Genomic DNA, 55,668 nt, shown 5'->3' with positions numbered 1-55,668 from the left:
CTGGAAAGCGGCAAGGCCAAGGGCAAGATCGTACTGGAAGGCTTCTGAGCCGTAGAGGTCTGCGCCGTATGAAGTCGATGATGTCAGTCACGCCCGGCGCGACTGACATCATCGCTTTGGCGATCAGGCGGTCTGAAGCGATGCGTCGCGCCGGGCCTGCGCACGTCGCGTCAGCACCGAGAGGCCCACGGTCAGCACGCCGCACAGGCTGATGACCAACGCCATCGGTGTAGCCGTGCCGTCGTGCAGCAAGCCCACCAGACTGGCGGCGACGGCGGCGACGCTGAACTGCAGACAACCCAGCAACGCCGAGGCACTGCCCGCGCGTGCCCACTGGCCATTCATGGCGCAGGCCGACGCATTGGGGATGATGCAGCCCAGGCTTGCCACACAGATGAACAGCGGCACCAGCAGCGGCCAAAGCGCCTCGGTGCGCAGCAAGCTGATCGCCAGCAACACCAGCCCCGCAGCGAGATAGACCCAGACCATGCGCGACAGCAAAAACGCCGGACCGGTCTTGCGCAGAATACGCGCGTTGATCTGCGCCGCCAGAATGAAGCCCGCCGCATTCATCCCGAACAACCAGCCGTAGTGCTCGGCCGGCACGCCATACAATTTGATGAACACGAACGGCGAGCCTGCGACGTAGGCGAACATCCCGGCCATGGCGATGCCACCGGTCAGCGCATGACCGATGAACACACTGTCCTTGAACAGATTGAGGTACTGCCCCAGCGCGCCGCTCAATGGCTGGCGCGGTGTGGTGGCCGGCATGCTTTCCGGCAACCCCAGTGCAACCGCCACCAGGCAGGCGCCGCTGAACAGGGAGAGGCTGACGAAGATCGATTGCCAGCCAAAAGTGCTGACCAGCACACCGCCCAGCATAGGAGCCAGAATCGGTGCCAGCCCCATGACCAGCATCAGTTGCGAGAAGACCTTGGCCGACTCGACGGCATTGCACTTGTCGCTGACGATGGCGCGTGACAAGACCATCCCGGCACAGCCACCCAGCGCCTGTACGAAGCGCGCGGCAATCAGCCATTCAAGACTCGGCGCAAAGGCACAGGCGACCGAGGCGAGCATGAACAGGGTCACACCGACCAGCAGCGGAATGCGCCGACCGAATCGGTCAGCCACAGGACCATAAGCCAATTGCCCCAGGGAAAGCCCCAAAAAATAGGCGGCCAGGGTCAGTTGTACGTGTTTTTCATCGGTCCCGAAATACGAGGCCATGGCTGGAAAGCCAGGAAGATAGAAGTCGATGGCCAGAGGGCCGAAGGCGCTCAATGAGCCAAGGATAAGGATCGTTCGTAGATTCATCGGGTGTCCATTCACAGATGCAGAGCAACGGGCTAGTTTACCCGGCTTACCTTGCAGAGAACGACGAACGGGGGAATTAATTCAAAAATTTTCAATGTTTACAGACCGGGAGACCGCGTCGATCCCCCGGCTCTGGGTCATGCCGGCTGCGCCTGATAGCCCTCTTCGCTGATCAAACTGACAATACGCTCGGGCGACAGGCTGCTTTGCACCTTGACCTGCTTGCTGGCCAGTTCGACCTGAACTTCGGCGCTCGGATCTTCATGTTTGATTGCCTCGGTCACCGCACGAACACAATGCCCGCAGGTCATGCCTTGAACGTTGAATAACTGCATGATGTCACCCCTTCAGTAATGAACAGCGAGCATCTTCAACCTTGTCATGATGGCAAGGTCAAGTTTCTGCCATTGCTGCCGGGCTGGTATTCGGCGTAATCGTGAGCCAAGCTGGGTTATCGACACCTCTATCGTCAGCCACATTTACATCAGGAGTATCAGCGATGCGCTGGTCAGCAGTCAGCCTCTTCAGCATTCTCGGTTTCCTGGCTATCACACCTGCCACTCAGGCGGCTCAGGACTACGGCATCCTGATCATTTCCCGAGAGCGCCTGGAAGTCGCGACTTCCTGCGAGATCGGCATCTACGTGCAGGACCGTCTGGCCGGCAGGCTGTTTCAGGAAGACTCGGTGTCCTTCAACCTGCCTGCCGGTGAAGTCTCGGTGCGGCTGAGCACCCTGCGCGGCAACGTCGTGGGCTGTGAGCCCGGCATGGAAGCGCCGCGCAGCACCAAGATCCAGCTGCGTGCGGGGGACATCCTCAAGTACCGCATCGCAGCCGACCTGAACGGGATGTACCTCAAGAAAGCCGACCTGAACTATTGATTCGCGCTTGACCTTGCCCGTATGGCAAGGTTGATCCTTGCAGGTAGCCAGCCTCAGGGAGTGATTCACATGCCAGACACCACCACCTTCGACCTGCCGATCAGCGGCATGACCTGCGCCAGTTGCGCAGGTCGGGTCGAGCGTGCCTTGGCCAAAGTACCGGGAGTCAACAGCGTGACGGTCAACCTGGCCAATGAACGCGCCCATGTAGGCACCGCGGCGCACACCGATCCGCAAACCCTGATCGACGCCGTCAGCCGTGCCGGTTATGGCGCCACCCTGAGCCAGGATCGTCACGCAGAAGCCGACCAGAAAGCCCGTCACCTGCACTACGAACGATGGGCCTTGCTGCTGGCCATCCTGCTGGCGCTGCCGTTGATCCTGCCGATGTTGCTGTCACCGCTGGGCGTGCACTGGATGCTGCCTGCATGGTTGCAATTTGCGCTGGCGACGCCGGTGCAGTTCATACTTGGCGCACGCTTTTACGTGGCCGCCTGGAAAGCCGTGCGCGCAGGTGCCGGCAATATGGACCTGCTGGTTGCCATCGGTACCAGCGCCGGCTACGGCCTGAGCGTCTATCAATGGCTGCACGCTGCGCCCGGAACGACGCCGCACTTGTACTTCGAAGCATCGGCGGTGGTGATCGCGCTGGTGCTGTTGGGCAAATACCTGGAAAGCCGCGCCAAGCGCCAGACCGCCAGTGCCATCCGCGCCCTTGAAGCACTGCGCCCGGAGCGCGCCCTGCGGGTGGTCGACGGCCTTGAACAGGACGTGGCGATCAGCGCGCTGCAGCTCGATGATCGGGTGCTGGTCAAACCCGGCGAACGTTTTCCGGTGGACGGCGAAGTGGTTGAAGGCCGCAGCCATGCCGACGAAGCGCTGATCACCGGTGAAAGCCTGCCGGTGGTCAAGCAACCGGGCGACAAGGTCACCGGTGGGGCAATTAATGGCGAAGGCCAGTTGCTGATCAGGACCACGGCGCTGGGCGCGGAAACGGTGCTGGCGCGCATCATTCGTCTGGTCGAAGACGCACAGGCAGGCAAGGCTCCAATCCAGAAACTGGTGGATAAAGTCAGCCAGGTGTTCGTGCCCACCGTGTTGGTGATTGCCTTATTCACACTGGCCGGCTGGCTGCTGGTCGGTGCTTCGCTTGAAGTCGCGCTGATCAATGCCGTCGCCGTACTGGTGATCGCCTGCCCTTGCTCTCTGGGCCTTGCGACTCCGACAGCGATCATGGCCGGGACCGGCGTGGCAGCGCGTTACGGCATTCTGATCAAGGACGCCGAGGCACTGGAACGGGCTCACGAGGTCGATGCAGTGGTGTTCGACAAGACCGGCACGCTGACTTCGGGCACGCCGCGTATCACCAACATGAGCGCGGTGCTGGGCAATGAAGAACACCTCCTGCAACTGGCGGGCGCGCTGCAACGCGGCAGTGAACACCCCTTGGCCAGAGCGGTGCTGGATGTCTGTCATGAATGGCAACTCACGCCTGATGCCGCGCAAAACAGCCGCGTCCTGAGCGGCCGGGGCATCGCTGGCACCGTTGAGGGCCTTGAGCTGGCGTTGGGCAATCGACGTTTGCTGGAGGAAAGCGGCCTGCCAATGGGCGATCTGGCCGAGTCCGCGCGCATCTGGGAAGCCGAGGGGCGCACGCTGTCCTGGCTCATCGAGCAGGCTCCGGAGCCAAAGGTGATCGGTATGTTTGCCTTTGGTGACACGCTCAAGCCCGGAACCGATCAGGCGATCAAAGCGCTGAATGCGCGGGGCATCAGCAGCCATCTGTTGACCGGCGATAACCGTGGCAGTGCTCAGGTGGTTGCCAGGGCACTGGGGATAAACGACGTGCATGCCGAAGTACTGCCTGCCGACAAGGCGGCCACTGTCACTCAACTGAAAAGCCACCATGTGGTGGCGATGGTCGGTGACGGCATCAACGATGCCCCGGCGCTGGCGGCAGCGGATGTCGGTATCGCGATGGGCGGCGGGACCGATGTCGCCATGCATGCAGCGGGTATCACCCTGATGCGCGGCGACCCGCGACTGGTTCCGGCGGCGCTGGACATCAGCCGAAGGACCTACGCGAAAATCCGCCAGAACCTGTTCTGGGCGTTCGTCTACAACTTGATCGGCATTCCGCTCGCGGCGCTGGGCTATCTCAATCCGGTATTGGCGGGCGCGGCCATGGCGCTGTCGAGTGTCAGCGTGGTGAGCAACGCGCTGCTGCTGAAAACCTGGAAACCCCGCGACCTGGAGGACGCACCATGAATATCGGTCAGGCGGCGAAAACCAGCGGCTTGAGCGCGAAAATGATCCGCTATTACGAGTCCATCGGCCTGTTGCAGGCAGCGCATCGCAGCGACAGCGGCTATCGCCTGTACAGCGCGGACGATCTGCACACGCTGGCGTTCATCAAGCGCTCAAGGGATCTGGGGTTTTCTCTGGAAGAGGTCGGCAAACTGCTGACCCTCTGGCAGGACCGCCAGCGGGCCAGCGCCGACGTCAAGGCATTGGCCCGTCAGCATATCGCCGAGCTGAACCGCAAAATCGACGAACTGGCGAGCCTGCGCGACACGCTTCAGGAACTGGTGGAACACTGCCAAGGCGACGACCGCCCCGACTGCCCGATCCTCAAGGACCTGGCATCAGGCGGGTGTTGCTAGCCACTTCCACAAGGGTCTTACTGCATTCAATCGGCGGAGCGCCTGCACGCGCTCCGTGGGAGAGAGCTTGCTCGCGAAAGGACCCGTAAATGCTCCGAAAACAGTGCGTCTGATCCATCGCATTCGCGAGCAAGCTCGCTCCCACAAGGGGCTTACTGCATGCAATCGGCGGAGCGCCTGCCACACGCACTCCCTGTGGGAGCGAGCTTGCTCGCGAAAGGGCCCGTACAGGCTCAGAAAACAGTGCGTCTGATCCATCGCCTTCGCGAGCAAGCTCGCTCCCACAGTGGTCTTACTGCATTCAATCGGCGGAGCGCCTGCCACACGCACTCCCTGTGGGAGCGAGCTTGCTCGCGAAAGGGCCCGTACAGGCTCCGAAAACAGTGCGCCTGATCCATCGCATTCGCGAGCAAGTTGGCTCCCACAAGGGTCTTACTGCATTCAATCGGCGGAGCGCCTGCCACACGCACTCCCTGTGGGAGCGAGCTTGCTCGCGAAAGGGCCCGTAAATGCTCAGAAAACAGCGCGCCTGATCCATCGCCTTCGCGAGCAAGCTCGCTCCCACAAGGGGCTTACTGCATTCAATCGACAGAGCGCCTGCCACACGCACTCCCTGTGGGAGCGAGCTTGCTCGCGAAAGGGCCCGTACAGGCTCCGAAAACAGCGCGCCTGATCCATCGCCTTCGCGAGCGAGCTCGCTCCCACAGTGGTCTTACTTACTGCATCACTCGACGGAGCGCCTGCCACACGCACTCCCTGCGGGAGCGAGCTTGCTCGCGAAAGGGCCGGTACAGGCTCCGAAAACAGCGCGTCTGATCAATCGCCTTCGCGAGCAAGCTCGCTCCCACAGTGGTATTACTTACTGCATCACTCGACGGAGCGCCTGCCACACGCACTCCCTGCGGGAGCGCGCTTACTCGCGAAAGGGCGTTACTGCATCCACGGCGGTGGTGGTTCTTCGGTGGATTTGCTCGGTGGCGCGTCGTCTGCCGCGCGAGCTGCCTGGCGGCGGGCTTCGTCGAGGCGGGCGGCTTCGATTTCGCGCAGTACGCCGCCCACATCGGCTTCGTCCTCCGGCTCATCGAATTCGCCGGTCAGCACCGTGGCAGGCGACAAGGTGCCTGCCTCGTAGTACGACCACATTTCCTTGGCGTACCTGGTTTTTCTGAGCTCCGGCGCGAAGCGGCCGAAGTACAGCGCCATGTTGCCGACGTCGCGCTCCAGCATGCTGAACGCGTGGTTGTTGCCCGCGGCATCGACCGCTTGCGGCAAGTCGATGATGACCGGACCGGACGGCGCCAGCAGCACGTTGAACTCGGACAGGTCACCGTGCACCAGACCGGCACACAGCATCAGCACGATCTGCTCGATCAGGAACGCGTGGTACTCGCGCGCCTGATCCGGCTCCAGCACAACGTCGTTCAGACGCGGCGCTGCATCGCCATACTCGTCAGCCACCAGCTCCATGAGCAGCACGCCTTCCAGGAAGTCGTACGGCTTGGGCACCCGGACACCTGCGCCAGCCAGACGAAACAGCGCAGCCACTTCGGCATTCTGCCAAGCGTCTTCGGTTTCCTTGCGCCCGAACTTCGAGCCCTTGGCCATGGCGCGGGCCTGACGGCTGTTGCGTACCTTGCGACCTTCCTGATACTCGGCCGCCTGACGGAAACTGCGTTTGTTAGCCTCCTTGTAAACCTTGGCACACCGCAGCTCATTGCCGCAACGCACCACATAAACAGCTGCCTCTTTACCACTCATGAGCGGGCGCAGCACCTCGTCGACCAGACCGTCTTCGATCAGGGGTTCAATGCGTTTAGGAGTTTTCATCAGCTTTTATTGTGGGTCCTTTGTTGCCAGATACGCGATTGTTGCCGTTATACGGCAATCCTCCGCCAGCGAGTAGGGGTAACCCCCTGTGGATTGAAAGGTTTTTTAAGAAAAAACCACGCAATCCCCCGGTTTAAAGCACCTTTCGTGCCGTACAGCCGGTGAAAGATATTCCGGGACAAAACATGTAAAAACAGAAAAAACAGCGTTGGATGCACTCGTTAGTGCACAAGGCATCCAGGCCTTACTTGAACAAGTCACCGGGGGTATGGCCGAACAAACCCTTGAACGCGGCGATGAACGCTGACGTCGAGTCATAACCGCAGGCCAGCGCGGTATGCGTCACACTGGCGCCCTCTTCCAGTGCAGACAGCGAAGACAGCAGCCGTGCCCGCTGCCGCCAGCCGCGAAAGCTCAATCCGGTTTCGCGCTGAAACATCCGCATCAGGGTTTTCTCGGAGGTCCCCAGACGGGCAGCCCAGTCATGCAGGGTGATCAACCGCCCCGGCTCCTCGATCAACTCGTTGCACAGCCCCAACAAACGCGGATGACGTGGCAACGGCAGTGAGAAGCCGACTTCGGGCAATTGCGCCAGTTGATCCAGCAGGACCTGCACCAGTCGTGCCTCATGACTGTCCTGCTCAGGATAATCCACGGGCAACAGGCAGAAGCTCTTGATCAGCTCGCGGGCCAGCGGCGTGACTTCCAGTACCCGGCAGCGCTGCGGTGCCCACCCCGAATCAGCCGTGCGAATGTACAGGCTGCGCATTTCGGCGCGCATGGAGGTCACCACCTCATGCTCAAGCCCGGCAGGCACCCAGACGCCCCACTGCGGCGGCGCAAAGAAACTGCCCTCGGCGGTATGCACCCCCAGAACCCCGCTGATCGCATAGGAAAACTGCACCCAATCATGGCGATGGGGCGGCGTCCACGAACCGGCGCTGAGGCTTTCGGCACGGGCATACAGCGGGCGCGGCAGGCCGGACAAGGCCGGTATCTGCCGTTCGCCCGCGGGCTGCCGCTGATTGATCTGTCCGTTACTCGGCATCTTATGGCCTTATGTCGCAAGACGGCTATGGAGCAACAGAGTAGCCTGCACGCATCTCTGTTTACAAAAATTCTCCGGACCCCGCATGCAATCACTCAAACACTTCAAACGCGTCGCCACCGACTGGTTCCTCTGGGGCATGGTCCTGGCGACGGTGCTGGCCTACTTCTTTCCGCGTTTCGGCGCTACCGGCGGCAACATGCACGCTGAATACGTCATCAAGGTCGGCGTGTTCGTGGTGTTCTTTCTGCATGGCGTGAACCTGTCCAGCGAGCAGATCAAGAAAGGCCTGACCAACTGGCGTCTGCACGTGATGATCCAGGTCTTCACGTTCGTGGTGTTCCCGCTGATCTGGCTGGCGTGCAACAAGCTGCTGGGCTCACAGGTGCCGGCGCTGCTGATGCTGGGCTTCCTTTACCTGTGCGCCCTGCCCTCGACCATTTCCTCCTCGGTGGCGCTGACCGGCAGCGCAGGCGGCAATGTCCCGGCAGCGATTCTCAACGCCAGCATGTCCAGCGTCATCGGGATTTTTATCACCCCGTGGCTGGTCAGCCTGGTGGTCGGCACCGGCGCTGGCGGGATCGATCTGGGCGATACGCTGCTCGACCTGTGCGCCATGCTCCTGCTGCCACTGGTGCTTGGCCAGTTAATGCGGCCGTTGCTGGGCAAGTTCTTCGCCCGTCACAAGAAATACACCAACCTGATCGACAAGCTGGTGATTCTGCTGCTGGTGTATGCGGCGTTCTGCAACTCGATGATCTCCGGCATGTGGCAAAGCCAGGGCAACAGCGTGATCCTGACGGCGTTCATCGGCACCGCGCTGCTGCTGGCGGTGATCCTGTTGATGACGACCCGCACGGCGCGGGTGCTCAAGTTCGATCATGCCGACAAGGTCGCGGCGGTGTTCTGCGCCACCAAGAAGTCCCTCGCTGCGGGCGCGCCGATGGCCGCACTGATTTTCGGCAGCAATCCGGGGCTTGGCCTGATTCTGTTGCCGATCATGATCTACCACCCGATGCAGTTGATCGTGTGCTCGATCATCGCCGAGAGCTACGCCAGTCGCCATCGCCAGCAGCTTTCGGCCGCCGCGCTGGAAGAAGCTCAAGCCGCGTGAATACGGCTTACATCAACGCGTCATCATCCAGCGTGACGCGCGCGTAGAAGACGATCGCCACCGTTGGGATCAGTGCGGAATAACCCGGCCGCAGCGCAGTGCCGAAGTGCGTCAGCAAGCGTTGCACCGGGGCCTGGCGAATTGCACCCAGCAAGCCCTTGACCGCGCCGGGCGCCTCGTCGGGCTGGGCGGTCTTGAAAAATGCCGCCACGGTCAGGCGCTCGGCCAGGGCATCGACATGCGCGGCATAGATATCCCAGCTCATCGCGCGGACACTGGCACGCGGCATCTGCACCAGCGGGTGCGCGCTGTTGAACGCATGGCGAAAGAACGTTCTGAGCAGCAGCTCCTCCACTTCAACCACCGTCGCGCACTGGTGCAGCGCTTCTCCCAGGCCGTATTGCCTCGCCAGCATGCCCAGCACTCGCGTGTAGGGCACGCCGCGACGCCGGGCGGCATTGATCAGAAAGTGCCCGGCGACCAGCTGGAATTCGCGCACGAAGGCGTAGGTGCGGTCCGCTTCAGTGGCCTTGAGGCGCGTCCAGCGGCTGCTGCGCAAATGCTTGATGGCCGCCTCCAGCACGTAGTCCGGCGAACGGGCCAGAACGCTGTGCAGCCAGACGTCCTGCAGGACCGGGTCGCGGGTCATTGTCGGTAGCACCGTAATGCCAGTTTCCAGCCCTTCACAGCCACTGAAGCGGGTGGCGATCAATACTTCCTGCAAGCGCTGCCAGTAATGGTGATGGCGATAACCCTGCATGCGCACATTCTCAAAGTGCTCGACCGGCGTGCGCCCCAGGCTCCTCTCGCCCAGATTCAGCAAGAGCACATGATCTTCTGTGGAATACGCATTGATCAGCCGTCCGCTGATTCTCTGCTTGAGCAGTTCGGCCTCGGCGGCATCGATACGTACGGCAGCGGCCATCAGCAATACATCGCCCACCACCAGCCCGTGTTCAGGTGGCTGCTGCAGCTCCTTGAGCGCGCTGACCAGCAGCCGGCCGCCCAGTGAATGGCCGATCAGGTTGACTTGCTTGACGTCGGGATGATGCTCGAACAGGTAGCGATCCAGCTGCGCCAACAGCACCTTGCCCATGTCGCGGGCACGGTTGCGGATACGCGCAAAGTGAACGACCCGGTCCCCCGCCAGCGCCGCCGCGCCCGCGAGCGGGTGCACACGGGCAGCAGCCATCAGCAAGCCACGGGAACGGTTGTCCATCTGGGTGAAATGGCTGGATGGCCAGAACGCCAGAATGTTCACACTCTGGCGCAAAGCGCCGGGGATGCTGTTGGCCAACAGGCGTCGGTCATCCAGATCATGCCCTGACGAATAGCCGTGAATGAAGACGTTGGCGACCTCTCCCGAGGTCTTGGGCAGGGTCAGAAACTTGAAATGATTTTCCACGTTGTCCTGTCACACATCGGCGGATTGCACGCTCAATTGCTGGCGATGAAGCGCTTGGCGATCAGTACGATCAGTCGCAGGCAGAACATGATACCGGTCACCGCGATGACCCATTTGGCCACCAGCAGGAAATAAACCTCTATTTCATCGGAGACCAACCCCACCAGCAAGCCCATCCCGCCGATCAGCAGACCGATCAGCATCAGCCCGATATACGGCCTGAGCCAACGAGTCTGCGCGCCTTTGTCGAACAGATAGAGCACGGTGCCGATCAGAATCAGAAGTACCGATACCCCAATGATGAACCCCATGCCTTACCTCGACGTTACAGGCCAATAATGCTGATCGATCATCCCGCGCACGGGTGTGACGCGGAGCGTCACGACATGCATTCCCACGCTGAGGAACGATAGTCGTCAGGTAGACCGCGATCGTGCCCATGCTCTGCGTAAGTCAGTTGTGGATTATGCCCATGACCCCAGCCATTTGCCTAACGCTCCAGAATCGCCGTCACGCCCTGGCCGCCTGCGGCACAGATCGAAATCAATCCGCGTCCGCTGCCTGCCGCGTCCAGCAGCTTGGCCAGGTTGGCGACGATGCGGCCTCCGGTCGCAGCGAACGGGTGGCCGGCAGCCAGTGAGCTGCCCTTGACGTTCAGTTTGCTACGATCAATCGACCCCAGCGGCGCGTCCAGGCTCAGACGGGTCTTGCAGTAGTCGGCGTCTTCCCAGGCCTTGAGGGTGCACAGCACCTGCGCGGCGAAGGCTTCGTGGATTTCGTAGTAATCGAAGTCCTGAAGGGTCAGGCCATTGCGGGCCAGCAGACGCGGAACGGCGTAGACCGGCGCCATCAGCAGCCCTTCTGCACCGTTGACGAAATCCACCGCTGCGGCCTGGCCATCGCGCCAGTAGGCCAGCACCGGCAGGCCCCGCTCGCGAGCCCATTCCTCGCTGGCCAGCAACACCACCGACGCGCCATCGGTCAGCGGTGTCGAATTGCCCGCCGACAAGGTGCCCTTGGCGCTGCGCTCGAACGCGGGCTTGAGGCTGGCCAGCTTTTCAAGCGTCAGGTCCGGACGCAGGTTGTTGTCACGGATCAGCCCAAGATAAGGCGTCATCAAATCATCCTGCCAGCCCTCGGCGTAGGCTGCCGCCATTTTCAGATGGCTCTCGAGCGCCAGCTGATCCTGCGGCCCGCGCTCTATGCCCCAGGTCTGCGCCATCAGCTCGCAATGCTGGCCCATCGACAAGCGCGTGCGTGGCTCGCCGTTACGCGGCAGCTCCGGCTTGAGGTGGTGTGGCCGCAACTGCATCAGGGCCTTGAGTTTGTCACCGGGCGTCTTGCTGCGGTTTACCTGCAGCAGGATCTTGCGCAGCCCCTCGTTGACGCCGATCGGCGCATCGGACGTGGTGTCCACGCCGCCGGCAATGCCGCACTCGATCTGCCCCAGAGCGATCTTGTTGGCCACCAGCAAAGCCGCTTCAAGCCCCGTACCGCACGCTTGCTGAATGTCGTAAGCCGGGGTCTGTGCCGAAAGCCGCGAGCCGAGCACGCATTCGCGGGTCAGGTTGAAGTCTCTGGAGTGTTTGAGCACCGCGCCCGTCACCACCTCGCCCATGCGCAGCCCGTGCAGATTGAAGCGCTCGATCAGCCCTTCCAGAGCAGCCGTGAGCATGTCCTGATTACTGGCCGTGGCATAAGGGCCATTGGAGCGCGCGAACGGAATGCGGTTACCGCCGACGATGGCGACCCGACGAGGATGCGTCATGGAAAACTCCCTTTCTTCAAGCGAATGAATGAGCCGTGTCGATCGCAAGAACAAACGTCATGCCACCGTGGTCCATTCCTTTGAACCCCGACTTCAGGAGAGTGTTCCATGCCGTCAGATCGCTATATTGATTTCGCCAACTCCGACATGGGTCGGCGCCTGGTGAAGGCCGTCGGTCTGCCCGCCCCCACTCACCTGGAGCGCTGGCAGGCCGGACGTCTTCGGCCCGTCGAAGGAACATTGCTGATCAGCGCAGGACCGCTGGGGGATCAAGTCCGCCAGTTCGCCAGCCGCCTGACCGACTCGCTGTACAGTTTCGGCAGCGACATGCCCGGCGCCACGACGTGGGTGTCCAACCAAGGACCGCGCCTCAAAGCAGTGGTTTTCGACGCCAGCCAGATCCTGCGCACCGATCAGCTCAGGCAGTTGCGGGATTTCTTTCAGCCGCTGCTACGCAACCTCGATCACTGCGCGCATGTGGTCATCCTCGGCAAATCCCCCGAGACACTCGATGATCCGCTGGCGGCCAGCACTCAACAGGCCATCGAAGGCTTCAGCCGCTCACTGGCCAAGGAAGTGCGCAATGGCGCAACGGTCAAGTTGCTGCAGGTGGATGACGACGCGCAGGATCAACTGGAGGGTGCCCTGCGCTTCTTCCTCACGCCCAAGGCAGCGTTCATCTCTGGCCAGTTCGTCCACCTGAGTGCCTGCCCGAGCAAGGTGCAGGACTGGACCCGCCCGCTGGCCGGGCGCAAGGCCGTGGTGACGGGCGCGGCACGCGGCATTGGTGCGTCGATCGCCGAAACGCTGACCCGTGATGGCGCGCAGGTCATTCTGCTGGATGTACCGCAGACCAAAAACGAGCTGGAAGCACTGGCCTCGCGGCTTGGCGGTCAGGCTCTGGCACTGGATATCTGTGCTGCAGATGCCCCTGCACAATTGCTCGAACACCTGCCGGACGGCGTCGACATATTGGTGCACAACGCCGGCATCACGCGCGACAAGACACTGGTCAACATGCCGGAAGATTTCTGGGACTCGGTACTGGCGGTCAACCTCAATGCGCCGCAAGTGCTGACTCAGGTGCTGCTCGACGCGGGAGCCTTGAAGGACAACGCCCGGATCGTGCTCATGGCCTCGATCAGCGGCATCGCCGGTAATCGCGGGCAAACCAACTACACCACCAGCAAGGCCGGTCTGATCGGTTTTGCACGGGCCATGGCCCCCGGGCTCAAGTCACGCGGCATCAGCATCAACGCCGTCGCGCCGGGCTTCATCGAAACCAAAATGACCGCGCACATGCCGTTCACCCTGCGTGAAGCCGGGCGGCGCATGAGTTCGCTGGGTCAGGGCGGTTCGCCCCAGGACGTTGCCGAAGCAGTGGCGTGGTTCAGCCAGCCGGGCAGCGGCGCGGTGAGCGGTCAGGTTCTACGTGTATGTGGTCAAAACGTGATCGGGGCTTAAGCACCCGCATCGAATTCAAGGAGATGGATGATGACGGCTCACTGGCGCTACCTCAATTCCCTGCAGCCCCTGTCTAACCTGTTCATCCAGGCAGCGCTCAGGCGCAAGGTCACCGGGATGCAGCTACCCGATCTGGGCTTGCGCAGCTGGATCGCGGTCGATACCGACAAGCTTGAAGCGTACCGCAAGGTCTGCGGATTCGAAGAGAGCAGCCTGCTGCCTCCGACCTATCCGCACGTGCTGGCGTTTCCGTTGCAAATGCAATTGATGACCTCCGAGGAGTTTCCGTTTCCGCTGCTGGGGTTGATTCACCTCGCCAATCGCACCCGTACGCATCGTCCACTGGGCGGGGTGAGCCAGTTGTACATCAGTGTTCAGGCCACTGATCTGCGCCCGCACGCCAAGGGTGCAACGTTCACGCTGGTCACTCAGGCCGAAGACGGCATGGGGCTGTTGTGGGAAGAAGAAAGCACCCTGCTGTGCACCGCCGTGCATCTGGAAGACAGCCCAGTGAGCTATCCCGAAGCCGCGCCGCTACCACTCAGCGAGCTGCAAGGCTGGCGGGCGACGGCGCAGATAGGCCGCGAGTACGCCAAGGTGTCGGGCGACTACAACCCGATTCACCTCAGCGCCCCCAGCGCCAAGCTGTTCGGTTTCCCTCGCGCCATCGCCCACGGCATGTGGCTCAAGGCCCGTACGCTCGCGGCGCTGGGCGAGCATTTGCCGGCCTCGAATGTCGAGATCAGCGTGCAGTTCCAGAAGCCTGTACGCCTGCCTGCAGACGTGACGCTGTCGGCCAGTGCCGCTGGCTCGCAAGGCCAGTTCCGTGTCGAAGGCCAGGAGGGCATCGTGCATATGGTCGGCAGCTGGCAGCCTCTCAGCGAGTGACGTACAGGCTGATGAACACCTCTGACGGGAGCCCTGCTCCCATCGACGGCTGAACAAACCTCAACGCCCACTTGCCTGGCGACCCGTTCCCCCTGAAGCTATGCGTCTTCAGGAGAGCACGATGAACCTCGACGAGTTGACCCAACGCCTGCACCGCATCCGCGACCAGAACGACTGGAAGCCATTTCACAGCCCGAAAAACCTGGCCATGGCTGCCAGTGTGGAGATGGCCGAGCTGGTGGAAATATTCCAGTGGCTGCGCGAAGACCAGTCCCGCGAGCTGCCTGCCGACCAATTGGAGCACGCCGGCCAGGAAGTCGGCGACATCGTCCTCTACCTGTTGCTGCTGTGCAGCGAACTGGGCCTGGACATGGACACAGTGGTGCGTAACAAGCTGGCTGACAGCGAGCGGAGATTTGCCAAGTGAGTGATCGGCATTTCGACCAGCTGGCGACCCGCTTTGCGGAAAAGATCTATGGCGGTGCCAAGGGAGCCATTCGTCTGGCGGTGCTGCAGGCCGACCTGACCGAGACCCTGCCGGCGCGACCGCTTCATGTACTGGATATCGGCGCCGGGCTGGGCCACATGTCACTTTGGCTGGCCGAACAGGGTCATCAGGTGACCCTGGCCGAACCCGCCGAGCCGATGCTCGAAGGCGCACGTCAGCGCTTCGCCGATGCCGGACAGACGGCAACCTTCATTCAGGCTCCGTGGCAGGCACTGCCCGATTTACTGAGCGACACTTATGATCTGGTGCTGTGCCACGCGGTGCTGGAGTGGCTGGCCGAGCCGCACAGCATCCTCCCGGTGCTGCGCCAGTTGACCAAGGACGATGGCTGGTTGTCGCTGGCGTTTTACAACCGCGATGCCTTGATCTATCGCAACCTGCTGAAGGGCCACTTCCGCAAGATGCGCAAAAATGACATGGCCGGGGAAAAACAGAGCCTGACGCCTCAGCAACCGCTCGACCCTCGGGAGCTAGCGACGCAACTTGAAGGACTGTGGCAAGTCGAAACCCGTAGCGGGGTGCGGGTATTTCACGATTACATGCCGGTTGAATTCCAGGCTCGGGCCGAGCTGACGGATCTGCTGGAAATGGAACTGGCGCACCGGCGTCATCCAGCCTTTGCCGGGCTGGGTCGATACCTTCACTGGATGTGCCGTCCGGTCTGACATCACTGCGGAGCCCAACATGAAACACCGTTCTGCCTTGTTTGCCGTGCTGCTTGGAACCGCTCTGCTCGGGATCAGCGCCTGCCAGAGCGACAACCCGTATGTTGCCAGCTCTCTGCCCATGCCTCCCGCTCCTGCGCAGGCGGCAAAGACGCTGGACATGAGCGCCTATCCTGCGCCGCCGCGTGACTATGGACGCTATCGATCCTGGGGCTGGCTCAACGGCCAGCTGCCGCCCGGAACGGCGTGGGTGGATTCGGCGCAGGTGGTCGAAGCCGTGAGCAACGGCCTGGACCAGCGTGGCTTGCGACCGGCTCGCGGCAATCAGCCGGCAGACCTGTACGTCACGACCACGACCCGGCAGGAAACCCGACTGCGTCAAGTGCGTGAAGATTACGATCCCTACTATGGGGGCGGCATGGGCTATGGGCGCTACGATGGATACCGGCCCGGTTATGGCGGCTACGCCAGTGTGCCGGTGGTGCGCACCTATCAGGAAAAGGTCATGGTGGTGCAGATCAACCTGATCGACGCGCGCAGCGGCCAGCCGGTATGGAGCGCCAGCGCCGATGCGCGCGCCAGCAATAATCTGGCCGACCGCAGCAGTGCGTTGCGTCAGGCCGTGCAACAGGCTCTGGCGGCCTACCCGCCTTCGTAACCCTTTCGGAGAACTGCCATGTTTCGCCGTATCGTTCTGCTGACCTGTGCCTTGTTGCTGACGGCCTGTCAGAGCAACTCGATCAATCGCGACTTCGATGCCCAGCGGGATTTCGGCGGCTATCGCAGCTGGAGCTGGAAAGAGCCCGCCGTTCAGTATCAGCCCGACAATGATCCAAGGCTCAAGAGCGACCTGACCGAGCAACGCCTTCGCCAGTCGATCGGCGAGCAGCTGGACCAGCGCGGTCTGCGCATGGCAACAGGCGGTGCCAGGCCGGATTTGAAAGTGCAGGCCTGGCTGATTGTCGAAAACCGTCAGCAGACGGTCAGCACCAACTATGGCGGCGGCTGGAGCCCCTGGGGTGGTTATGGCTACTGGAACGGGCCGATAAACACCGAAACCCGCAGCGTCGATTACAAGGTCGGCACCGTGCAGATCGATATGTTCGACGGCAAGGACGGCAAACTGGTCTGGCGCGGCAGCACCGAGCGCATCCTCAACGACAACGCCGGCAGCCCGTCCGAACGCGATCAGGCCATGCGCACCACAGTGGCGAAAATCCTGGAGCAGTATCCACCGCGCTAAGCCCGCCTGACGTGTTGCGCAATGAAAAGGTCGAGCGAGGCTCAGGCCTGCAGATCGCCCTGCATTTCATCTAGCAATTCCTGAATCGCGTCGAGGCGCTCTTCGGGATCGTCGATTTCCAGCAGCTCCACTTTGTCTTTTTCGGTGAACGGCAGCAGATAGGCAAGCTGGTTGGACAACGCGTATTGCCCACCGGCAGACACGCCCATGTTCAAGGAAGCCACCATAGGGTGCTCGGCCAGCGCTTCGAGCAGGGCCACGAGGTCGGCGTCTTCCTCCTGCAGCGGGCGCTCCACGGGCTCTTCCAGCCACTCGACCTCGGCCACCAGCAGTTGATCGCGCTGAACCTCAGCAGCGACAACCCGGAAGCGACGTCCGCCGACGACACGAATGCCCAGCAAGCCGTTTTCCTGCTGCTGAAAATCCGTGACCAGCGCTTCGCAGCCGATCATCGAGTAGCCGCCCGGCACTGAGCCGACTTCACTTCCCTCGGTGATACACACCACACCGAACCCTTCCCCCTGCTTCATGCAGCGGCCGATCATGTCCAGGTAGCGGGCTTCAAACAGTTGCAGATCAAGCACGCACCCCGGAAACAGCACAGCATTCAGCGGAAACAATGGCAGCGTCATAGAAAAGCCTCCTTTTAAATGGCCAGCGACATTGCCAGCGGCAGGAACAATGCCGTTGCAACGCCCATCAGACTCATTGCCAACGCAGCAAAAGCCCCCGATTCTTCCCCCTCCTGCAATGCCACGGATGTGCCTACCGCATGCGCGGTAAGCCCCAGCGCCATGCCTCGGGCAGCAGGATTATCCACCCCGATCAGTGACAACAGACCAGGGCCGAAAATTGCACCGAATACGCCAGTAATCAACACAAAAACCGCCGCCAGTGCGGCAACCCCGCCGATCTGCTCGGCGACCAGCATGGCGATGGGCGATGTCACTGACTTCGGTGCCATGGTCATCAGAATCATGTGGTCGGCACCGAACAGCACCCCGAACCCCACGCACAAGCCGGTGGCAAACACCCCGCCGACTACCAGCGTAGTCAAGACCGGCCAGAACAACTGGCGGATGCGCCGCATATTCAAGTAGAGCGGGACCGCCAGCGCGACGGTTGCAGGCCCCAGCAGCGTGACCAGAATCTCGGTGCTTTTGCGGTACTCGGTGTATTCCAGGTCGCAAAACAGCACGACCCCGATCACCACCACCATCGAGACCAGCACAGGCTGCAGAAACAGCCAGCGGGTTCTTTCGTAGGCCGCCATCGCCAGTTGATAGGCGCCCAGGGTTATCGCGATGCCGAAAAGCGGGTGGTGAATCACCGACAACCATGCACCGTGCCAGTCAAGATTCATGGCAACTCCCGGCGCTGAGCTTGACGCCTGATCAGTGTCTGCATCAGCCAGCCGACAAAGACCATGGAAATCATCAGCGACAGGGTCAGCGTGCCAAAGATAGCCCAGAAGTCCTCGGCGATGGCCGACGCGTACACCATCACCCCGACCGCAGGCGGCACCAGCAGCAACGGCAGATAGCGCAGCAGACTGCTGGCCGCCATGCTGATCGGCTCGCTGACTTCACCGCGCCACATCAGATAGGCCATCAACAGCACAAGGCCGATGATCGGCCCCGGCAAAATCGACAGAAACAGGTGGTTGAGTGCGGTCCCCAGCAATTGGAACAGCACCAGCCATGTCAAACCCCTTAACAGCATGAAGACTCCAGCAGATAAACGAACCCGGCGAACGATCGGCGTCATTATAAACACGCTGCGCCAGAGGTCATGAGTGGGTATTCGCATTGCCGCAGTTGCTTGACCGGCCAGCCGCCCTCTGCTGATCTGATCATTCGCCTGCAGGCATGAGCCGATGCGGGCAGGCAGCTCAATAGCCCCTCATCAGACAAGGAGAGCAGCATGCCTTTTGTACCCGTCGCAGAACTCAAGCAACACATCGGCAAGGACGCAGGCTATTCAGACTGGCTGACCATCGACCAGCAGCGTATCAACCTGTTCGCCGACGCCACAGGGGACTTCCAATTCATCCATGTCGACCCTGTCAAAGCGGCGCAGACGCCGTTCGGCGCGACCATTGCACACGGCTTTCTGTCGTTGTCGCTGATCCCCCAACTCATGGAGGGCATCATGGTACTGCCCGAAGGCTTGAAGATGGCGGTCAATTACGGGATAGACAGAGTGCGCTTCGTTCAACCGGTGACGGTCAACTCACGGGTGCGCCTCAAGGTCCAGCTGACCGACGTGAGCGAGAAAAAACCCGGACAGTGGTTGCTCAAGGCAACGGCCACGCTGGAGATAGAAGGTCAGGAAAAACCCGCATTTGTGGCCGAACCTTTAACGTTGTGTTTCGTGTAAAGCGTTTAAAACATGAAACAGTCGTAACAGACTGTTTCATCCCGTTGACTCGCTGCGGCATACTCCCCTGCGGTCGTGACCCATAACATCTGCTCAAGCGGAGCCGGGCTCGCCCCTGAATCATTCTTCCGGGATCTCACATGCGCGCGCTCGCTCCATTGGCTTTGACACTCTTGATCGCAGGCTGCGGTGATGGCGAATCAATTTTGCCACCCGACGGTCGCCTGCCCGACGGCGGACGCTATCGGGGCGATCTGGTCAACGGCGTCCTGCAGGGCCAGGGGCGCATCGATTACCCCAACGGCAGTTGGTACGCAGGTCAGTTCGAAAACGGCCTGCGGCAAGGCCAGGGCGAATGGCACTCCAGCAACGGCGACGTCTACAAGGGCGGTTTCGAGCAAGGTCTGTTCAATGGCCAAGGCCGACTGACCACCCGCGCTGGCGCGAGCTATGTCGGCAGCTTCAAGCTTGGCATGCGTGACGGCGAAGGCACCCAGAAAGACAAGGGTGTGCTTTACCGTGGCCAGTTCAAGGCCGGCGTGTACGACGGCCCCGGTCGCCTGGAACTGGAAGACGGCAGCCAGCATCAGGGCATGTTCGCCAATGGCAAGGCCAATGGTGAGGGTTCGCGCAGTGATGCCAGCGGCAACCAATACAGCGGCAATTTCATCGACGGTCAATTGCAGGGCACCGGCAGCTTTACCAGCACCGACGGCGATCAGTACGTCGGCAATTTCCGCAACAGCCAGCTGGACGGCAAGGGTCGCTACGAAAACAGCGACGGCGACGTCTGGAGCGGCGAGTTCAAGGAAGGCGCGCTGACCGGCAAAGGCGAGTTGATCGGCTCTGACGGCAGCCGCTACCAGGGTGATTTCGACAACTGGCGCTTCATGGGTCAGGGCCAGTTGCTACTGGCCGATGGCAGCCGCTACATCGGCCAGTTCGCCGATGACACCTACCATGGCGACGGCGTGCTGATTTCCGCCGATGGCAAGGAGCAGCGCGGCATCTGGGCCAACGGCGAGCGAATCCGTGATGCCAAAGGCAAGTTGCTGCCGGACCCACTTGAAGCCGGGCTGCTGGTCCAGGGTTCGCTGCTGGACAAGGCACTGGCGGCAGTGCCAGCGTCAACACCGGCCACCGAGCTGTACACGCTGGTCGTGGGTGGCGACGGCAAGCAGAGCGTGTTCATGCGCGAGGCGGACTACGTGAGCAATCTGCTCAAGTCGCGTTTTGGTGCCGTCGGACAAGTCAGCCTGGTCAATCATCGCGATCACATGGATGACCGGCCGATGGCGACGCGTGAGACCATCACCCGCGCGGTGCAGACACTCGCCCAGCGCACCGGGCCTGAAGACCTGGTGTTCATTTACCTGACCAGCCATGGCACTCAGGATCATGAACTGGTGCTCGACCAGCCGCGCCTGTCGCTGGCAGACCTGCCCGCCGACGCGTTGGCAGCGGCCCTCGCGCCACTGAAGAACCGTGACAAGGTCGTGGTGATTTCAGCCTGTTATTCCGGCGGATTCATTCCTGACCTGAAAGATGAGCGCACACTGATCATGACCGCCTCACGCGCCGACCGCGTCTCGTTCGGCTGTTCGGAAGAAGCGGACTTCACTTATTTTGGCGATGCACTATTTGCCAGGGCATTGGTCGAAACCGATGACCTGCAACACGCTTTCAACGAAGCGAAGGCCTATGTTGCGCAACGTGAGACCGAAGACAACTTCGAAGCCTCCGAACCGCAGATATGGGCACCCAAAGGAGTCCTGGCGCGCTGGCAGCAGTTGCGCAAGAGCCAGCCGAACGCGCGTTGAGCACGGCGTTGAACCGCACGGAAGCGAAGACTTCGACTAGCCGCTAGGCTTAGCAGTATCAAGGAGAACGATATGTACCTGACGCCGCAACACATCCTGCTCGCAGGAGCCACGGGCCTGACAGGCGAGCATTTGCTGGACAGGCTGCTCAGCGAGCCGACCGTCACCCGCGTGCTGGCACCGACCCGCAAGCCGCTGGCCGAACACTCGCACCTGGAAAACCCGGTCGGCGAGCTGGCGACGCTGCTGCCAACGCTGTCTGGCCGGGTGGACATCGCATTCTGCTGCCTCGGCACCACGATCAAACAAGCGGGTTCGCAGGACGCCTTCAAGGCGGTTGATCTGGACATGGTCACAGCGTTCGCCAGCCGGGCCCGCGAACTCGGTGCTCGCCACTTGCTGGTGATCAGCGCAGTCGGCGCAGACCCGGCGTCCAGCACCTTCTACAACCGTGTCAAAGGCGAAATGGAACTGGCGCTTCGTGCGCAAGGCTGGCCGCAACTGACCATCGCCCGCCCTTCCCTGCTGGTGGGCAGCCGTCCTGAAACCCGCTGGGTCGAGCAACTGGCGGCGCCCATCGCCAAGCTGATCCCCGGCAAATACGGCGCCATCGAAGCCTGCCACCTGGCCCGCGCCCTGTGGCGGCTGGCGCTGGAAGAGCAAAACGGCGAACGGATCGTCGAATCGGATGAGCTGCGCAAGCTGGGCAAGTAGGTGATGATCGCCGGAGCACAGCCAGGATCATCGTCGCCATGCTCCGCGCTCATCTTTAAACACAAGTGCGATTTTGATTCTGGCCGGAGGCCGTAGGAGCGAACTTGTTCGCGAATGCGATGTTTCAGACGGTATATTTTCGGCGATCATACCGCCCCTTTCGCGAACAAGCGATGCGTCGCCCGGCTCGCTCCTACGGCCTGCGGCCAGAATCAAAAGCAGATTTGTATATAACGATCAGCTCCGCGTGGGAATGATCTGCGTCACATTAAAGCCCGCCCGAAGCCTGAACCCCTAGCCCCGCTGCCGTCAGCAATGACAGTGGCAGCAGCAGGGTGTCGAGCAGCGCACTGCCCGGCAGGTCAAGGCCCGGGTAGCTGGGAGCTTCTGCGCCGAATCGGTCGGCGGCACAGCAGCCGCCCTGCAGCGCATACATATTCAACCGCGTACCGGCATACACCACCGGCGCACCCGGTTTGGCCGCATTGAGCGTGCGAGCCGTTGCGCAGCCGGTCAGCGCCAGCGCAAGCGCGACCAGCAGCAGCTTATTCATCGCTGCCAATATGGTGCTCGCCCCAGCGCGGCAGCAAGTCCTGAGGAATATTCAGCAGATTGAGGATCCGCGCGACGACAAAGTCCACCAGGTCGTCGATGGTCTGCGGCTGGTGATAAAAGCCGGGAGACGCCGGCAAAATCACTGCACCCATGTTCGACAGTTTGAGCATGTGTTCCAGATGAATGCTGGAATACGGCGCTTCGCGCGGCACCAGAATCAATTGGCGCCGCTCCTTCAGCGTCACGTCAGCGGCGCGCTCGATCAAATTGTTGCAGGCCCCGGTGGCGATCGCCGACAGCGAACCGGTGGAACACGGCACCACCACCATCGCGCTGGGCGCCCCCGAGCCGGAGGCCACTGGCGACATCCAGTCATCGCGTCCATAGACGCGAATCTGCCCGGCAGACGCACCGGTGTACTCCGTCAGAAACGCCTGCATCATCATCGCCTTGGGCGGCAGGCGCACATCGGTCTCGGTGGCCATCACCAATTGCGCCGCCTTGGAGATCAGGAAATGTACTTCCCGGTCCTCACGCACCAGACAATCCAGCAGGCGCAGGCCATATGGCGCGCCAGAAGCGCCAGTCATGGCAACCGTAACGCGCTCCGGGCCGCTCATTCAAGCGCCTCCGCCAGCTTGCCATGCAGGCCGCCAAATCCGCCGTTGCTCATGATCACGATGTGCGTACCGGGCTGCGCCTGGCTTTTGACCTGGGCGATGATTGCCTCAAGGGAATCACAGACCAACGCAGGCACAGTGCCTCCCGCGACTGTTGCCGCCAGGTCCCAGCCCAGATTGGGCGGGGCGTACCAGACCACCTGATCCGCCTGACTCACGCTTTCCCGCAAGCCATCGCGATGCGCGCCAAGCTTCATCGAGTTGGAGCGCGGCTCGACGACCGCAATGATCGATGCATCACCGACCTTTTTGCGCAGGCCGTCCAGCGTGGTGGCGATAGCCGTGGGGTGGTGAGCGAAGTCATCATAAATAGTGATGCCGCGCACGTCGGCGACCTTTTCCATACGCCGTTTGACGCTCTTGAACGCACTGAGCGCCTGCACGCCCAGCAACGGCACGACGCCCACATGGCGAGCGGCCGCCAGCGTCGCCAAGGCGTTGGCCACGTTGTGCTGACCGGTCATGTCCCACTCGACAGTGCCTTGAAGCTCGCCTTCGAACAGCACTTCAAAACGCGAGCCGTCTTCGCTCAACAGTCGTGCCTGCCACTGACCGTTCTGGCCCGTGGTCTGTACCGGCGTCCAGCAGCCCATCTCGATGACCCGCGACAACGCCGGCTCGGTAGTCGGGTGGATTACCAGGCCTTCGCTCGGGATAGTTCGCACCAGATGGTGAAACTGACGTTCGATGGCCGGCAGATCGGGGAAGATGTCGGCATGATCGAACTCAAGATTATTGAGGATCGCTGTCCGCGGACGGTAGTGGACGAACTTGGAGCGTTTGTCGAAGAACGCGCTGTCGTACTCATCGGCCTCGACAACAAAGAACGGGGTCTCGCCCAGACGCGCCGACACGGCGAAGTTCTGGGGGATGCCTCCGATCAGGAAGCCGGGGCTCATGCCGGCGTGTTCCAGCACCCAGGCCAGCATGCTGCTGGTGGTGGTCTTGCCGTGTGTGCCGGCCACGGCCAGTACCCAGCGGCCTTGCAGCACATGGTCCGCCAGCCACTGCGGGCCAGACACATACGGCAAACCTGTGTTGAGCACATATTCAACCGCCGGGTTGCCACGCGACAGCGCGTTGCCGACTACCACCAGGTCCGGCGCGGGGATCAGTTGCACGGGATCATAGCCTTGGGTCAGCTCGATGCCCTGCGCCTGGAGCTGGGTGCTCATCGGTGGATAGACATTGGCGTCGGAGCCCGTGACCCGGTGCCCCAACTCTTTGGCGAGCACCGCCAGAGACCCCATGAACGTGCCGCAGATACCAAGGATATGAATATGCATGACCAACCTCTCAGAACATCTGCGCAGGTTAACGTAGGGGCGGTGAAATGGCACCCTGAGTTTGTCCGTCGTCTTGCGCACACGCCCCATTTCAATGCCCGGCAGATAAGCCTAAAGTCCTAGCCACGGCCGAATGCAAATGGCCTATTCTTGGACGCTCATTGTCAGCGACCCGAAAGCAGAATCGACACAGACTCCCTCACAACAAGAACCAGGAGACATACCATGCGTTACGCTCATCCCGGTACCGAAGGCGCCATCGTCAACTTCAAGGAACGCTACGGTAACTACATAGGCGGCGAGTTCGTCGCGCCGGTCAAAGGCCAGTATTTCACCAACACTTCGCCGGTCACCGGCAAGGCCATCGCAGAATTTCCGCGCTCCACTGCCGAAGACATCGACAAGGCACTCGACGCTGCGCACGCCGCCGCTGCAGCCTGGGGCTCGACCTCGGTGCAGGCCCGCTCGCTGGTCCTGCTGAAGATTGCCGATCGCATCGAAGCCAATCTGGAAGTCCTGGCCATCACCGAAACCTGGGACAACGGCAAGGCAATCCGCGAAACCCTCAACGCCGATATCCCGCTGGCCGCCGACCATTTCCGCTACTTCGCTGGCGTGCTGCGTGCGCAGGAAGGCAGCGCCGCCGAAATCGACGGCAATACCGTGGCCTATCACATTCATGAGCCGCTGGGCGTAGTCGGGCAGATCATCCCGTGGAACTTCCCGATCCTGATGGCGGCCTGGAAACTCGCCCCTGCGCTGGCTGCCGGTAATTGCATCGTGCTCAAACCTGCCGAGCAGACGCCGCTGGGCATCAGCGTGCTGATCGAACTGATCGGCGACCTGCTGCCTCCCGGCGTGCTGAACATCGTGCAGGGTTATGGCCGCGAAGCGGGTGAAGCGCTGGCCAGCAGCAAACGCATCGCCAAAATTGCCTTCACCGGCTCGACACCGGTCGGCTCGCATATTATGAAACTGGCGGCGGACAGCATCATCCCGTCCACCGTGGAACTGGGCGGCAAGTCGCCGAACATCTTCTTCGAAGACATCATGAGCGCCGAGCCAGAGTTCATCGACAAGGCCGCTGAAGGCCTGGTGCTGGCGTTCTTCAATCAGGGCGAAGTCTGCACCTGCCCGTCCCGCGCGCTGGTGCAGGAGTCGATCTATCCGCAGTTCATGGAAGCGGTGCTGCGCAAGGTCGAGAAGATCAAGCGCGGCGACCCGCTGGACACCGACACCATGGTCGGCGCCCAGGCATCCGAGCAACAATTCGACAAGATTCTTTCGTACCTGGACATCGCCAAGGGCGAAGGCGCCGAACTGTTGACCGGCGGCAAAGTGGAGAAGCTCGAGGGCAGCCTGTCCACCGGCTACTACATCCAGCCGACGCTGCTCAAAGGCAACAACAAAATGCGCGTGTTCCAGGAAGAGATCTTCGGCCCGGTGGTCAGCGTCACGACCTTCAAGGACGAAGCAGAAGCCGTGGCCATCGCCAACGATACCGAATTTGGTCTGGGCGCTGGCCTGTGGACCCGCGACATCAACCGCGCCTACCGCGTGGGCCGGGCGATCAAGGCCGGACGCGTGTGGACCAACTGCTACCACCTGTACCCGGCACACGCCGCGTTCGGTGGCTACAAGAAATCCGGCGTCGGCCGCGAAACCCACAAAATCGCGCTTGAGCATTATCAGCAGACCAAAAACCTGCTGGTGAGCTACGACACCAACCCGCTGGGTTTCTTCTAGGTATTTAGGTCCCCTGGTCAGGTTGGAACACGCCCCCTGTGGGAGCGGACCGGACGACGCTTCGCTTGTCCGCGAAGACGGTAGTTCAGACGATACCTTCCCGGAGAATCTACTGGCCCTTTCGCGAACACGTTCGCTCCCACGGCCTTCGGCCAGAATCAAAAGCGGACTTGTGTATAGCACCGAGCCCTATTGCGCGGTAACAAGAAACACATCACGCACCAACCCTGTGCATCACGCCCCGGCTTAACGCTGCGGCGTGATGCATCCTGCCCTGGACTAATCCGCTTACGCCTGCAAACTCGCACTCCCGGTCAGGATGGAGTATTAATTGCTTGCATCGCTTCCCACAGTCGTTTGAACCGGGACGTACCCGGCTCAGCGAAAGACTACGTCCGACGCAAGCAGCGCGACGTCATGGAGAATCTGTATGGCGAGCTTTTCCCACTCTGTCGGAGCGCAGACGTACCGCTTCGACAGCCTCAAAGAAGTCATGGCCAAGGCCAGTCCTGCGCGCTCCGGTGATTATCTGGCCGAAGTCGCGGCGCAGAACGACGGCGAGCGAGTCGCTGCGCAGATGGCGCTGGCGAACATTCCGCTCAAGCACTTTCTTGAAGAAGCCCTGATCCCTTACGAACAGGACGAAGTCACCCGGCTGATCATCGACACCCACGACAAACTGGCGTTTGCCCCGGTCAGTCATCTGACAGTCGGCGGCTTTCGCGACTGGCTGCTCAGCGACAAGGCCGACGAAACCAGTCTGCGCGCGCTGGCACCCGGCCTGAACCCGGAAATGGCCGCTGCCGTTTCAAAGATCATGCGCGTGCAGGATCTGGTGCTGGTGGCGCAGAAAATCCGCGTGGTCACGCGTTTCCGTAACACCATGGGCCTGCGCGGCCGGCTGTCGACACGCCTGCAACCCAATCACCCCACCGACGACCCGTCCGGCATTGCCGCCAGCGTGCTCGACGGTCTGCTGTACGGCAATGGCGATGCCATGATCGGCATCAACCCGGCCACCGACAGCACCTCGTCCATCGTCGCCTTGCTGGAAATGCTCGACGCCATTGTCCAGCGCTACGAAATCCCGACCCAGTCCTGCGTGCTGACCCACGTCACCACCTCCATTGAGGTGATCAACCGTGGCGTGCCGGTCGACCTGGTGTTTCAGTCGATCACCGGCACTGAGGCCGCCAACGCCAGCTTCGGCATCAGCCTCAAGCTGTTGCAGGAAGGCTATGAGGCGGGTCTGAGCCTGAACCGCGGCACCCTCGGGCAAAACCTGATGTATTTCGAGACTGGGCAAGGCAGCGCGCTGTCGGCCAACGCGCATCATGGCGTCGACCAGCAGACCTGCGAGACCCGCGCCTACGCCGTCGCCCGGCATTTCAATCCGTTTCTGGTCAACACCGTGGTCGGTTTCATCGGCCCCGAGTACCTGTACAACGGCAAACAGATCATCCGTGCCGGTCTGGAGGATCACTTCTGCGGCAAGCTGCTGGGCGTGCCGATGGGCTGTGACATCTGCTACACCAACCACGCAGAGGCCGATCAGGACGACATGGACACCCTGCTGACCCTGCTGGGCGTCGCGGGGATCAACTTCATCATGGGCATCCCCGGCTCCGACGACATCATGCTCAACTACCAGACCACCTCGTTCCACGACGCGCTGTACGCCAGGCAAAGCCTGGGCCTGCGTCCTGCGCCGGAATACGAAGCCTGGCTGGAAAAAATGGGCATCTTCACCCAGGCCGACGGCCGTGTGCGCTTCGGCGACAGCCTGCCGCCAGCCTTCCGTCAGGCGCTGGCGCATCTAGCATGAGTGACGAGCCGATGAACGAACTACAAGACAGCGCCGCCCCCGCCAATCCCTGGCTGGAACTGCGCCGCCTGACCCCTGCGCGCATTGCGCTGGGACGTACCGGCACCAGCCTGCCGACCTCTGCGCAACTGGACTTTCAAGCCGCCCATGCGCAGGCACGCGACGCGGTGCATCTGGCCTTCGACCATGCCGCGATCAGCGCACAACTGACGGAAAAGGGTCGTGAAACCCTGCTGCTGCACAGCGCCGCCGCCGACCGGGACAGCTACCTGCAGCGCCCGGACCTGGGCCGTCGCCTTAATGACGAATCAGCGCAGACGTTGCGCGACTACGCCGCGGCTCATCCGGGCGGTCTCGATCTGGCGGTAGTGGTCGCTGACGGCCTGTCCGCCCTGGCGGTGCATCGACATGCGGTGCCTTTCCTCATTCGCCTGGAAGAACAGGCCAGCGCCGAGGGCTGGTCGCTGTCGCCAGTGATCATGGTCGAACAGGGCCGCGTCGCCGTGGCCGATGAGGTCGGCGAACTGCTCGGTGCGAAGATGGTGGTCATTCTGATCGGCGAACGCCCCGGTCTCAGCTCCCCGGACAGCCTGGGCCTGTACTTCACTTACGCGCCAAAGGTCGGGCTGAACGATGCGCACCGCAACTGTATTTCCAATGTGCGCCTGGAAGGCTTGAGCTACGGCATGGCCGCTCATCGGCTGCTGTACCTGATGCGCGAGGCCTGCAGACGGCAGATTTCCGGGGTCAACCTGAAAGACGAGGCGGAACTGCAGACACTGGAATCAGACGGCACTGACGAGCATTCAGACAAACCCATCGGCAACTTCCTGCTGGACGGCCCTGACGCGCCACACTAGGCTCCACACTGGCTTATGCCGTTCACAGCCGCCGGGCAGATTCGCGTAATCATCCCGGCTTGCGGCATAAGCGCGGATGAACACTGCGGACTGCTCTTCCCTCCTCAAAGCTATACCGCTCACACCCCATTCAACCCCGCCGCTTATTCCGAAGCCCCTTCTGCGCATTCTGCTTCTATAATGCCGCGCAGTCGTTTCTTCCGCATGCGACCCCGGACAGGGTTCTCGCCTCAGGTGCCTTAATGGAATTCAACCCGCTCGACCTTATTCTGCATCTCGACGTTTACCTTGACCTGTTGGTGACCAACTACGGCACATGGGTCTACGCGATCCTGTTTCTGGTGATTTTCTGCGAGACCGGACTGGTGATCATGCCCTTCCTGCCGGGTGACTCGCTGCTGTTCATCGCCGGCGCCGTGGCTGCCGGTGGCGGCATGGACCCGGTCCTTCTGGCCGGTTTGTTGATGCTCGCAGCGATCTTGGGCGACAGCACCAACTACGTAATCGGCCGCACGGTTGGCGAAAAACTGTTCAGCAACTCGTCATCGCGAATCTTCCGCCGCGACTACCTGCTGCGCACCCAGGATTTCTACGCACGCCACGGCGGCAAAACCGTCACGCTCGCGCGCTTCCTGCCGATCATCCGCACCTTTGCGCCCTTCGTCGCGGGCGTCGGCAGGATGTCCTATCCGCGCTTCGTGGGCTTCAGCGTGCTGGGCTCGGTGCTGTGGGTCGGTAGCCTGGTGACCCTGGGCTTCTTCTTCGGCAACGTGCCATTCATCAAGCACAACCTGACCTTTCTGGTACTGGCAATCATCCTGCTGTCACTAGTGCCTATGGTCATCGGCGTGGTGCGCAGCCGCACCGCGCGTCCGGTCGACGCGCGCTGAATCATGTGGTCATTCAGCCACTGGCGCAGGCAGCGCACGCTGGCCCGACACCCAGTTGCTGAAGAACTATGGCAGAACGTCTGCGCACGTCTGCCGATCCTCGATGGCCTGAGCAGCGTGCAACACGCGCAACTGCGTGACGCCTGCGTGTTGTTTCTGCATGACAAACACCTCAGCGCGCTGCCGGGCGTTGATCTGGATGACGAGCAGCGGCTGTTTCTCGCCGCCCAGGCGCAGCTACCACTGCTGAACCTGGGCGAACTGAACTGGTATCAGGGTTTTCATGAAATCGTGTTGTACCCCGACGACTTCGTCAGCCCGCAGCGCCATCGCGATGCCAGCGGCGTCGAACACGAGTGGGATGGCGAGCACAGCGGCGAAGCCTGGCTGCAGGGCCCGGTGATTCTGGCCTGGCCCGGCGTATTGAGCAGCGGCGGCTGGGATGGCTACAACCTGGTGATCCATGAACTGGCCCACAAGCTCGACATGCTCAACGGCGACGCCAATGGCCTGCCGCCGCTGCACAGCGACATGCAGGTGACCGAATGGGCTCGCGTCATGCAAAGCGCGTTCGATGATCTCAACCGGCAACTGGACCATAACCCCGACGCCGAACCCGCCATTGATCCCTATGCCGCCGAAGACCCCGCCGAGTTCTTCGCCGTGACCAGCGAATACTTCTTCAGCGCGCCCGACCTGCTGCACGGCAGTTACCTGGCCGTCTACGAACAACTGAAAGCGTTCTACCGTCAGGACACCCTGGCGCGGCTTGACCTGCTGCGTCAACAGGACCCGGCTTACCGGGACAGCTGACGGCCTCCAAGGCCATGCGTGGCAACCAAAACAGAATATGCCTATAATCCGGACCACTTTATGGCGGTTCGCGCCACAATCTGTCTGTTCAACCAGGGGGGCAATGCCCAATGAGCTACAGCAAGATTCCGGCTGGTAAAGACCTGCCGAACGACATCTACGTCGCCATCGAAATCCCGGCCAACCACGCGCCGATCAAATACGAAATCGACAAAGATTCCGATTGCCTGTTCGTTGACCGTTTCATGGCCACCCCAATGTTCTACCCGGCCAACTACGGTTTCATCCCCAACACCCTGGCTGACGACGGCGACCCGCTGGACGTGCTGGTGGTAACCCCATACCCCGTTACCCCAGGTTCGGTTATCCGCGCACGCCCGGTCGGCATCCTGCACATGACTGACGACGGCGGCGGCGATGCCAAAGTTATCGCAGTGCCACACGACAAGCTGTCCCAGCTGTACGTCGACGTGAAAGAGTACACCGACCTGCCGCCGCTGCTGCTTGAGCAGATCAAGCACTTCTTCGAGAACTACAAGGATCTCGAAAAAGGCAAATGGGTGAAGATCGAAGGTTGGGGCAATGCTGACGCTGCCCGTGCCGAGATCACCAAATCGGTTGCAGCGTACAAAGGCTGATCATCGATTGGCGTTTCAGGGCACGCCACACCCGTGCCCTGAAACACGCTTCCCCCTCCTCGCTGCACCTCCCCGCACACCTCGCTCGCTGAAACCCAATCCATCTTTTTTGCAGCACGCACGTTTAAAAATGCGCCCGGCTTTTAGACATTCAATCAACAGTTCGTTAATGCCCGTATAGCGGGGGTAAACGCGCAATACCTCGTTTAGTGCCAAAAGCGCTATTACGGAATCCACCTACACGACATTCATTCCATCCGTAGTCCGGATAGCCACGCCCACCCTGGGATAACGTCGACGTCAACACCTCGTTCATTTAAACGCCCAGGCGACGCCCGTAGACTTCGCCACTATGAATACATCAGGTGATCGACTCCGCATCCTCCTTCGGGAGTGCCATCTCACAGCGACTGATTTTGCCGCCAACCGCAAAATCACGCCGCAACACGTCAATAACTGGTTCAAGCGCGGCGTGCCCATGGCGCGGATTGACGAGGTGGCTGAACTGTTGACCGTCAACGCCCGCTGGCTGCGCACCGGCGAAGGCCCCAAACACCCTAACGAATGCGCCAATGAAAACACTGGCGGCGATACCCGCGTCATCATTCATCAGGCCAGAAACGTGTCGCGCGGCGACGTGGAAATCCAGATCTTCATGGAAGCCGAATCCACCCACGGCGTCGGCAAGACCGTCCTCGCCGAAGCCCCCGGACAGAAAATCCGCCTGCCCCTGCAAGTCCTGCAGAACATGGGCATCGACCCGAAAAACTGCATGTGCGTCGCCATGGTCGGCAACAGCATGGCCGACAAGATCCAGGACGGCTCGATCCTCGGCGTCGACCGCGAACTGACCCAGGTCATCGACGGCGAAATCTACGCCCTCGAACACGGCGGCATCCTGCGCGTCCGCTACCTCTACCGCCTGCCCAACGGCGGCCTGCGCCTGCGCAGCCACAACGACGCCGAATACCCGGACGAACTGTTCAGCGCCGAAGACATCGACCGGGAGAAAATACGGATTCTGGGCTGGATATTCTGGTGGTCGACACTGAACAGCCGACGCAATGCCATGCTGCTGTTATGAGGTGTTTACGGCTGAAAAGCATTCGGGCTGGGCATGGAAGGCGAAGTTCAGTATCCTGTTCGCCATCCAGAGCACCTGACGCACTCATGCGATGCGGTGCTTGAACGGGGCATGTGATCCGTTTGCCCCGTTGCCTATTCGCGCTTCTTCAAGAGGCGCATCTGTTGAAGGCGATTGCGGTCTATCAAAAATAGATCAGAACCGCCTACGAGAAGCCGGCCACAAGCCGGCTTTTTAATGTCTGACGCTTTTTTCTTTCGTAGAGGATCGAGTCTCCACTACTTTAAGCAGCTTCCTACAAGATAAATCTTTGGAAGCACAAGGAAACGTCAATGCCTGTCCATACATACGATCAGTTCAACGGCCCATTTCGAGACTATTCCAACCAAATCGGACAGCGCACCTCAGGAAACACCCAAGAAACTCTTGCAAATAACTCATTCCTATCAGCAGCGGCTAGGCAACCTACAAAACAGAGCTGGCCGGGCTCATAACAGCTAGGATCGCGCAGGCCTTGTCAGTAGTGCACGCCTATTGAAACTGACCGCGTTACACATTGCCTATCCATAAGCCTACCTACCCGCTCTCAGTAAATGAGCTCAAGGACGTCAGCCATTAAATTCTAACCAGTTAATATGCTTAGTGGATCATGGCAGTTCATATCGCAGCATTACCACTGCCGACGCCGCATCATTTTACCTTAAGGAGAAGTGATTTCTTGGCTCTTTGACAGGCAGACCAATATTCACATAACACTTGCAGCCTCAGTGATAGCACATTAGCATCAAAGCACTCCAACCCAGCTTCCCAAGAGGGTACTAGAGAAAAATCAGGACTAAAGCCTGTTAGACAGATTCTTAGGTCAAGGAGACCACGATGTCGGAAGTAAAAAGCATCAAGGAGCAATTTTTTGTCTACCACTTGACCTCTGTTGAAAATCTGGATGGGATTTTCAAAGAGGGTCTTAAACCTCGGGCCAGCCTCACTAAATTCACTGACGTTGCAGATAACGACATAATCACGAAGCGCAAAGCTCTTGGCCTTGATTGCTACGTGCCTTTTCATTGGTTTGCTTCCAACCCATTTGATGGGAGAGTGCAGCTCAGCAGACCCCAGTCTAAATTCGTACTGATTTCAGTGTACAGATCATTCGCTAAGCAAAACCGTTGGAAGATCATACCTCGTCATCCGCTTGCCAATGATGCTATCGAGTTACTTGACTATGACGAAGGTTTTGAAAATATAGATTGGGATCTGATGGATTCTCGGGACTATCTGGACCCCGCATGTAAAAGTGTTTGCATGGCTGAATGCCTCTCCCCCTCTGCGGTACCTCCCCAGAATTTTTCCAGAATTTACGTCCCCAACAATGGGATGGAGGAGCTTTGTGCGGCTAAAATGCATGAGGCCAAACTCAAAATCCCTATCAGTGTGAATCCCGGAATGTTCCACAAATGAAGTACAGCAGTCTGAATCCAAAAAAAGCTCTAATTTGGCGTATCGTCCACCGCGATAACCTGCCTTGGATTCTGGACAACGGTCTTCATTGCGCCAGCTCCGACGTGCAAGCGCCGCAGTACGTGAACATCGGTAACGTTGACCTGATTAACAAACGCCGAAATCGCGATGTTCCTATTGCTCCAGCGGGCGTACTGTCCGACTACGTGCCCTTCTACTTCACACCGTTCTCTGTGATGATGAAAAATATTCATTCCGGTTGGAGCGTCCAGCAGCGTAGCAATGACGAGATAGTAATTCTGGTTTCAAGCCTGCCTCTCGTTGAGCAGCTTGGCCTGGCTTTCGTCTTTACCAATGCACACGCCTATCCTGACTGGACCGATTACTATAGCGAGCTGGCGAGTCTCGACCAGATCGACTGGCCTATAATCCAGAGACGAGACTTCAAGCGTGATCCTGATGATCCGCGTAAGATGGAGCGTTATCAGGCCGAAGCGCTCATTCACCATCACCTACCGATCACAGGACTCCTTGGCATCATGTGCTACGACGATGCAACGAAAGAACGTATTGAGCAAGACGTTGCCGCCAGAGGTCTGACCTTGCCTGTCCACGCGCGCCCGGGATGGTATTTCCAATGATCAGATTCACCCAAGGCAATCTGCTGGAAGCAGATACCGAAGCTCTCGTGAACACGGTGAACACGGTAGGCGTGATGGGAAAAGGCATTGCACTGATGTTCAAGGAGCGCTTCACCGAAAACTACCGCCTCTATTCGGCGGCGTGCAAGGCTGGTGAGGTAGAGACCGGAAAGGTTCACGTAACGGCAGTCAACGAACTGGACGGGCCGCGCTGGATAGTGAATTTTCCTACCAAGCGTCACTGGCGTTCCCCCTCGCAGATGGCATGGATAACTGAAGGCTTACGGGACCTGCGCCGCTTTTTGATCGATAACCAAGTCAAATCCGTAGCAGTTCCACCTCTCGGTGCTGGTAATGGCGGTTTGAAATGGGTAGAGGTCCGTGAGCAGATTGTTGATGTCTTGAGTGATCTGGATGTCGATGTACTTGTCTTTGAACCCACCGATCAATATCTGAATGTCGCGAAGCGCAGCGGTGTCGAGAAGCTGACGCCTGCACGTGCACTCATCGCCGAACTCGTTCGGCGTTACTGGGTTTTGGGCATGGAATGTAGCCTGCTTGAAATTCAGAAGCTCGCTTGGTTTCTGGAGCGTTCGATAGAACAATTGCCAAGCGCAAAGAACCCCTTGGATCTCAAATTTGTAGCCCACAAATATGGGCCATACGCCAATCGCCTTGAGCATCTGCTCGACAATCTCGATGGCAGCTACCTGCACTGCGATAAACGCATCACCGACGCCGGTATTAATGACGTGATCTGGTTTGACGAGGGCCGTAAGGCTTTTCTGCAAGCCTATCTGAAAACAGAGGCCAAGGAATATTCCCAAGCTCTGGAGCGCACCGCAGAGCTGATTGACGGCTTTGAGTCGCCTTTCGGCATGGAGCTGTTGGCGACGGTTGACTGGTTATTGAGTAAGTCGGGAGTTTCTCCAACGGTTCCGGCAGTGCGTGAAGCATTGAAACATTGGGATGGAGGCGCAGGTGCGGCGGCTCGGAAAAGCAGGCTGTTCGATGATCAAGCTCTCGGCATTGCGTTAAAGCGGTTGACTGCTAGCAATCTCAGTCCAGAGATAGCCGCCCCCTAGGTCTCATCTACGCTCTGTTTTGACTATCAAAATAGCAGTCCACTGCGAAGACAACGCTCATTTCAACTGGTCGGTTCGTGACGTTTTGCCCCGGCGTGCTGCAGCAGAGCAAAACAGTCTGCTAGGCATAGTTATCGCGTTCTACGGCGCTGTTCAGTTTGGTCATCAGCTCGCTGACCAAATCGAAGATCCGGGTAATGCGGTGCACAGAAGCGCGGGTATTTGAGATTGCTGGCTGACCAGTCCCTCAGGTTCGGGAATAACTCTTTGAGATGTCGCGTTCGGCGCTCAATCATTTTCCCTCCCCCAACCGCCTCCGTCGCGCCACCAGCGCCCTGCGCAGGGAAACATCCGCGTACTCCATAAACAGCGTTGCTAATCGATTCAGCGCTGCCTCTTCCTCTTCACCGCCCACGATTGAATCGAAGCCGAGCGCACGCTTGTTCTGTTCGGGCAGTTCTTCCCAGCTGGTCATGAGATAGGCGTACATTGCGCTGACGATTTGGCGCTGGGTCATGACATCAGGTACTGGGGCGGATGGGGTGGCGTTAGAGCGTTGCTTTAGCGCACGACATTGTGGACATAGGTTTCGCGTAAGCGACAAGCCAAGGTAAAGACGCCTACGGCGCAGCAACTGGGCTTTTCTGATTTTCATAAGACCTCCTTGAACGTGTACGTACATCCTTGAGGTCCATATCTTAATCGAAAAACCTATTTTGGGATAATCCCAAATCAGGTTTATTTAGGTAGCCGGACTATTCAGACGGCGTGCCCAAGTGAAAACCATCCATAACGCTCGCTACCAGGCGTTGCTTGATCTTTTGCTGGAAGCGCGCAACGCAGCCGGTATGACGCAAAAAGAATTAGCCGTCAGGCTAGGGCGACCGCAGTCGTTTGTCTCGAAGACAGAGAATGCCGAGCGCAGGCTCGATGTCATCGAGTTCATGGATGTGTGCCGGGGACTCGGGGCTGATCCATATGCGTTGCTCAGTAAGCTGGAATCGATGGCTCGCCCATGATCGACAATCGCGACAGCAGCGCAATGGATCTGAGCAACGCAATCGGAGCGGCACTGAAAGAAGCGCGCGAAGCGAAGGGTCTCACGCAAGAGGATTTTGTCGGGGTCAGTGGCAGGACGTATCTGTCCGAGATCGAACGCGGGTTGAAGAGCCCGACGCTTGAGAAGCTGGACCAGCTCGCGACCAGGATCGGAATTCATCCGCTTGAGCTGCTGGTCTCGTGCTATGCCAAGCAGGCTTCGATGAGTCAGCAAGCTTTGCTGGATATGCTGGATGAACGCTTGCGTAACGCGTGACGTATTTCGATACCTACACACGCCCAGCCCTCAAACCCGATAAGACTCCGCATGCGCGACCTTCCTCAGCGTGCGCCAGTACGAGCGAATGCGCTTGGCGAGGGTCGGTGAGGTGCTGAACAGTACGATGGTCGCAAAGGACACCCACCAGCCGGGGCGCAGGCAGGTCAGCAGGTATTGATTGAGCCAGATGCGCGCAATTCTCAGCCTGTAGCCCTTCGGGTCGAGACTCTGCAATTGCTCTATCGCAGAGGCCTTGTAGAGCGTAGTCAGTACGCGGCGGCTGGTCAGAAAGCGCTCCGGAAAGTCGATGCCAGCCTCGCAGTGGTTGAGGACTCTGAAGTTGCGCCTCAAGATGTTGTCCCATAATTTCAGGTTGCTCAGCCCTACCTCGCAGGGTCGCGCGAGCCGGGCCTCAATGCCCTTCCTGCGCATGACACCCAGCATGAGTGCCTGCTCGCTCACCATGCGCGCGGACGTGTAGCCAATGAAGTTGCCAAACGGATTGCGAGACGGCCTGTCGTTGAAAAGCGCGTCCCTTTCGAACAGCGGTTGCCCCCACATGGCGAGCATTGCGCCGCGCGTGCCGAATTGAACCAGATCCGATATGTGGAACAACATCGGCAACCGTTCAGGGTCGCGAATATACAGCGTCGTGGTGGTGATGGGCGTGTCGAACAGTTGTGTCTCGCCCGGCTCGGTATCATCAGACTGGCCTATGACAGCCAGTGCCGCGCTGGTCAGGTTGTGGTCGGCGCGCATTTTCATGACATAGGGTCTTGAAGCGCTCTGAATACCGCATAACGTCGATAGCAGCATGCGATTGATGTTGATCTGATTTCCGGCGTCATCGACGAAGGCACCCGGATCATCCGACATGACGATCTGGTCCGCCTTCACATCGGACGTATCTTCATGACGCCAGGTCGAAACGATGATTTCGGCCTGTGGCAGGTGCGTACGGATCGATGCGATGCAGGCGAAGATATTTCGTTTGGAACTCAGGTTGCGATACAGAGGGCCCTGAATAACCACGCTGATTTTTCTGGGATCAACGGCCACAAGATGAGGCATGTGTTTAACCTTGTAATGAGAAGCGCCTGCTACCGACGGCTAACGGCAGATCGGTCAATGGGATCTTGGAACACGCCGAAAGACGCGCAGAGCAACACGCCTCATTCGGCGCAAGACGCCGGCCAGCCTTGGAATACTCATCAGCACTCTCTCAAGACGGGTGACCATGAGCAGCCTGCCAATCTGAACCGAACGGACTGAGGCTGTTGTGCTTGCCGGTAAATTGTTGAACGAGGCATTGAGGGTTCGCGAATAAATGCCCAGGTGCATGGCGGGCACCATGATCACGAGATTTCGCTTTCGCAGCCTGGCGCTCAGATAGTTGTAACGAGCAATTTTCTGGATGAAGTCCATGCAGGTAGCCGAGTCATGCTGGCCAAAATCAATCAGCACCCAGTCGCTTTCGACTTTATCCATGTGCTGGGCAATTCTGTTCGCCACAATGCCGCTTACACCATTGTCGTGAAGAAAATCATCCAGGCAGAACAAAGCGTGTTCGGTCGATGAATCGCTGACGGGTAGTTCGGAGAGGTTGTAGCGGTCATCAATCACAAGGACGGGAACGGTCTTCCTATGCTCGTGCTGGATGCGCGCCAGCTGACAGATCAGTTGATGGCTGGCGGTACTGGAGCTCAACTGAGAAACGACGAATACCTTCACTTCGCCCCCTTGCTGTAGGACATGAAGGGGGTCGAGTTGTAGATGGCTTTCACAGCAGCCCAAAGGCTTTCAAAATAGAAACTTTTCCCGTTATTTCGATAAGCACGAACGGCCGAAATCAAAATGCCAGGGAGTGACAGAAGGTTGTGGTGAAAGTAATCATCCTGCTGACGAGCAAACCAGGTCTGCGTGCCGCGTTGACGCAACATATTGCGCACTTCGCAGCTCTGCGTGATCAGTGTCTGTTTGGCCAGCGCAGGGTCTGTGAGGAAGCGATTGACCAGAAACTCCTGACGCGTACTCGGTAGCTGGTCGAGCAAGACGAGCTTTTCGAAGTCGTCGATAAACTCTCTGACCGTCTCACTGTCGTTTTTGAAGGTGGACTGCTGAACTACGTTATCGATCAGTTCGATCCAGGCTCGAACAGAGACGTGATCAAGACCGGTTGGAATGACGACCGCCGACGGGTTGGCCAGGTATTTGTCAGCAAATTGCCGCAATCTGGCCAGCGCGGTCTCGGCAGACAGGTTCAAAAGAGGTTTCTTTTCCAGCAGGGACACATAACAAGGCCCCGATACGCCGAGACATCCGTCAACGGATTCGACCGGAGCATTGCCACCCAGCAGCGCCCGGGAGGTCACTGACTGAGTGATGCCGAAAGGGTTGATCCGGTTCGGAATACCCGCGCGAGACGCTCGCAATGCATGCTCGATGTCTTCGTATTCCACCCAGTGCAGGGACTCGTCCAGCGGCCAGGCATTCCATACGTCCTTGCGACAAATGTAGAGACTGCCTGTCGGGTAACTTGCATCGCTGTTGTAGCGCATCGGGCTGGCGAAACAGAACCCGGTCCGGTCGACGTCCGGGAATATTGAAGGCGCAATGGACTGGGCATTACCGCTGGTGCGGTGCAGCCCCAGCAGCCCCTGCGCGACCTCGTCCATAGCCATGCCGTAATCCGAGTAACGCCGCGGATGCATGCTGATTCGGTTATCGAAGAACATGCTTTGCAAGGTCATCAACGGATAGCGCGGACCAAAGCGGCGGACAACTTCCCCGAAGTGTTTTGGCAAAAAGACGCGGTCATGCAGGATCACCAGATTGCTGTGCCTGGCCTCCAGCGCGAGACGGTTTTTCTTCTTGCAGATCTGCACGGGCGGGGCCGTGATGTCCTCCCCCACGATGCGGACCTTGTCGAAATAGGCGAAGTTAGTTCCCGGCGTGCCGCACAGCAGTATCTCCTTGTGCGGGATGTCAATTTCCAGAATGCGCTTCACGACGGCATTGAGAACGGTGGCGTCGCCTGGACCGACAGGAATGCCGAAGGTCCAACTGTCGAGATCGTCGTTCGATTCCGCAGTCAGCCTGGACACTTTCTTGTAAGTGACCGAGCTGGCCGAACGCGCAATGACCTTGAGCGAGCCGGCGAAGTAATCACGATCCAGATAACACTCGATAGGCGAGTCTTCGATGACCGTGATTTTTTCGCCAACATTCAGAAAGTGCGCACCATCCCAAAGCAACAGCGGAGCCAGCGGTGAATCACTCTGGACACCATAAAAACAGTAGCTACCTGACCCATACAGACACAACGGACGCTGTGCGGCATGCAGTTTCCTGATCACCCGTTCAGGCTTGCGAAACGGATGCGCGCGGAACGAGATCAAGCTGGAACACTCATGGGGCAGCAGTAGCCCAACCGGGAGGCTGCGCAGACTGCCAGCCGCTATGTAACCGAGGCTTGGGTGATGCTGCAGATGGGTCGTTTTCATGGTCAGACGACGTACTTGTCAGCAAGCGCACCCGGCACCTTCACGACAACGGTGGTCGCATCGGTGAGCGCTTCGAACGCCGTGATGTCGCCCGGTTCCAGAACGATGATGTCGCCGGCATGCCAGACCTGATCGCGCATGTTGACCGACCCGGCGATGAGCACGGTTATCTCGGTGGCGACCTTGTGGTAATGAGCCGCTTCCTTTTCACCTGCCTTGTAGGTCTTGACCCCGACCTCACAGGACTCGGTACTGAAAACTGCAGGTTCGAATCCGCCCACGAACCAGCCTTTGACCATGTCTTCCAGTCTGGCCGTTTTCATCGCATTTCTCCTGCTTCGAAAGCGTGGAGCTGACTGTCGGTTTTCAATGGCCGGTACTGATTGGGTTCGATCCGGTAGACGCCGATCCTCTTCTGCAACAGCACCAGCTCATTAAGGGCGGGGGCTATGTAGAAGTTGTCGTTGACCCTGGCGTCCTTGCGAATCATCTCCTTGGCCGCCGATACGAACAGCGAGCCGGACTTGAACCAGTACACACCTGCAATGGCGTTTGAGCTGATCGGATTTTTTTCAGCAGCTTCGATAACCCGGCAGTCGCTATCCAGGCGCGCGAATGAATAACGAGGGTGCAGAGAATTGAAGATGACCACTCCGGCATCCTCATGACTTTGCCGAAACGCACGCACTACATCCTGCAGCTCGATATCCAGAAAATCGCTGACACTGAGAATCAGCAGTTCGTCATCGTTGTCGATTTCTTCACTCGCCAGAAGCGCCGTGCACGCCGCGCCCCGGGTGATGTTGTGAACCGGCAGAACACTGGCCGACGGGTGCATCTGCGGGACCATGTTGCGAAGGTGCAGCCGGGCGATATCGTGGTTCGAGAATGTGCAGATCATCCTGCGCGGCTGAAGTATTGCGCAGTTATCTATCAGTTTATGAATCAATGGCTTGCCGTTGTATTCGCACAGGTAGTGCGGGTACTCGCCCTCATCGTGCGGCGCCTCTGACTGCCTGCCGGTCAGAAGGATGATGTTCAGCGCGCTCACAGGACTGCCGCCTTTTCGAAGTTGATCTGCTCGACTTTGCCAAGAATGTTATTGAGGTTTACATCGCAGGTTTCAGCCACGACCAGCACATGTGCGCCGGAATCTCTCGCGGCCCTGATGCCATTCTCGTTGTCCTCGACGATCAGGCACTCTTCAGGCCGAAGACCCAATTGGCTGATGGCCTTGGTATAGATGTCCGGCGCTGGCTTGGCATGCCTGACGTCTTCGTTGGAGAGCCGCAGATCGAGGTATCGGTCGAGATCTGCCCTGTTCATCATGACCTCCACGGTGTTGCGAATGGAGTTGGACGCCACTGCCAGCTTGTAACCCAGCGTTTTCAGTGATGACAACGCGTATTGATGCACAAAGGTCGGTTTGCACTGGGCGTAAACGATCTCCATGGTGTACTGCTGTTTCATCTCGTTGATGAAGGCGTGCAACGCAACCGGCAGGTCGCGTTCGACACTCAGCATGTCGAGTTTGCGCGAGGTGGGCAGACCGTCGTAGGCGGTGAGGTGTTCGTGGCGACTGATGTTGTAACCGAACAGGCTGAGCGCTTTGTTCAATGCGTCGTAATGCCATTCTTTGGCGTCGATAAGGACACCGTCCATATCGAAAATCACTGCCTTGATCATGATTGCCTCACGTGAAGAAAGTGGCTGCGTCTGCGGGAAGATCAGTGCACAGCGTCAAACGGTCCTGCGACCTGAACTTGAGCAATTGCTGCCACAGGGCGTCATGACCACGCCCGTGCAATTCGGGTGACACCACACAAATTCGCTTGCCCAGGGAAAGAAGATCGCCAATGACCTGATTGGAGAACCACTCACCCTCAAAACCGTCAAGCCAGACGCCTGCAGCCTGTTCAAGCCAGGCAGGCGAAGGCTCAACGTCGCTGAGACGGGTGTAAGTGATGAGGTTGGCGTTGAGGTAACTGCGCATGTCCGGAACCGCCATATCGAAGGCGAACCAGTTGGTATGGCCGTACCGCGCGAAGGTTTCAGCGAGAGCCTGCGCCAGGCCATCCGCCTTGACGTTGATGGCCAGAGGCAGGTTGCGGTCCGCCATGATGTCGAGCAGGCCGTCCAGCGTCAGCTCGCCGCCCGCGGGCATGTCGTGGGAAATAACCAGCTGGCCAGCCACATCACGGACATCGGTTTCGGTGCCGAAGCCAAGGTCGAATGATCGATGAAAAGCTTCGGGCAGATTGCGCTCTGGCCTTTGCAGCCAATAGCCGCGATGGCTGATGATCTGCATGTCAGGCCTCTTTTACCGAGGCTGCCTGCCTGCTCAGCGGCAACGACAGGAACTGGTTGAGGTCTGCCGGGATGCCCAGGCCATACATGCCATGACCTTCTGCACCAATGCTGTAATGAATGACCCTGGCGCCCTGCCCGATGAGCTCGTTGTAAACCGGTGCGACATAGAACTCACCATTGACGCGAAGATCTTTCGCGACCATCGCCTCGATGGCCGATATCAGTTGACCTGCATGGCGAAAGTTATAGATGCCGACAGTGGCCTCGTCAGAGATAACCTCTTTTTCCACCACACGGTCGATCAGGCCTGCTGCACTGAAGCCCACGAACGACCATTTCGGATCGCTGGCTTTCATGGTCATGATCAAGCCCTCTGCATCGCTCTCGTTAATTACCTGCAGATAGGCGTTTATATCCACATCGACGTACTGGTCGCTGTTGGCAATCATCACTTGCTGGCTGTCGTCGAGCAGGTGCCTCGCTGCATACACCGAGCACGCAGCGCCCCCGGTCAGGCCGCCGAGTTCGACGATCTCGCAGCCGGGCGCCCAGGTACGCAGTTTTTCCCTCAGCCCGTAACGGGCGACCTGTTCCGCCTGACAGATAAAGATGAATCTGTGCGGGCACTCCGGCGTCAGGTTGTCGATCACGACCTTGATCATCGGCACACCATGTACAGGGATCAACGGTTTGGGATCGGTGTAGCCCGCAACCGCAAAGCGACTCCCGGCCCCGGCCATCGGAACGATAATTTGCAACATGGAAATACCTTTATGAATGGGGTGATGGCCAAGATGATTGGAAGCATGGCATCGCGAAACAATGAATCAGTAGTAACCGTGCTCGGTCATCCGGCCACGATCGAGCGTCAAGTAACGCTGGCAAAACTCTTTACCTTCTTCTACTGCGTGGGTAACAAGAATCAAGGCCATACCGTCATCCTGCATCATGCGAATTCGTTCGTGGCATTTGCGCTTGAACTCTTCGTCCCCTACCGCAAGAACTTCGTCAGCCAGTAATGTCTGAGGCTCTACATGAACGGCGACTGAAAAACCCAGCCTCATGTACATGCCTGACGAATAGTTCTTTACCGGCGTATCGATGAAGTTTCCCAACCCGGAAAAATCGACAATCTCGTTGAAACGCGAACGCACTTCCTTGTTACTCAATCCAAACAGGCTGGCATTGAGGTAGATATTTTCCTCGCCGGTCAGTTCAGGGTGAAAACCCACCCCTATTTCGATTAGCGGTGCCACCCGACCCACGCTGGTCAGACGCCCACTGGTGGGCACAAGAATGCGTGAGACCAATTGCAACAAAGTACTTTTACCTGAACCGTTATGCCCCACCAGTGCAAGCGACTCACCTTTGTGCAAGGTGAACGATACATCGCTGACTGCCGTGAATGTTTCGGCACGCTCACGATATTGAGCGTCAAACAGCCCCAGAAACTTCTTCTTCAAACCACCCCTGTTGTGGCGCAGAACAAACTGTTTGGTGAGGTTTTCTGCCTTGATGACGACGCGACTCATAGATACTCCACCACGTTGTCCACCTTCCTGAACATCAACAGGCCCACAAGCAACGACGCAGCGCCCATGAACACGCACAGCAGCAGATCACAGGTCTCCGGAACGACTCCGGTGTGCAGAATGCTGGTGAAAGTGTTGAAGTACAGGCCTATCGGGTTATAGGCCGCAATGCGGGCGATACCGTCGGGCAGAGATGAGGTCACCCATACGATGGGTGTGAGCCAGAACAGCAAGGGTAGAAACACGTCGATGAAGTGCTTGGCATCCCGTACGGTGACCTGAATGACACTGAGCGCCAGACCAAAGCCCATGATCAATGCCATGAATGCGATCAGCACAATCGGATAAAACAACAGCGCACGCGAAAAGACGCCACCGAGCATGGCAAATAGCGATGCATAGACGAGCATGCAGCCGGCCCAGAAAACAACGATTGCCAGCGCACCGGAAACGGGTAGTAACAGACGGGGAAAACGCAACTTTCGAATGAGGTTGCCGTTATTGATCAGCCACTCTCCGCTTTGCGAAACAATTTGTGCCAGAAGCATCCAGTGGACAACACCTGTCACCAGGTGCAGCGCGAAGCGATCCTGACTACTGGGCAGAATATAGGTGAACACCGTGTAATACGTGAGTGTTACAACCAGCGGATTGCCCAATGACCAGACAAAGCCCAACGTTGCGCCCATGTAACGGATTTTTATTTCCTTGGAAACAAGATTGATGATCAGGTCACGCCACTTCATAACGCCCGGACTGCAAAAAGACGGCATACGGTATCCAGCTATTAATAGGTAAATCAGAGAGAGCGACTTTGACAACCAAGATCATAAATGGCTAACCTTATGGCCTCATGCTGCGAACACATGTTCTCTTCTTTTACCCAGCCACAGCTATAGGACGCCGCCTTAGTTGCTGTAGGAATATTCCACAAACTCCCAGCGGTAGCGAAATGAGCCCCTCGCCACACTCGTTCACGATCGCAAGGCACTTCCCTGCACGCGCGTTGATCTATAACGTCGATGGTCCTTTGCAACACGACCGGTCCAGCGATCACCCTTGAACAAGCGAGGCTCCTCATGACCCAAACGTCCTACACCCCGCCGAAGGTCTGGCAGCAGGAAACAAAAGCGGGCGGCACGTTCGCCAGCATCAACCGGCCCGTTGCCGGCCCCACGCACGACAAGGTGCTGCCGGTCGGCAAGCACCCGCTGCAGCTTTATTCGCTGGCCACCCCCAACGGCGTGAAGGTCACGATCATGCTCGAAGAGCTGCTGGCGCTCGGGCACAGCGGCGCGGAATACGATGCCTGGCTGATCCGCATCTCCGAGGGCGATCAGTTCTCCAGCGGCTTTGTCGAGATCAACCCCAATTCCAAGATCCCGGCATTGCTGGATCGAAGCCATGAAACACCTGTTCGTGTATTCGAGTCCGGCTCTATCCTGCTGTACCTGGCAGAGAAGTTTTCCAGCTTCCTGCCCGCCGACCCGGCAGGCCGTACCGAAACGCTGAACTGGCTGTTCTGGCAGATGGGCGCTGCGCCGTATCTGGGTGGTGGTTTCGGGCATTTCTACGCCTATGCGCCCGAAAAACTCGAATACCCCATCAACCGCTTCGCGATGGAAGCCAAGCGCCAACTCGATGTGCTGAACCGTCGCCTGGGCGAGCACCGCTACCTGGCCGGCGACACCTACACGATTGCCGATATCGCGGTCTGGCCATGGTATGGCGCGCTGGTGCAGAACAAGGTGTATTCGGCTGCCGAATTCCTCTCGGTACACGAATACCCGAACCTGATTCGCTGGACAGAAGAAATCGCCGCACGCCCTGCCGTTATCAAAGGCCAGAAGGTCAATCGCACCTGGGGCGAAGAAGCCGATCAGGTTCCAGAGCGGCATCAGGCGTCCGATCTGGATAAATAAGGCACACGTCAAGTCCTTCGCGGACAGAAACCTGATGCTACAAACCCACAGGAAACTCTGGAACAGAACGTCCTGATCTGCACGTAAAGTAGCCGACCTTAGCCACCGCCCAAGGACGCGCCTTTATGAGCCGAACAACTGTTCTTCCAGACTTTCGCTTGCAATCGCCCATCAGGTTGCCACGCAGTGGAGTACTTTCAGTATGAGTACTCCCAACACACCGCATACGCCTGTACATGATCGCTTTGATGAAGTGCTCGCCATGATCCGGAGCGCTCGACAGCAGGCCGCACAAGCGGTGAACACCCAATTGATCGAGCTTTACTGGCAAGTCGGCGCTTACATCAGTCGCAAGCTTGAAAACGCTGAATGGGGTGACGCGGTGGTCACCCAGCTTGCAGAGCATCTGGCCACCACCCAGCCAGGACTGCGTGGTTTCACGCGCAGCAACCTTTTTCGCATGCGTCAATTCTATGAGATTTACCGTGCAGAAGAGAAAGTCGCGCCACTGGCGCGACAATTATCCTGGTCACATAACCTGATCATTTTCAGCCAGAGCAAGCGTCCTGAAGAACGCGAGTTCTACCTGAAAATGGCAACTCAGGAAAAGTGGTCAAAACGCGAACTTGAGCGCCAATTCAAGAACGCTCTATTCGAGCGCACTGTCACCCAGCCAGCCAAAGCCTCGGCGATGCTCAAGGAAAACCGGCCGGCCGCACTGGATATATTCCGTGATGCCTACATGGTGGAGTTTCTGGAGCTGCCACCGGGGCACGCCGAGGCGGACCTGCATGGCGGCTTGTTGAAACGCCTGAGGGACTTTCTGATCGAGCTAGGCCGCGATTTCTGCTTTGTCGGCTCCGAGTACGCGTTGCAGGTCGGCGGCCAGGACTTTGCTCTGGATCTGCTGTTTTTCCATCGAGGCCTCAATTGCCTCGTTGCCATTGAGCTCAAGGTCGGCCGCTTTGAGCCCGAATACCTCGGCAAACTGGACTTCTACCTGGAAGCGCTGGACCGCAACGAACGCAAACCCCATGAAAACCCGGCCATTGGCGTCTTACTCTGCGCCAGCAAAAACGACGAAGTCGTCGAGTACGCTCTGAACCGCTCGCTTTCACCCGCGTTGATTGCCGAGTACCAGACCCGCCTGCCGGACAGACAGTTACTGCAAGCGAAACTGCATGAATTCTACGCAAGCGCTGTGTTGAACGATCAGTGATACCTGCCAGGCGCACGATGCATTACGCTTGCGGGTACCAGCGCCGCAGCCTGCAAGCCTTTTCCACCCGGAGCCTCCAATGCCGCAAGCCAAAGACCCTCGTGCCCACACCGCCCTGTCGCAAAGCGGACGCAGTGCCAGCAGCGGGCCCGGGATTGCGGTCAACCCACCCGTCGTACGCCTCAGTACAGTGCTGTTCGACAGTCTGGAAAGCTTGCGGCAGGCGGAAATTCGCACCGCGGGGCCTGAGCGCTCGCTGACTTACGGTGCCAACGGCAACCCGACTGCGTTTGCCTTGCAAGACCTGATCTCCGAGCTCGAAGGCGCACACGGCACCTGCCTGTACCCGACCGGGCTGGCCGCAGTGGCGCAGATGTTTCAATCGTTTCTGCGTCCCGGCGATCATGTCCTGATGACCGAATCGGTCTATGGCCCTGTTCGGCGGCTGGCGAAAACCATGCTGACCGCCTTCGACATCCAGTTCGATTTCTACGCGGCCGACGGCAGTAACGTGGAATCGCTGATCAAGGCCAACACCCGGATGATCTATGCCGAGGTGCCCGGCTCGCTGACATTCGACATGTGTGACCTGCCTGCCCTATCACAGCTGTGCAAAGCAAGGAATCTGCTGCTGGCTGTGGATAACTCCTGGGGCTCGGGAGTGTTGTTCAAGCCGCTGGAGCTGGGCGCGGACATTTCGCTGATGGCCCTGACCAAGTACGTGGCCGGCCACTCCGACGTCATGATGGGCAGCGTCAGCACCACCGAAGCGCACTGGCATGCCCTGAAAACCATGAACACCGCCGTGGGCAATACCGTCAGCCCCGATGATGCCTATCTGGTGCTGCGTGGTGCCCGCAGTCTGGCGGCGCGCATGGCCATGCATGAGCGTCACGCGCTGCAGATCGCACAATGGCTGCAGGTCCAGCCCCAGGTTGCCCGCGTGCTCTATCTCGCGTTGCCGGACGATCCGGGCCACGCGATCTGGAAGCGCGACTTCCACGGCTGCAACGGCTTGCTCAGTTTTGAATTCAATACCACCGACCGGCAGGTGCTGGATCGCTTTACCGGCGCGTTGAAACTGTTCGGCGTCGGCTACTCCTGGGGTGGGTTTGAAAGCCTCATCACGGAAGTCGAACAACACGGTCCTGACCGCGGCGCTGGCCCGATGCTGCGGCTGCAGGTCGGCCTGGAAAGCCCGGAAGACCTGATCGCAGACCTGCGCAACGGATTCGCGGCAGGTTGAACCCGACAGGCGCTTGAAGAGCGCGGCTCCGTCGTCGCAATTTGCCCAGACGCCCTCGCTCTGCTAGTGTCGCGCGGTTTAACCTCTACCGGAAATGCCCCCATGGCCCGCAAGAAAGCTGCACTGGATTTCGAACAGTCACTCGCTGATCTGCAAGCGCTGGTAGAGCGGCTGGAGAATGGCGAGTTGTCGCTGGAAGACTCCCTGACCGCCTTCGAGCAAGGTGTACGCCTGACCCGCGACTGCCAGAGCGCCCTCACCCAGGCCGAGCAGAAGGTTCAGGTGCTGCTGGAACGCGATGGCGAGCTGAGCGAAGAGCCGTTCGACGATGCGGAACTCCCCGAATGATCGCGAGCTATCAAGCGCAAAGCCAGACTCGCGTCAACGCAGCACTCGACGGGCTGTTCAAGGCTCCGGGCCCTGAGCTCGAACGCCTCTACGAAGCCATGCGCTACAGCGTGATGAACGGCGGCAAGCGCGTGCGCCCGCTGCTCGCGTATGCCGCCTGCGAAGCACTGGGCGGTGTAGCCGAGGATGCCAACGGCGCCGCCTGTGCCGTTGAACTGATTCACGCCTACTCGCTGGTACATGACGATTTGCCGGCAATGGACGACGACGACCTGCGTCGCGGCCAGCCGACCACGCACAAGGCCTTCGATGAAGCCTGCGCAATCCTCGCCGGTGACGGCCTGCAAAGCCTGGCCTTCACGGCCCTGCTCGCCCCCCACCTGACGTCACGCGATGCCGAGACGCGTCTGCAGATGGTTACCGCCCTCGCGACTGCGGCCGGACCGGCAGGCATGGTGGGTGGTCAGGCTATCGATCTGGGTTCCGTGGGGCTGAAGCTCGATCAGGCCGCGCTGGAATACATGCATCGCCACAAGACCGGTGCATTGATCGAAGCCAGCGTCCGGCTTGGCGCACTGGCCAGCGGTCACGCCGATCAGCCGCGACTCGATGCTCTGCAGGTCTACGCGCGTGCGATCGGCCTGGCTTTTCAGGTTCAGGACGACATTCTCGATGTCGAAAGCGATACCGCGACCCTCGGCAAGCGCCAGGGTGCCGACATCGCCCGCGACAAGCCGACCTACCCGGCGCTGCTGGGCCTGGAAGCGGCCAAACACTACGCACTGGAACTGCGTGATCAGGCGCTGCAGGCGCTGAGCCCGTTCGATGCCGCCGCAGAGCCGTTGCGCCAGTTGGCACGCTACATCGTCGAACGTCGCCACTGACAACTGTCACCCGAACCGGAAAATCCGCTGAATCAACCACGCTTTATCGTGGTCTCAGTCATTACACATGTCAGTCGGCAGATCATCCGCCGACTCACTTCATGGGCAGCGTACGATGCATAAGGTAAACTGCCGCCTCTTTTACTTATAACGATTCGCCTGATGCCCACGACGTTCAAAGAGATCCCCCGCGAGCGCCCGGTCACGCCGTTGCTCGACCGAGCCGATACCCCGCACGGCCTGCGCCGTCTGGGCGAAGCCGAGCTGGAAACCCTGGCCGATGAGCTGCGCCTGGAATTGCTGTATTCCGTTGGCCAGACCGGAGGGCATTTTGGTGCCGGTCTCGGGGTCATCGAGCTGACCATCGCGCTGCATTACGTTTTCGACACCCCGGACGACCGTCTGGTGTGGGACGTGGGTCATCAAGCCTATCCGCACAAGATCCTCACCGGCCGTCGCGCGCGCATGTCCACCCTGCGCCAGAAGGACGGGGTTGCGGCCTTTCCGCGTCGCAGCGAAAGCGAGTACGACACCTTTGGTGTCGGGCACTCCAGCACCTCGATCAGCGCCGCGCTGGGCATGGCGATTGCCTCGCGCCTGCAGGGCAGCGAGCGCAAATCGATTGCCGTGATCGGCGACGGAGCGCTGACTGCCGGTATGGCCTTCGAAGCGCTGAACCACGCGCCGGAAGTGGCCGCCGACATGCTGGTGATCCTCAACGACAACGACATGTCGATCTCGCGCAATGTCGGCGGGCTGTCGAATTACCTGGCCAAGATTCTTTCCAGCCGCACCTACAGCAGCATGCGTGAAGGCAGCAAAAAGGTGCTTTCGCGCCTTCCCGGTGCTTGGGAAATCGCGCGGCGCACCGAGGAGTACGCCAAAGGCATGCTGGTCCCGGGCACGCTCTTCGAAGAGCTGGGCTGGAACTATATCGGTCCTATCGACGGCCACGACCTGCCGACCCTGATCGCCACCCTGCGCAACATGCGTGACCTGAAGGGCCCGCAGTTTCTGCATGTGGTGACCAAAAAGGGCAAGGGGTTTGAACCGGCCGAAGTCGATCCGATCGGCTATCACGCCATCACCAAGCTCGAGCCGCTGAATGCGCCTGCCGCGCAGAAAAAGATCAGCGCACCGAAATACTCCGGCGTGTTCGGCCAGTGGATCTGTGACATGGCCGACGCTGACGCACGCCTGGTTGGCATCACGCCTGCGATGAAGGAAGGTTCGGATCTGGTCGCGTTCAGCGAACGCTTCCCCGAGCGCTACTTCGACGTGGCCATTGCCGAGCAACACGCAGTGACCCTGGCAGCCGGTATGGCCTGCGAAGGCAGCAAGCCGGTGGTGGCGATCTATTCGACCTTCCTGCAACGTGGCTACGATCAGTTGATCCACGACGTCGCGGTACAGAACCTCGACGTACTGTTCGCCATCGACCGCGCCGGGCTGGTAGGCGAAGACGGCCCGACTCACGCAGGCAGCTTCGACCTCTCCTACCTGCGCTGCATCCCCGGCATGCTGGTGATGACGCCGAGCGATGAAAACGAACTGCGCAAGCTGCTCAGCACCGGTTACCTGCATACCGGCCCTGCGGCAGTACGCTACCCACGCGGCACCGGCCCTAATGCGGTGATCGAGGCCAATCTTGAACCGGTCGAGATCGGCAAGGGCGTTGTGCGGCGTCAGGGCCAGGGCGTTGCGATACTGGCGTTCGGCGTGCAACTGGCCGAGGCGTTGGTGGTGGCCGAGAAGCTCGACGCAACAGTGATCGACATGCGCTTCGTCAAACCACTGGACGAAGCCTTGGTGAGCGAAGCTGCCGCCAATCACGAGTTGCTGGTCACACTGGAAGAAAACGCCGTCATGGGCGGTGCCGGTGCTGCGGTCAGCGAGTTCTTGGCCCGCGCCAATATCCTCAAGTCGGTATTGCACCTGGGCCTGCCGGATGTCTACGTCGAGCACGCCAAGCCTGCGCAGATGCTCACCGAGTGCGGCCTGGATGCCCAAGGGATCGAAGCCGCGATCAACGAGCGACTGGCGCTGATTGGCTGACTGCCAGAGGTTCCTCATGCGCCTGGCGTGAGGAACGATCATCACCCGTCTTCGTGCAGCAATCCTGATAACATGCTGCGCACTTCGACACTGCCGCGATGCCAGCCGATGCCTCATGTGACCCGCTCCGCCTCCACGCCTGAATTGACCTCGTTGTTCGCCGCCTTGCAGCAGCACTTCATGCAGGTCGTCGTTCCGTTGTGGCAGGGTCCTGGCTGGAACGCGCAACTGGCATTGCCCTACGAAGCACTCGACGCCAGCGATCAACCGTTGCCGCCGCAACGCTATCGCGCCATGGCCTGTGCGCGTCAGCTGTTTCTGTTTTCCAGCCTCATCGATCACGCACAAGTGCCAGATGCACGGGCGCGGGCCGGTGAATTGTTCCGATCTCTGCAACAGCACTTCCACGATGCCGAGCATGGCGGCTGGTTCTACAGCATCGATCCACAGGGCAAGCCGCTGGATCGCCGCAAGGACCTCTACACCCACGCCTTCATTATTTTTGCCTGCGCGCATTACTGGGCGAAAGTGCAGGACCCGCTGGCAGAGTCGGTGCTCAACGCAGCGCTCAACGTTATCGCCGAACGCTTTGCCGACGAAGACGGGCTTTACGAGGCGCAGCTCGATGAAGACTGGTCGGTATTGGGCACCGGACCGTTGCAAAACCCCTTGATGCACCTGGCAGAGGCCTTTCTGGCCACCCTGTCGGTGCGTGCCGACCCTGCCACGCAAGCGGCACTGGACGCGCTGGTTATCCACATGCAGCGCCGTTTCGTCGATACGGCAACCGGCGTGATGCTGGAGAAGCCTCTGGGCGCTGTGGATAACTGGTACGAGCCAGGTCATCAATTCGAATGGTTCTTCCTGCTGCAATCGTCGCCGGAACTGCACGGACGCGAGCTGCATGAATCCATGACCCGCGCGTTCGCCTACGCCCAGGCGCAGGGTGTCGATCCACACAGCGGGGCGGTGACGGCGATGCTGGCGCTCGATGGTACGGTGCGCGATGCCACCCAGCGTATCTGGGCCCAGGCGGAATACCTGCGGGCCATGGCCCTGCGCCCGGACTGCGAGCTGGCCTTGACTGAGCAGTTGTCGGCCTTCGAGCAGCGCTTTCTGCATGCCAAGGGCTGGAACGAGTGCGTCGAGCCCGATGGCAGGGTCAGCCGCAGCGACATGCCGTCGACCACGCCCTACCACTTGGCCACCTGCTACATCGGCCTGGCGGATTTCGTCGAAAACCGCTTCGTCAGCGCATTCCCGCCGCCAACGCCGGCAGACAGCTGATCGGGCCCCAGCTGCGCGGCCCGATCAGCACGTCAATCAACCGCGGTTGCGATCAATCGCAAAGCCGGCCCAGGTCTGGCTGACCGGCATCAGTTCCAGGCTGTTGATATTGACGTGGGCTGGCGTGTTCATGATCCAGAAGATGGTGTCGGCGATGTCCTGAGGCTGAATCGGCTCGGCACCTGCGTAGGTGGCGTCGTACTTGGCCTGATCGCCACCGAAACGCACCAGCGAAAACTCGCTCTCGCACAACCCCGGCTCAAGGTTGGTGACGCGCACGCCCGTGCCGATCAGATCGTTGCGCAGGTTCAGCGAGAACTGCCCGACAAAGGCCTTGGTGCCGCCGTAGACGTTACCGCCCGGATACGGGTAGTTACCGGCGACCGACCCCAGGTTGACGATGCTCGCGCCGCGACCATGCGCGATCAGGCGTGGCAGCAGCAGACGCGTGGTGTAGACCAGACCTTTGACGTTGGTATCGATCATGGTGTCCCAGTCATCCAGATCGCACTTGGGTGCAGGATCGATTCCCAGCGCCAGGCCGGCATTGTTGATCAGCCCGCGAATGCTGCCGAACTCTTCAGGCAAACCTGCGATGCCGCTCTCCATCGCCTTGCGGTCACGCACATCCAGCACCAGCGTATGCACCTTGGTCTGCTTCGACAGCTCGGCGCTCAAGGCATCCAGACGGTCCTTGCGTCGACCGGTCAGCACCAGCGACCAGCCTGCCTCGGCGAAACGGCGGGCACACGCCTCGCCAAAACCGGAAGTGGCGCCCGTGATGAATACAGTGGAAGTCATTTCATTCTCCTGACATGGCGCAAAAACAGCGCTGCCTGTTAATAAGTTTCTGGCAAGGGCAGCAGAATGCCCGCCAGCGGGACATCGATGCAACAACCGAGTGTATTTGTACAAAAAACAACCAACCCGAAGCAAGCCTTGCGCCACGGGCCTCACAGACACTTTTGCCCACCTTATCCACAGTCAGACCCACAATCTCTGGGGGCAAGTCAGTGACGCTGCACGTCACGTGTTTCGGGGCCTGCAGCGTATCAGGCGAAGTTTTTTCCTTGACTTTGCCCGACACCGCCAAGAGGTCGCCAAGCGTCAGAAAACGGTGATGGCCTGTAGCCCAGACCCTATAACGTCCGGGGCAGTCTTTCCAAGGCTTGTTAACAGACTTATCCACAGGCTGTTAACCTGAAAAAGCTGTATGAACGACCAGCCTCGATGCTGTTGACAAACGCCCCGTAAAGTTGGCCGAAAACCTCTGTACGAAATTTAACCACTCTTCTACAGGCCTTATGCATAAAGGGCTGCAGGCAAATACTCCCAAGTTATTAACAGCCGATTCCACAGTAAACCTGAACAAGTCAAAACGGTGACAAAACAATCATTTGCAGCGGTTTTATGTCGCACTTATGAGACGCGCCAAAATTGTTTTCCACAATTCCATACGACCGCGCCCCGGATGTTTGAGCATCCGGGGCGCGCGAAGAAAACGGCAGGGTTTTGACGAATTCAGTGCCCGCCCAGATAAGCGTTCCTTACCTCTTCATTTACCAGCAATTCCTTCCCGGTGCCGGACAGTCGAATCTCGCCATTGACCATGACATAGGCCCGGTCAGACAGCTTGAGCGCATGGTTGGCGTTCTGCTCGACCAGGAATATCGTCATGCCCGTGGCTGCCAGTTCACGCAGGGTCGAAAAGATCTGTTTGACGATGATCGGTGCCAGGCCCAGGCTTGGCTCATCGAGCAACAGCAGCTTCGGACGACTCATCAGCGCGCGGGCGATGGCGAGCATTTGCTGCTCGCCTCCGGACATGGTCATGGCGCGCTGATTGCGACGTTCCTTGAGCCTGGGGAACAGCTCGAACATGCGCTGCATGTCTTCGGCCGAATGCTTGTCGCCAATCGGAATGGTGCCCATCATCAGGTTTTCCTCGACCGACATGTCGGGAAAGACCCGCCGCCCTTCCGGCGACTGCGCAATGCCGTTGGAGGCGATGTAATGCGAGGACTTCTGGGTGATGTCGGTGCCCTGATAGATGATCTGCCCGCTGGCCGCGCGCGGCTGACCGAAGATCGACATCAGCAGCGTGGACTTGCCCGCGCCGTTGGAGCCGATCAGGCTCACCGTTTCGCCCTCATTGATGTGCAGCGAGACTTTCTTAAGGGCCTGAATAGGCCCGTAAAACACATCGATCTCTTTCAGTTCGAGGATCGGCTTGCTCATACCAGCTCCTCTTCATCAGCGCCCAGATACGCGGCGATCACCTTGGGGTCGTTACGGATCTGTTCCGGCCCGCCCATCGCAATCACGTTGCCATGGTCGAGCACCACAATATCGTCGGAAATCCCCATGACCATGCCCATGTCGTGCTCGATCAGCACGATGGTCATGTCGTGCTCGTCACGCAGCAGACGAATCATGCCGCTGAGTGCCTCGGTTTCCTGCGGGTTGAGGCCGGCAGCAGGCTCATCCAGGCAGATCACCTGCGGCCGCGTGCACATGGCTCGCGCAATCTCCAGACGGCGTTGCTGCCCGTAGGACAACTCGCCAGCCAGACGGTTGGCGCAGTCCACCAGATCGACCACCTCCAGCCAGTAGAACGCGGTATTCAGCGCGTCCTCTTCGGCCTTGCGATAGCCCCTGGTATTCAGAATCCCGCTGATCAGGCTGCGGTTGACCCACATGTGCTGGGCGACCAGCAGGTTTTCGACCACCGACATTTCCTTGAACAGGCGAATGTTCTGGAACGTGCGCGCCAGCCC

Annotated in this window: 59 protein-coding genes and 1 pseudogene (2 of these 60 cut by a window edge); 33 read left to right on the top strand and 27 right to left on the bottom strand. The window is 59.5% G+C overall.

What is annotated here, in order from left to right; all coding sequences use genetic code 11:
- A protein-coding gene (locus tag V476_RS14350; RefSeq protein WP_024661356.1) for a zinc-binding alcohol dehydrogenase family protein crosses the window boundary here: on the top strand, positions 1 to 48 show its 3' end. The gene continues 966 nt to the left of window position 1, outside the view; only the last 48 of its 1,014 coding nucleotides appear in the window; the start codon falls outside the window, past its left edge; the stop codon is at positions 46 to 48.
- 75 nt (positions 49 to 123) lie between these two features.
- Here the strand turns inward: V476_RS14350 and V476_RS14345 are convergent, their stop codons facing one another.
- Positions 124 to 1,320, bottom strand: a complete 1,197-nt coding sequence (locus tag V476_RS14345) for a multidrug effflux MFS transporter (protein WP_024649767.1) — start codon at positions 1,318 to 1,320, stop codon at positions 124 to 126.
- 137 nt (positions 1,321 to 1,457) lie between these two features.
- The gene (locus V476_RS14340) at positions 1,458 to 1,655 is read right to left on the bottom strand and encodes a heavy-metal-associated domain-containing protein (RefSeq protein WP_003393427.1); all 198 of its coding nucleotides are present in this window, start codon (positions 1,653 to 1,655) and stop codon (positions 1,458 to 1,460) included.
- A 164-nt stretch (positions 1,656 to 1,819) separates the two neighbouring features.
- Between V476_RS14340 and V476_RS14335 the strand changes: the two genes are divergently transcribed.
- From V476_RS14335 to cueR, 3 genes are all read left to right on the top strand, one after another.
- Positions 1,820 to 2,200: a hypothetical protein gene (locus V476_RS14335; protein WP_003347985.1), complete on the top strand. Its 381-nt coding sequence runs from the start codon at positions 1,820 to 1,822 to the stop codon at positions 2,198 to 2,200.
- Positions 2,201 to 2,269: 69 nt separating this feature from the next.
- Positions 2,270 to 4,468: a heavy metal translocating P-type ATPase gene (locus V476_RS14330; protein ID WP_024961417.1), complete on the top strand. Its 2,199-nt coding sequence runs from the start codon at positions 2,270 to 2,272 to the stop codon at positions 4,466 to 4,468.
- Entirely contained in the window at positions 4,465 to 4,863 is a 399-nt protein-coding gene (gene cueR / locus V476_RS14325; protein ID WP_003393431.1) for a Cu(I)-responsive transcriptional regulator, read from the top strand. Before V476_RS14330 ends, cueR begins: the two co-directional genes overlap by 4 nt.
- A gap of 930 nt (positions 4,864 to 5,793) precedes the next feature.
- Here cueR and V476_RS14320 read toward each other — a convergent pair.
- Positions 5,794 to 6,690 (bottom strand): PA4780 family RIO1-like protein kinase, encoded by an 897-nt coding sequence (locus V476_RS14320; RefSeq protein ID WP_003393432.1) that lies wholly within the window; start codon positions 6,688 to 6,690, stop codon positions 5,794 to 5,796.
- 244 nt (positions 6,691 to 6,934) lie between these two features.
- Entirely contained in the window at positions 6,935 to 7,738 is an 804-nt protein-coding gene (locus V476_RS14315; RefSeq protein ID WP_024661432.1) for an AraC family transcriptional regulator, read from the bottom strand.
- An 85-nt stretch (positions 7,739 to 7,823) separates the two neighbouring features.
- Between V476_RS14315 and V476_RS14310 the strand changes: the two genes are divergently transcribed.
- On the top strand, positions 7,824 to 8,852 hold the full coding sequence (locus tag V476_RS14310; RefSeq protein WP_004414924.1) for a bile acid:sodium symporter family protein: 1,029 nt from the start codon (positions 7,824 to 7,826) through the stop codon (positions 8,850 to 8,852).
- 7 nt (positions 8,853 to 8,859) lie between these two features.
- Here the strand turns inward: V476_RS14310 and V476_RS14305 are convergent, their stop codons facing one another.
- The 3 genes from V476_RS14305 to V476_RS14295 all read right to left on the bottom strand — a co-directional run bounded on the left by V476_RS14305 (position 8,860) and on the right by V476_RS14295 (position 12,025).
- Positions 8,860 to 10,257, bottom strand: coding sequence for a DUF726 domain-containing protein (locus V476_RS14305; protein WP_024960635.1), 1,398 nt, complete (start codon positions 10,255 to 10,257; stop codon positions 8,860 to 8,862).
- Positions 10,258 to 10,289: 32 nt separating this feature from the next.
- Positions 10,290 to 10,568 (bottom strand): hypothetical protein, encoded by a 279-nt coding sequence (locus V476_RS14300; protein ID WP_004414921.1) that lies wholly within the window; start codon positions 10,566 to 10,568, stop codon positions 10,290 to 10,292.
- 179 nt (positions 10,569 to 10,747) lie between these two features.
- Positions 10,748 to 12,025, bottom strand: coding sequence for an acetyl-CoA C-acetyltransferase (locus V476_RS14295; RefSeq protein ID WP_024960636.1), 1,278 nt, complete (start codon positions 12,023 to 12,025; stop codon positions 10,748 to 10,750).
- A gap of 108 nt (positions 12,026 to 12,133) precedes the next feature.
- Here V476_RS14295 and V476_RS14290 point away from each other — a divergent pair, with 108 nt between their 5' ends.
- From V476_RS14290 to V476_RS14265, 6 genes are all read left to right on the top strand, one after another.
- Entirely contained in the window at positions 12,134 to 13,489 is a 1,356-nt protein-coding gene (locus tag V476_RS14290; protein WP_024960637.1) for a 3-oxoacyl-ACP reductase, read from the top strand.
- 30 nt (positions 13,490 to 13,519) lie between these two features.
- Entirely contained in the window at positions 13,520 to 14,377 is an 858-nt protein-coding gene (locus tag V476_RS14285) for a MaoC family dehydratase (protein WP_024960638.1), read from the top strand.
- A gap of 121 nt (positions 14,378 to 14,498) precedes the next feature.
- Positions 14,499 to 14,804: a MazG-like family protein gene (locus tag V476_RS14280; protein WP_010407916.1), complete on the top strand. Its 306-nt coding sequence runs from the start codon at positions 14,499 to 14,501 to the stop codon at positions 14,802 to 14,804.
- Positions 14,801 to 15,550, top strand: coding sequence for a methyltransferase domain-containing protein (locus tag V476_RS14275; RefSeq protein ID WP_024665338.1), 750 nt, complete (start codon positions 14,801 to 14,803; stop codon positions 15,548 to 15,550). Before V476_RS14280 ends, V476_RS14275 begins: the two co-directional genes overlap by 4 nt.
- A 19-nt stretch (positions 15,551 to 15,569) precedes the next feature.
- Positions 15,570 to 16,208 (top strand): DUF4136 domain-containing protein, encoded by a 639-nt coding sequence (locus V476_RS14270; protein WP_003393446.1) that lies wholly within the window; start codon positions 15,570 to 15,572, stop codon positions 16,206 to 16,208.
- A gap of 18 nt (positions 16,209 to 16,226) precedes the next feature.
- Complete coding sequence (locus V476_RS14265) at positions 16,227 to 16,793, top strand: DUF4136 domain-containing protein (RefSeq protein WP_024960639.1); 567 nt, start codon at positions 16,227 to 16,229, stop codon at positions 16,791 to 16,793.
- 41 nt (positions 16,794 to 16,834) lie between these two features.
- Here V476_RS14265 and V476_RS14260 read toward each other — a convergent pair whose 3' ends face one another.
- Genes V476_RS14260 through V476_RS14250 form a run of 3 tightly spaced genes read right to left on the bottom strand, consistent with a single transcriptional unit; the run spans position 16,835 to position 18,515 of the window.
- Positions 16,835 to 17,425: an LON peptidase substrate-binding domain-containing protein gene (locus V476_RS14260; RefSeq protein WP_003318666.1), complete on the bottom strand. Its 591-nt coding sequence runs from the start codon at positions 17,423 to 17,425 to the stop codon at positions 16,835 to 16,837.
- Between the two features lie 14 nt (positions 17,426 to 17,439).
- A complete protein-coding gene (locus tag V476_RS14255) occupies positions 17,440 to 18,156 on the bottom strand; it encodes an LrgB family protein (protein ID WP_003422277.1) in 717 nt (238 codons plus the stop codon).
- Entirely contained in the window at positions 18,153 to 18,515 is a 363-nt protein-coding gene (locus V476_RS14250; RefSeq protein ID WP_003318668.1) for a CidA/LrgA family protein, read from the bottom strand. Before V476_RS14250 ends, V476_RS14255 begins: the two co-directional genes overlap by 4 nt.
- A 201-nt stretch (positions 18,516 to 18,716) precedes the next feature.
- Between V476_RS14250 and V476_RS14245 the strand changes: the two genes are divergently transcribed.
- The 3 genes and pseudogenes from V476_RS14245 to V476_RS14235 all read left to right on the top strand — a co-directional run bounded on the left by V476_RS14245 (position 18,717) and on the right by V476_RS14235 (position 21,706).
- Positions 18,717 to 19,172 carry a MaoC family dehydratase gene (locus V476_RS14245; RefSeq protein ID WP_024960640.1) on the top strand — a complete coding sequence of 152 codons (456 nt, stop codon included), beginning with the start codon at positions 18,717 to 18,719 and terminating at the stop codon, positions 19,170 to 19,172.
- Positions 19,173 to 19,312: 140 nt separating this feature from the next.
- Positions 19,313 to 21,039: pseudogene (locus V476_RS14240) on the top strand (C13 family peptidase).
- A gap of 25 nt (positions 21,040 to 21,064) precedes the next feature.
- A complete protein-coding gene (locus V476_RS14235; RefSeq protein WP_003393453.1) occupies positions 21,065 to 21,706 on the top strand; it encodes an NAD(P)H-binding protein in 642 nt (213 codons plus the stop codon).
- Positions 21,707 to 21,974: 268 nt separating this feature from the next.
- Here V476_RS14235 and V476_RS14230 read toward each other — a convergent pair whose 3' ends face one another.
- Genes V476_RS14230 through mpl form a run of 3 tightly spaced genes read right to left on the bottom strand, consistent with a single transcriptional unit; the run spans position 21,975 to position 24,227 of the window.
- Positions 21,975 to 22,259, bottom strand: coding sequence for a YceK/YidQ family lipoprotein (locus V476_RS14230; RefSeq protein ID WP_024960641.1), 285 nt, complete (start codon positions 22,257 to 22,259; stop codon positions 21,975 to 21,977).
- Entirely contained in the window at positions 22,252 to 22,881 is a 630-nt protein-coding gene (ubiX, locus tag V476_RS14225; RefSeq protein ID WP_024960642.1) for a flavin prenyltransferase UbiX, read from the bottom strand. The genes V476_RS14230 and ubiX overlap by 8 nt, the downstream gene beginning before the upstream one ends.
- Entirely contained in the window at positions 22,878 to 24,227 is a 1,350-nt protein-coding gene (gene mpl / locus V476_RS14220; protein ID WP_016567092.1) for a UDP-N-acetylmuramate:L-alanyl-gamma-D-glutamyl-meso-diaminopimelate ligase, read from the bottom strand. Before mpl ends, ubiX begins: the two co-directional genes overlap by 4 nt.
- 225 nt (positions 24,228 to 24,452) lie before the next feature.
- Between mpl and exaC the strand changes: the two genes are divergently transcribed.
- The 10 genes from exaC (at position 24,453) to darG (ending at position 35,267) form a co-directional block, all read left to right on the top strand.
- Complete coding sequence (exaC, locus tag V476_RS14215; protein WP_024960643.1) at positions 24,453 to 25,973, top strand: acetaldehyde dehydrogenase ExaC; 1,521 nt, start codon at positions 24,453 to 24,455, stop codon at positions 25,971 to 25,973.
- Between the two features lie 430 nt (positions 25,974 to 26,403).
- A complete protein-coding gene (locus V476_RS14210) occupies positions 26,404 to 27,798 on the top strand; it encodes an ethanolamine ammonia-lyase subunit EutB (protein ID WP_024960644.1) in 1,395 nt (464 codons plus the stop codon).
- Positions 27,795 to 28,658, top strand: coding sequence for an ethanolamine ammonia-lyase subunit EutC (gene eutC / locus V476_RS14205; protein WP_024960645.1), 864 nt, complete (start codon positions 27,795 to 27,797; stop codon positions 28,656 to 28,658). The genes V476_RS14210 and eutC overlap by 4 nt, the downstream gene beginning before the upstream one ends.
- A 242-nt stretch (positions 28,659 to 28,900) precedes the next feature.
- Positions 28,901 to 29,548 carry a DedA family protein gene (locus tag V476_RS14200; RefSeq protein WP_003366404.1) on the top strand — a complete coding sequence of 216 codons (648 nt, stop codon included), beginning with the start codon at positions 28,901 to 28,903 and terminating at the stop codon, positions 29,546 to 29,548.
- 3 nt (positions 29,549 to 29,551) lie between these two features.
- On the top strand, positions 29,552 to 30,361 hold the full coding sequence (locus V476_RS14195) for a M90 family metallopeptidase (protein WP_024960646.1): 810 nt from the start codon (positions 29,552 to 29,554) through the stop codon (positions 30,359 to 30,361).
- 110 nt (positions 30,362 to 30,471) lie between these two features.
- Positions 30,472 to 30,999: an inorganic diphosphatase gene (gene ppa / locus V476_RS14190; protein WP_003317259.1), complete on the top strand. Its 528-nt coding sequence runs from the start codon at positions 30,472 to 30,474 to the stop codon at positions 30,997 to 30,999.
- Positions 31,000 to 31,351: 352 nt separating this feature from the next.
- Positions 31,352 to 32,083 carry a LexA family transcriptional regulator gene (locus tag V476_RS14185; protein ID WP_004409537.1) on the top strand — a complete coding sequence of 244 codons (732 nt, stop codon included), beginning with the start codon at positions 31,352 to 31,354 and terminating at the stop codon, positions 32,081 to 32,083.
- Positions 32,084 to 32,959: 876 nt separating this feature from the next.
- Positions 32,960 to 33,541 carry a DarT ssDNA thymidine ADP-ribosyltransferase family protein gene (locus V476_RS14180; RefSeq protein WP_024960647.1) on the top strand — a complete coding sequence of 194 codons (582 nt, stop codon included), beginning with the start codon at positions 32,960 to 32,962 and terminating at the stop codon, positions 33,539 to 33,541.
- Positions 33,538 to 34,182 (top strand): type II toxin-antitoxin system toxin DNA ADP-ribosyl transferase DarT, encoded by a 645-nt coding sequence (darT, locus tag V476_RS14175; RefSeq protein WP_024960648.1) that lies wholly within the window; start codon positions 33,538 to 33,540, stop codon positions 34,180 to 34,182. Before V476_RS14180 ends, darT begins: the two co-directional genes overlap by 4 nt.
- Complete coding sequence (darG, locus tag V476_RS14170) at positions 34,179 to 35,267, top strand: type II toxin-antitoxin system antitoxin DNA ADP-ribosyl glycohydrolase DarG (RefSeq protein WP_024960649.1); 1,089 nt, start codon at positions 34,179 to 34,181, stop codon at positions 35,265 to 35,267. The genes darT and darG overlap by 4 nt, the downstream gene beginning before the upstream one ends.
- A gap of 292 nt (positions 35,268 to 35,559) precedes the next feature.
- Here darG and V476_RS28920 read toward each other — a convergent pair whose 3' ends face one another.
- The gene (locus V476_RS28920; protein WP_024960650.1) at positions 35,560 to 35,922 is read right to left on the bottom strand and encodes a hypothetical protein; all 363 of its coding nucleotides are present in this window, start codon (positions 35,920 to 35,922) and stop codon (positions 35,560 to 35,562) included.
- Between the two features lie 121 nt (positions 35,923 to 36,043).
- On the opposite strand from V476_RS28920, the gene V476_RS14160 reads away from it, so the two are divergent.
- On the top strand, positions 36,044 to 36,286 hold the full coding sequence (locus V476_RS14160; RefSeq protein ID WP_016567088.1) for a helix-turn-helix domain-containing protein: 243 nt from the start codon (positions 36,044 to 36,046) through the stop codon (positions 36,284 to 36,286).
- Between the two features lie 23 nt (positions 36,287 to 36,309).
- Positions 36,310 to 36,582, top strand: coding sequence for a helix-turn-helix domain-containing protein (locus V476_RS14155; protein ID WP_003317245.1), 273 nt, complete (start codon positions 36,310 to 36,312; stop codon positions 36,580 to 36,582).
- 30 nt (positions 36,583 to 36,612) lie between these two features.
- On the opposite strand, the gene V476_RS14150 is transcribed toward V476_RS14155, so the two are convergent.
- The 10 genes from V476_RS14150 to V476_RS14105 form a co-directional block, all read right to left on the bottom strand.
- The gene (locus V476_RS14150) at positions 36,613 to 37,656 is read right to left on the bottom strand and encodes a WavE lipopolysaccharide synthesis family protein (protein ID WP_024960651.1); all 1,044 of its coding nucleotides are present in this window, start codon (positions 37,654 to 37,656) and stop codon (positions 36,613 to 36,615) included.
- A 54-nt stretch (positions 37,657 to 37,710) separates the two neighbouring features.
- Positions 37,711 to 38,316 (bottom strand): hypothetical protein, encoded by a 606-nt coding sequence (locus V476_RS14145; RefSeq protein ID WP_003317243.1) that lies wholly within the window; start codon positions 38,314 to 38,316, stop codon positions 37,711 to 37,713.
- A complete protein-coding gene (locus tag V476_RS14140; RefSeq protein WP_024960652.1) occupies positions 38,313 to 40,088 on the bottom strand; it encodes a hypothetical protein in 1,776 nt (591 codons plus the stop codon). The genes V476_RS14145 and V476_RS14140 overlap by 4 nt, the downstream gene beginning before the upstream one ends.
- 2 nt (positions 40,089 to 40,090) lie before the next feature.
- Positions 40,091 to 40,411: a hypothetical protein gene (locus V476_RS14135; protein WP_003317241.1), complete on the bottom strand. Its 321-nt coding sequence runs from the start codon at positions 40,409 to 40,411 to the stop codon at positions 40,091 to 40,093.
- Positions 40,408 to 41,139 (bottom strand): glycosyltransferase family 2 protein, encoded by a 732-nt coding sequence (locus V476_RS14130; RefSeq protein ID WP_024960653.1) that lies wholly within the window; start codon positions 41,137 to 41,139, stop codon positions 40,408 to 40,410. The genes V476_RS14135 and V476_RS14130 overlap by 4 nt, the downstream gene beginning before the upstream one ends.
- Positions 41,136 to 41,774 (bottom strand): HAD family hydrolase, encoded by a 639-nt coding sequence (locus V476_RS14125; protein ID WP_024662685.1) that lies wholly within the window; start codon positions 41,772 to 41,774, stop codon positions 41,136 to 41,138. Before V476_RS14125 ends, V476_RS14130 begins: the two co-directional genes overlap by 4 nt.
- Positions 41,775 to 41,781: 7 nt before the next feature.
- Complete coding sequence (locus V476_RS14120; RefSeq protein ID WP_024960654.1) at positions 41,782 to 42,396, bottom strand: PI-PLC domain-containing protein; 615 nt, start codon at positions 42,394 to 42,396, stop codon at positions 41,782 to 41,784.
- Between the two features lies 1 nt (position 42,397).
- On the bottom strand, positions 42,398 to 43,159 hold the full coding sequence (locus tag V476_RS14115) for a glycosyltransferase family 2 protein (RefSeq protein WP_024960655.1): 762 nt from the start codon (positions 43,157 to 43,159) through the stop codon (positions 42,398 to 42,400).
- A 66-nt stretch (positions 43,160 to 43,225) separates the two neighbouring features.
- A complete protein-coding gene (locus tag V476_RS14110; protein ID WP_024960656.1) occupies positions 43,226 to 43,930 on the bottom strand; it encodes an ABC transporter ATP-binding protein in 705 nt (234 codons plus the stop codon).
- Entirely contained in the window at positions 43,927 to 44,703 is a 777-nt protein-coding gene (locus tag V476_RS14105) for an ABC transporter permease (protein WP_024960657.1), read from the bottom strand. Before V476_RS14105 ends, V476_RS14110 begins: the two co-directional genes overlap by 4 nt.
- A 306-nt stretch (positions 44,704 to 45,009) precedes the next feature.
- Between V476_RS14105 and yghU the strand changes: the two genes are divergently transcribed.
- The 7 genes from yghU to V476_RS14070 all read left to right on the top strand — a co-directional run bounded on the left by yghU (position 45,010) and on the right by V476_RS14070 (position 52,891).
- On the top strand, positions 45,010 to 45,852 hold the full coding sequence (yghU, locus tag V476_RS14100; protein ID WP_003317234.1) for a glutathione-dependent disulfide-bond oxidoreductase: 843 nt from the start codon (positions 45,010 to 45,012) through the stop codon (positions 45,850 to 45,852).
- Between the two features lie 202 nt (positions 45,853 to 46,054).
- Positions 46,055 to 47,071 (top strand): PDDEXK nuclease domain-containing protein, encoded by a 1,017-nt coding sequence (locus V476_RS14095; RefSeq protein WP_024960658.1) that lies wholly within the window; start codon positions 46,055 to 46,057, stop codon positions 47,069 to 47,071.
- Between the two features lie 79 nt (positions 47,072 to 47,150).
- Positions 47,151 to 48,317 carry a cystathionine beta-lyase gene (gene metC / locus V476_RS14090; protein WP_024960659.1) on the top strand — a complete coding sequence of 389 codons (1,167 nt, stop codon included), beginning with the start codon at positions 47,151 to 47,153 and terminating at the stop codon, positions 48,315 to 48,317.
- A gap of 102 nt (positions 48,318 to 48,419) precedes the next feature.
- Positions 48,420 to 48,665 (top strand): exodeoxyribonuclease VII small subunit, encoded by a 246-nt coding sequence (locus tag V476_RS14085; RefSeq protein WP_002551852.1) that lies wholly within the window; start codon positions 48,420 to 48,422, stop codon positions 48,663 to 48,665.
- A complete protein-coding gene (locus tag V476_RS14080) occupies positions 48,662 to 49,549 on the top strand; it encodes a polyprenyl synthetase family protein (RefSeq protein ID WP_010407759.1) in 888 nt (295 codons plus the stop codon). The genes V476_RS14085 and V476_RS14080 overlap by 4 nt, the downstream gene beginning before the upstream one ends.
- A gap of 162 nt (positions 49,550 to 49,711) precedes the next feature.
- Entirely contained in the window at positions 49,712 to 51,604 is a 1,893-nt protein-coding gene (dxs, locus tag V476_RS14075; protein ID WP_003422330.1) for a 1-deoxy-D-xylulose-5-phosphate synthase, read from the top strand.
- A 72-nt stretch (positions 51,605 to 51,676) separates the two neighbouring features.
- Entirely contained in the window at positions 51,677 to 52,891 is a 1,215-nt protein-coding gene (locus tag V476_RS14070; protein WP_024960660.1) for an AGE family epimerase/isomerase, read from the top strand.
- A 36-nt stretch (positions 52,892 to 52,927) separates the two neighbouring features.
- Here V476_RS14070 and V476_RS14065 read toward each other — a convergent pair whose 3' ends face one another.
- The 3 genes from V476_RS14065 to V476_RS14055 all read right to left on the bottom strand — a co-directional run.
- Positions 52,928 to 53,692: an SDR family oxidoreductase gene (locus V476_RS14065; protein WP_003317227.1), complete on the bottom strand. Its 765-nt coding sequence runs from the start codon at positions 53,690 to 53,692 to the stop codon at positions 52,928 to 52,930.
- Positions 53,693 to 54,412: 720 nt separating this feature from the next.
- Positions 54,413 to 55,129, bottom strand: coding sequence for an ABC transporter ATP-binding protein (locus V476_RS14060; protein ID WP_003317226.1), 717 nt, complete (start codon positions 55,127 to 55,129; stop codon positions 54,413 to 54,415).
- Positions 55,126 to 55,668, bottom strand: partial view of an ABC transporter ATP-binding protein gene (locus tag V476_RS14055; RefSeq protein ID WP_003317225.1) — the 3' portion only. Its footprint extends 333 nt past the window's final position; 543 of the gene's 876 nt are visible here — the last part of the coding sequence; its start codon lies beyond the right edge, outside the window; its stop codon occupies positions 55,126 to 55,128. Before V476_RS14055 ends, V476_RS14060 begins: the two co-directional genes overlap by 4 nt.

It is taken from the genome of Pseudomonas syringae KCTC 12500 (genome assembly GCF_000507185.2).
Taxonomy (GTDB): domain Bacteria; phylum Pseudomonadota; class Gammaproteobacteria; order Pseudomonadales; family Pseudomonadaceae; genus Aquipseudomonas; species Aquipseudomonas syringae.
This window is presented reverse-complemented; position numbering and strand designations above follow the sequence as displayed.

What these genes read in the sequence shown, in the direction of transcription:
- darG (WP_024960649.1), top strand. Translation starts at nt 34,179, where the DNA reads ATGATCAGATTCACCCAAGGCAATCTGCTGGAAGCAGATACCGAAGCT.
- darT (WP_024960648.1), top strand. Translation starts at nt 33,538, where the DNA reads ATGAAGTACAGCAGTCTGAATCCAAAAAAAGCTCTAATTTGGCGTATC.
- dxs (WP_003422330.1), top strand. Translation starts at nt 49,712, where the DNA reads ATGCCCACGACGTTCAAAGAGATCCCCCGCGAGCGCCCGGTCACGCCG.
- ppa (WP_003317259.1), top strand. Translation starts at nt 30,472, where the DNA reads ATGAGCTACAGCAAGATTCCGGCTGGTAAAGACCTGCCGAACGACATC.
- V476_RS14255 (WP_003422277.1), bottom strand. Translation starts at nt 18,156, where the DNA reads ATGAATCTTGACTGGCACGGTGCATGGTTGTCGGTGATTCACCACCCG.
- V476_RS14185 (WP_004409537.1), top strand. Translation starts at nt 31,352, where the DNA reads ATGAATACATCAGGTGATCGACTCCGCATCCTCCTTCGGGAGTGCCAT.
- V476_RS14280 (WP_010407916.1), top strand. Translation starts at nt 14,499, where the DNA reads ATGAACCTCGACGAGTTGACCCAACGCCTGCACCGCATCCGCGACCAG.
- V476_RS14320 (WP_003393432.1), bottom strand. Translation starts at nt 6,690, where the DNA reads ATGAAAACTCCTAAACGCATTGAACCCCTGATCGAAGACGGTCTGGTC.
- V476_RS14290 (WP_024960637.1), top strand. Translation starts at nt 12,134, where the DNA reads ATGCCGTCAGATCGCTATATTGATTTCGCCAACTCCGACATGGGTCGG.
- V476_RS14260 (WP_003318666.1), bottom strand. Translation starts at nt 17,425, where the DNA reads ATGACGCTGCCATTGTTTCCGCTGAATGCTGTGCTGTTTCCGGGGTGC.
- V476_RS14195 (WP_024960646.1), top strand. Translation starts at nt 29,552, where the DNA reads ATGTGGTCATTCAGCCACTGGCGCAGGCAGCGCACGCTGGCCCGACAC.
- V476_RS14085 (WP_002551852.1), top strand. Translation starts at nt 48,420, where the DNA reads ATGGCCCGCAAGAAAGCTGCACTGGATTTCGAACAGTCACTCGCTGAT.
- V476_RS14120 (WP_024960654.1), bottom strand. Translation starts at nt 42,396, where the DNA reads ATGCAGATCATCAGCCATCGCGGCTATTGGCTGCAAAGGCCAGAGCGC.
- V476_RS14200 (WP_003366404.1), top strand. Translation starts at nt 28,901, where the DNA reads ATGGAATTCAACCCGCTCGACCTTATTCTGCATCTCGACGTTTACCTT.
- V476_RS14310 (WP_004414924.1), top strand. Translation starts at nt 7,824, where the DNA reads ATGCAATCACTCAAACACTTCAAACGCGTCGCCACCGACTGGTTCCTC.
- metC (WP_024960659.1), top strand. Translation starts at nt 47,151, where the DNA reads ATGCCGCAAGCCAAAGACCCTCGTGCCCACACCGCCCTGTCGCAAAGC.
- V476_RS14340 (WP_003393427.1), bottom strand. Translation starts at nt 1,655, where the DNA reads ATGCAGTTATTCAACGTTCAAGGCATGACCTGCGGGCATTGTGTTCGT.
- V476_RS14210 (WP_024960644.1), top strand. Translation starts at nt 26,404, where the DNA reads ATGGCGAGCTTTTCCCACTCTGTCGGAGCGCAGACGTACCGCTTCGAC.
- V476_RS14285 (WP_024960638.1), top strand. Translation starts at nt 13,520, where the DNA reads ATGACGGCTCACTGGCGCTACCTCAATTCCCTGCAGCCCCTGTCTAAC.
- V476_RS14265 (WP_024960639.1), top strand. Translation starts at nt 16,227, where the DNA reads ATGTTTCGCCGTATCGTTCTGCTGACCTGTGCCTTGTTGCTGACGGCC.
- V476_RS14235 (WP_003393453.1), top strand. Translation starts at nt 21,065, where the DNA reads ATGTACCTGACGCCGCAACACATCCTGCTCGCAGGAGCCACGGGCCTG.
- V476_RS14250 (WP_003318668.1), bottom strand. Translation starts at nt 18,515, where the DNA reads ATGCTGTTAAGGGGTTTGACATGGCTGGTGCTGTTCCAATTGCTGGGG.
- V476_RS14300 (WP_004414921.1), bottom strand. Translation starts at nt 10,568, where the DNA reads ATGGGGTTCATCATTGGGGTATCGGTACTTCTGATTCTGATCGGCACC.
- exaC (WP_024960643.1), top strand. Translation starts at nt 24,453, where the DNA reads ATGCGTTACGCTCATCCCGGTACCGAAGGCGCCATCGTCAACTTCAAG.
- V476_RS14155 (WP_003317245.1), top strand. Translation starts at nt 36,310, where the DNA reads ATGGATCTGAGCAACGCAATCGGAGCGGCACTGAAAGAAGCGCGCGAA.
- ubiX (WP_024960642.1), bottom strand. Translation starts at nt 22,881, where the DNA reads ATGAGCGGCCCGGAGCGCGTTACGGTTGCCATGACTGGCGCTTCTGGC.
- mpl (WP_016567092.1), bottom strand. Translation starts at nt 24,227, where the DNA reads ATGCATATTCATATCCTTGGTATCTGCGGCACGTTCATGGGGTCTCTG.
- V476_RS14105 (WP_024960657.1), bottom strand. Translation starts at nt 44,703, where the DNA reads ATGCCGTCTTTTTGCAGTCCGGGCGTTATGAAGTGGCGTGACCTGATC.
- V476_RS14295 (WP_024960636.1), bottom strand. Translation starts at nt 12,025, where the DNA reads ATGACGCATCCTCGTCGGGTCGCCATCGTCGGCGGTAACCGCATTCCG.
- V476_RS14180 (WP_024960647.1), top strand. Translation starts at nt 32,960, where the DNA reads ATGTCGGAAGTAAAAAGCATCAAGGAGCAATTTTTTGTCTACCACTTG.
- V476_RS14110 (WP_024960656.1), bottom strand. Translation starts at nt 43,930, where the DNA reads ATGAGTCGCGTCGTCATCAAGGCAGAAAACCTCACCAAACAGTTTGTT.
- V476_RS14140 (WP_024960652.1), bottom strand. Translation starts at nt 40,088, where the DNA reads ATGAAAACGACCCATCTGCAGCATCACCCAAGCCTCGGTTACATAGCG.
- V476_RS14270 (WP_003393446.1), top strand. Translation starts at nt 15,570, where the DNA reads ATGAAACACCGTTCTGCCTTGTTTGCCGTGCTGCTTGGAACCGCTCTG.
- V476_RS14345 (WP_024649767.1), bottom strand. Translation starts at nt 1,320, where the DNA reads ATGAATCTACGAACGATCCTTATCCTTGGCTCATTGAGCGCCTTCGGC.
- V476_RS14095 (WP_024960658.1), top strand. Translation starts at nt 46,055, where the DNA reads ATGAGTACTCCCAACACACCGCATACGCCTGTACATGATCGCTTTGAT.
- yghU (WP_003317234.1), top strand. Translation starts at nt 45,010, where the DNA reads ATGACCCAAACGTCCTACACCCCGCCGAAGGTCTGGCAGCAGGAAACA.
- V476_RS14115 (WP_024960655.1), bottom strand. Translation starts at nt 43,159, where the DNA reads ATGTTGCAAATTATCGTTCCGATGGCCGGGGCCGGGAGTCGCTTTGCG.
- V476_RS14330 (WP_024961417.1), top strand. Translation starts at nt 2,270, where the DNA reads ATGCCAGACACCACCACCTTCGACCTGCCGATCAGCGGCATGACCTGC.
- V476_RS14335 (WP_003347985.1), top strand. Translation starts at nt 1,820, where the DNA reads ATGCGCTGGTCAGCAGTCAGCCTCTTCAGCATTCTCGGTTTCCTGGCT.
- V476_RS14125 (WP_024662685.1), bottom strand. Translation starts at nt 41,774, where the DNA reads ATGATCAAGGCAGTGATTTTCGATATGGACGGTGTCCTTATCGACGCC.
- V476_RS14065 (WP_003317227.1), bottom strand. Translation starts at nt 53,692, where the DNA reads ATGACTTCCACTGTATTCATCACGGGCGCCACTTCCGGTTTTGGCGAG.
- V476_RS14315 (WP_024661432.1), bottom strand. Translation starts at nt 7,738, where the DNA reads ATGCCGAGTAACGGACAGATCAATCAGCGGCAGCCCGCGGGCGAACGG.
- V476_RS14060 (WP_003317226.1), bottom strand. Translation starts at nt 55,129, where the DNA reads ATGAGCAAGCCGATCCTCGAACTGAAAGAGATCGATGTGTTTTACGGG.
- V476_RS14150 (WP_024960651.1), bottom strand. Translation starts at nt 37,656, where the DNA reads ATGCCTCATCTTGTGGCCGTTGATCCCAGAAAAATCAGCGTGGTTATT.
- cueR (WP_003393431.1), top strand. Translation starts at nt 4,465, where the DNA reads ATGAATATCGGTCAGGCGGCGAAAACCAGCGGCTTGAGCGCGAAAATG.
- V476_RS14070 (WP_024960660.1), top strand. Translation starts at nt 51,677, where the DNA reads ATGCTGCGCACTTCGACACTGCCGCGATGCCAGCCGATGCCTCATGTG.
- V476_RS28920 (WP_024960650.1), bottom strand. Translation starts at nt 35,922, where the DNA reads ATGAAAATCAGAAAAGCCCAGTTGCTGCGCCGTAGGCGTCTTTACCTT.
- V476_RS14230 (WP_024960641.1), bottom strand. Translation starts at nt 22,259, where the DNA reads ATGAATAAGCTGCTGCTGGTCGCGCTTGCGCTGGCGCTGACCGGCTGC.
- V476_RS14135 (WP_003317241.1), bottom strand. Translation starts at nt 40,411, where the DNA reads ATGAAAACGGCCAGACTGGAAGACATGGTCAAAGGCTGGTTCGTGGGC.
- eutC (WP_024960645.1), top strand. Translation starts at nt 27,795, where the DNA reads ATGAGTGACGAGCCGATGAACGAACTACAAGACAGCGCCGCCCCCGCC.
- V476_RS14245 (WP_024960640.1), top strand. Translation starts at nt 18,717, where the DNA reads ATGCCTTTTGTACCCGTCGCAGAACTCAAGCAACACATCGGCAAGGAC.
- V476_RS14080 (WP_010407759.1), top strand. Translation starts at nt 48,662, where the DNA reads ATGATCGCGAGCTATCAAGCGCAAAGCCAGACTCGCGTCAACGCAGCA.